This is a genomic window from Micromonospora sp. NPDC005163, from assembly GCF_053599835.1.
Map to the genome: position 1 here is coordinate 1 of NZ_JBSFYP010000029.1, position 56753 is coordinate 56753.

General features: G+C 71.2%; 53 protein-coding genes and 4 pseudogenes (1 of these 57 running past the window's edge). 30 read left to right on the forward strand and 27 right to left on the reverse strand.

Annotated elements, in window-relative coordinates; all coding sequences use genetic code 11:
• Nucleotides 1-486: 486 nt before the first annotated feature.
• The 7 genes and pseudogenes from ACWD6N_RS20490 to ACWD6N_RS20520 all read right to left on the reverse strand — a co-directional run bounded on the left by ACWD6N_RS20490 (nucleotide 487) and on the right by ACWD6N_RS20520 (nucleotide 6663).
• Nucleotides 487-750, reverse strand: coding sequence for an SDR family oxidoreductase (locus ACWD6N_RS20490; protein ID WP_450005071.1), 264 nt, complete (start codon nucleotides 748-750; stop codon nucleotides 487-489).
• A gap of 56 nt (nucleotides 751-806) precedes the next feature.
• Complete coding sequence (locus ACWD6N_RS20495; RefSeq protein ID WP_354967809.1) at nucleotides 807-1520, reverse strand: IS6 family transposase; 714 nt, start codon at nucleotides 1518-1520, stop codon at nucleotides 807-809.
• A gap of 2 nt (nucleotides 1521-1522) precedes the next feature.
• Nucleotides 1523-2326, reverse strand: coding sequence for a helix-turn-helix domain-containing protein (locus tag ACWD6N_RS20500; RefSeq protein WP_387330109.1), 804 nt, complete (start codon nucleotides 2324-2326; stop codon nucleotides 1523-1525).
• Between the two features lie 9 nt (nucleotides 2327-2335).
• Entirely contained in the window at nucleotides 2336-3307 is a 972-nt protein-coding gene (locus ACWD6N_RS20505) for a helix-turn-helix domain-containing protein (RefSeq protein WP_354967759.1), read from the reverse strand.
• 88 nt (nucleotides 3308-3395) lie between these two features.
• Nucleotides 3396-4026 (reverse strand): annotated as a pseudogene (locus tag ACWD6N_RS20510) (glycosyltransferase); the annotation flags it as partial.
• 316 nt (nucleotides 4027-4342) lie between these two features.
• A complete protein-coding gene (locus ACWD6N_RS20515) occupies nucleotides 4343-5863 on the reverse strand; it encodes an MFS transporter (protein ID WP_354967758.1) in 1521 nt (506 codons plus the stop codon).
• A gap of 17 nt (nucleotides 5864-5880) precedes the next feature.
• Nucleotides 5881-6663, reverse strand: a complete 783-nt coding sequence (locus tag ACWD6N_RS20520; RefSeq protein ID WP_354967757.1) for an IclR family transcriptional regulator — start codon at nucleotides 6661-6663, stop codon at nucleotides 5881-5883.
• 58 nt (nucleotides 6664-6721) lie between these two features.
• Here ACWD6N_RS20520 and ACWD6N_RS20525 point away from each other — a divergent pair, with 58 nt between their 5' ends.
• The 13 genes from ACWD6N_RS20525 (at nucleotide 6722) to ACWD6N_RS20585 (ending at nucleotide 20182) form a co-directional block, all read left to right on the forward strand.
• Nucleotides 6722-7996, forward strand: a complete 1275-nt coding sequence (locus tag ACWD6N_RS20525; protein ID WP_354967756.1) for an FAD-dependent oxidoreductase — start codon at nucleotides 6722-6724, stop codon at nucleotides 7994-7996.
• Nucleotides 7997-8010: 14 nt separating this feature from the next.
• Nucleotides 8011-9117, forward strand: a complete 1107-nt coding sequence (locus ACWD6N_RS20530; RefSeq protein ID WP_450005066.1) for a cupin domain-containing protein — start codon at nucleotides 8011-8013, stop codon at nucleotides 9115-9117.
• Between the two features lie 43 nt (nucleotides 9118-9160).
• On the forward strand, nucleotides 9161-10027 hold the full coding sequence (locus ACWD6N_RS20535) for a fumarylacetoacetate hydrolase family protein (protein ID WP_354967754.1): 867 nt from the start codon (nucleotides 9161-9163) through the stop codon (nucleotides 10025-10027).
• A 195-nt stretch (nucleotides 10028-10222) separates the two neighbouring features.
• Nucleotides 10223-11197: an ABC transporter substrate-binding protein gene (locus ACWD6N_RS20540; protein ID WP_354967753.1), complete on the forward strand. Its 975-nt coding sequence runs from the start codon at nucleotides 10223-10225 to the stop codon at nucleotides 11195-11197.
• A 28-nt stretch (nucleotides 11198-11225) separates the two neighbouring features.
• A complete protein-coding gene (locus ACWD6N_RS20545) occupies nucleotides 11226-12746 on the forward strand; it encodes an aldehyde dehydrogenase family protein (protein ID WP_354967752.1) in 1521 nt (506 codons plus the stop codon).
• 121 nt (nucleotides 12747-12867) lie between these two features.
• Nucleotides 12868-13668 (forward strand): ABC transporter permease, encoded by an 801-nt coding sequence (locus ACWD6N_RS20550; RefSeq protein ID WP_354967751.1) that lies wholly within the window; start codon nucleotides 12868-12870, stop codon nucleotides 13666-13668.
• A complete protein-coding gene (locus ACWD6N_RS20555) occupies nucleotides 13665-14507 on the forward strand; it encodes an ABC transporter permease (protein WP_354967750.1) in 843 nt (280 codons plus the stop codon). Before ACWD6N_RS20550 ends, ACWD6N_RS20555 begins: the two co-directional genes overlap by 4 nt.
• 5 nt (nucleotides 14508-14512) lie before the next feature.
• Nucleotides 14513-15340, forward strand: a complete 828-nt coding sequence (locus tag ACWD6N_RS20560; RefSeq protein ID WP_354967749.1) for an ABC transporter ATP-binding protein — start codon at nucleotides 14513-14515, stop codon at nucleotides 15338-15340.
• A 68-nt stretch (nucleotides 15341-15408) separates the two neighbouring features.
• Nucleotides 15409-17028 carry a thiamine pyrophosphate-binding protein gene (locus ACWD6N_RS20565; protein ID WP_354967748.1) on the forward strand — a complete coding sequence of 540 codons (1620 nt, stop codon included), beginning with the start codon at nucleotides 15409-15411 and terminating at the stop codon, nucleotides 17026-17028.
• Nucleotides 17029-17030: 2 nt separating this feature from the next.
• Complete coding sequence (locus ACWD6N_RS20570; RefSeq protein ID WP_354967747.1) at nucleotides 17031-18299, forward strand: flavin-dependent oxidoreductase; 1269 nt, start codon at nucleotides 17031-17033, stop codon at nucleotides 18297-18299.
• Between the two features lie 301 nt (nucleotides 18300-18600).
• Nucleotides 18601-18774: a hypothetical protein gene (locus tag ACWD6N_RS20575; protein WP_354967746.1), complete on the forward strand. Its 174-nt coding sequence runs from the start codon at nucleotides 18601-18603 to the stop codon at nucleotides 18772-18774.
• Nucleotides 18771-19598, forward strand: coding sequence for a fumarylacetoacetate hydrolase family protein (locus ACWD6N_RS20580; protein ID WP_354967745.1), 828 nt, complete (start codon nucleotides 18771-18773; stop codon nucleotides 19596-19598). The genes ACWD6N_RS20575 and ACWD6N_RS20580 overlap by 4 nt, the downstream gene beginning before the upstream one ends.
• Nucleotides 19595-20182 (forward strand): maleylpyruvate isomerase family mycothiol-dependent enzyme, encoded by a 588-nt coding sequence (locus ACWD6N_RS20585; RefSeq protein ID WP_354967744.1) that lies wholly within the window; start codon nucleotides 19595-19597, stop codon nucleotides 20180-20182. Before ACWD6N_RS20580 ends, ACWD6N_RS20585 begins: the two co-directional genes overlap by 4 nt.
• Nucleotides 20183-20386: 204 nt before the next feature.
• On the opposite strand, the pseudogene ACWD6N_RS20590 reads toward ACWD6N_RS20585, so the two are convergent.
• From ACWD6N_RS20590 to ACWD6N_RS20600, 3 genes and pseudogenes are all read right to left on the reverse strand, one after another.
• Nucleotides 20387-20539, reverse strand: a pseudogene (locus tag ACWD6N_RS20590) (IS256 family transposase); the annotation flags it as partial.
• Between the two features lie 372 nt (nucleotides 20540-20911).
• Complete coding sequence (locus tag ACWD6N_RS20595) at nucleotides 20912-21601, reverse strand: IS6 family transposase (RefSeq protein WP_354967808.1); 690 nt, start codon at nucleotides 21599-21601, stop codon at nucleotides 20912-20914.
• A gap of 78 nt (nucleotides 21602-21679) precedes the next feature.
• A complete protein-coding gene (locus ACWD6N_RS20600) occupies nucleotides 21680-22081 on the reverse strand; it encodes a DUF4345 domain-containing protein (protein WP_354967743.1) in 402 nt (133 codons plus the stop codon).
• A gap of 782 nt (nucleotides 22082-22863) precedes the next feature.
• Here ACWD6N_RS20600 and ACWD6N_RS20605 point away from each other — a divergent pair.
• Nucleotides 22864-23973 (forward strand): annotated as a pseudogene (locus ACWD6N_RS20605) (ATP-dependent helicase C-terminal domain-containing protein); the annotation flags it as partial.
• A gap of 6 nt (nucleotides 23974-23979) precedes the next feature.
• On the opposite strand, the gene ACWD6N_RS20610 reads toward ACWD6N_RS20605, so the two are convergent.
• On the reverse strand, nucleotides 23980-24705 hold the full coding sequence (locus ACWD6N_RS20610) for a PP2C family protein-serine/threonine phosphatase (protein ID WP_354964086.1): 726 nt from the start codon (nucleotides 24703-24705) through the stop codon (nucleotides 23980-23982).
• A gap of 259 nt (nucleotides 24706-24964) precedes the next feature.
• Here ACWD6N_RS20610 and ACWD6N_RS20615 point away from each other — a divergent pair, with 259 nt between their 5' ends.
• From ACWD6N_RS20615 to ACWD6N_RS20630, 4 genes and pseudogenes are all read left to right on the forward strand, one after another.
• Complete coding sequence (locus ACWD6N_RS20615) at nucleotides 24965-27574, forward strand: glycoside hydrolase family 9 protein (protein WP_387325841.1); 2610 nt, start codon at nucleotides 24965-24967, stop codon at nucleotides 27572-27574.
• A gap of 91 nt (nucleotides 27575-27665) precedes the next feature.
• Nucleotides 27666-28580, forward strand: coding sequence for a hypothetical protein (locus ACWD6N_RS20620; protein ID WP_354964084.1), 915 nt, complete (start codon nucleotides 27666-27668; stop codon nucleotides 28578-28580).
• Nucleotides 28581-28691: 111 nt separating this feature from the next.
• A pseudogene (locus ACWD6N_RS20625) lies at nucleotides 28692-29943 on the forward strand (DUF222 domain-containing protein).
• 189 nt (nucleotides 29944-30132) lie between these two features.
• A complete protein-coding gene (locus ACWD6N_RS20630; RefSeq protein ID WP_387325844.1) occupies nucleotides 30133-31371 on the forward strand; it encodes an MFS transporter in 1239 nt (412 codons plus the stop codon).
• 33 nt (nucleotides 31372-31404) lie between these two features.
• On the opposite strand, the gene ACWD6N_RS20635 is transcribed toward ACWD6N_RS20630, so the two are convergent.
• Genes ACWD6N_RS20635 through ACWD6N_RS20655 form a run of 5 tightly spaced genes read right to left on the reverse strand, consistent with a single transcriptional unit; the run spans nucleotide 31405 to nucleotide 35978 of the window.
• A complete protein-coding gene (locus tag ACWD6N_RS20635; protein WP_354964082.1) occupies nucleotides 31405-31662 on the reverse strand; it encodes a UBP-type zinc finger domain-containing protein in 258 nt (85 codons plus the stop codon).
• Complete coding sequence (locus ACWD6N_RS20640; protein WP_387325847.1) at nucleotides 31659-33230, reverse strand: Na+/H+ antiporter; 1572 nt, start codon at nucleotides 33228-33230, stop codon at nucleotides 31659-31661. Before ACWD6N_RS20640 ends, ACWD6N_RS20635 begins: the two co-directional genes overlap by 4 nt.
• A 39-nt stretch (nucleotides 33231-33269) precedes the next feature.
• Entirely contained in the window at nucleotides 33270-34235 is a 966-nt protein-coding gene (locus ACWD6N_RS20645) for a TIGR03885 family FMN-dependent LLM class oxidoreductase (protein ID WP_354964080.1), read from the reverse strand.
• Between the two features lie 54 nt (nucleotides 34236-34289).
• Complete coding sequence (locus ACWD6N_RS20650; protein WP_354964079.1) at nucleotides 34290-35702, reverse strand: NADP-dependent succinic semialdehyde dehydrogenase; 1413 nt, start codon at nucleotides 35700-35702, stop codon at nucleotides 34290-34292.
• A gap of 12 nt (nucleotides 35703-35714) precedes the next feature.
• On the reverse strand, nucleotides 35715-35978 hold the full coding sequence (locus ACWD6N_RS20655) for a DUF6343 family protein (RefSeq protein WP_089016751.1): 264 nt from the start codon (nucleotides 35976-35978) through the stop codon (nucleotides 35715-35717).
• Between the two features lie 241 nt (nucleotides 35979-36219).
• Here ACWD6N_RS20655 and ACWD6N_RS20660 point away from each other — a divergent pair, with 241 nt between their 5' ends.
• A complete protein-coding gene (locus ACWD6N_RS20660; protein ID WP_450005067.1) occupies nucleotides 36220-37071 on the forward strand; it encodes a GDSL-type esterase/lipase family protein in 852 nt (283 codons plus the stop codon).
• 28 nt (nucleotides 37072-37099) lie between these two features.
• Here the strand turns inward: ACWD6N_RS20660 and ACWD6N_RS20665 are convergent, their stop codons facing one another.
• From ACWD6N_RS20665 to ACWD6N_RS20675, 3 genes are all read right to left on the reverse strand, one after another.
• On the reverse strand, nucleotides 37100-37846 hold the full coding sequence (locus tag ACWD6N_RS20665; protein WP_354964077.1) for an EcsC family protein: 747 nt from the start codon (nucleotides 37844-37846) through the stop codon (nucleotides 37100-37102).
• A 37-nt stretch (nucleotides 37847-37883) separates the two neighbouring features.
• Nucleotides 37884-38030 carry a hypothetical protein gene (locus ACWD6N_RS20670; RefSeq protein WP_354964076.1) on the reverse strand — a complete coding sequence of 49 codons (147 nt, stop codon included), beginning with the start codon at nucleotides 38028-38030 and terminating at the stop codon, nucleotides 37884-37886.
• 106 nt (nucleotides 38031-38136) lie between these two features.
• Entirely contained in the window at nucleotides 38137-38985 is an 849-nt protein-coding gene (locus ACWD6N_RS20675) for a peptidase M23 (protein ID WP_354964075.1), read from the reverse strand.
• A 419-nt stretch (nucleotides 38986-39404) separates the two neighbouring features.
• Here ACWD6N_RS20675 and ACWD6N_RS20680 point away from each other — a divergent pair, with 419 nt between their 5' ends.
• Genes ACWD6N_RS20680 through ACWD6N_RS20690 form a run of 3 tightly spaced genes read left to right on the forward strand, consistent with a single transcriptional unit; the run spans nucleotide 39405 to nucleotide 41497 of the window.
• Nucleotides 39405-40325 carry a proteasome assembly chaperone family protein gene (locus ACWD6N_RS20680; protein WP_354964074.1) on the forward strand — a complete coding sequence of 307 codons (921 nt, stop codon included), beginning with the start codon at nucleotides 39405-39407 and terminating at the stop codon, nucleotides 40323-40325.
• 37 nt (nucleotides 40326-40362) lie between these two features.
• On the forward strand, nucleotides 40363-41160 hold the full coding sequence (locus ACWD6N_RS20685; RefSeq protein WP_354964073.1) for an exodeoxyribonuclease III: 798 nt from the start codon (nucleotides 40363-40365) through the stop codon (nucleotides 41158-41160).
• A 19-nt stretch (nucleotides 41161-41179) separates the two neighbouring features.
• Nucleotides 41180-41497 carry an antibiotic biosynthesis monooxygenase family protein gene (locus ACWD6N_RS20690; RefSeq protein WP_354964072.1) on the forward strand — a complete coding sequence of 106 codons (318 nt, stop codon included), beginning with the start codon at nucleotides 41180-41182 and terminating at the stop codon, nucleotides 41495-41497.
• Between the two features lie 117 nt (nucleotides 41498-41614).
• On the opposite strand, the gene ACWD6N_RS20695 is transcribed toward ACWD6N_RS20690, so the two are convergent.
• A complete protein-coding gene (locus tag ACWD6N_RS20695; RefSeq protein ID WP_354964071.1) occupies nucleotides 41615-42337 on the reverse strand; it encodes a class F sortase in 723 nt (240 codons plus the stop codon).
• A gap of 7 nt (nucleotides 42338-42344) precedes the next feature.
• Nucleotides 42345-42965 carry a hypothetical protein gene (locus ACWD6N_RS20700; RefSeq protein ID WP_354964329.1) on the reverse strand — a complete coding sequence of 207 codons (621 nt, stop codon included), beginning with the start codon at nucleotides 42963-42965 and terminating at the stop codon, nucleotides 42345-42347.
• 130 nt (nucleotides 42966-43095) lie between these two features.
• Between ACWD6N_RS20700 and trmB the strand changes: the two genes are divergently transcribed.
• Nucleotides 43096-43794: a tRNA (guanosine(46)-N7)-methyltransferase TrmB gene (gene trmB, locus ACWD6N_RS20705; protein WP_354964070.1), complete on the forward strand. Its 699-nt coding sequence runs from the start codon at nucleotides 43096-43098 to the stop codon at nucleotides 43792-43794.
• Between the two features lie 59 nt (nucleotides 43795-43853).
• Nucleotides 43854-46367, forward strand: a complete 2514-nt coding sequence (locus tag ACWD6N_RS20710; protein ID WP_354964069.1) for a DEAD/DEAH box helicase — start codon at nucleotides 43854-43856, stop codon at nucleotides 46365-46367.
• A gap of 64 nt (nucleotides 46368-46431) precedes the next feature.
• Here ACWD6N_RS20710 and ACWD6N_RS20715 read toward each other — a convergent pair whose 3' ends face one another.
• Nucleotides 46432-47151, reverse strand: a complete 720-nt coding sequence (locus tag ACWD6N_RS20715) for an MBL fold metallo-hydrolase (RefSeq protein ID WP_354964068.1) — start codon at nucleotides 47149-47151, stop codon at nucleotides 46432-46434.
• Nucleotides 47152-47266: 115 nt separating this feature from the next.
• Between ACWD6N_RS20715 and ACWD6N_RS20720 the strand changes: the two genes are divergently transcribed.
• The 4 genes from ACWD6N_RS20720 (at nucleotide 47267) to ACWD6N_RS20735 (ending at nucleotide 49718) form a co-directional block, all read left to right on the forward strand.
• Nucleotides 47267-47845, forward strand: coding sequence for a TetR/AcrR family transcriptional regulator (locus ACWD6N_RS20720; RefSeq protein WP_354964067.1), 579 nt, complete (start codon nucleotides 47267-47269; stop codon nucleotides 47843-47845).
• A 124-nt stretch (nucleotides 47846-47969) separates the two neighbouring features.
• Nucleotides 47970-48614, forward strand: a complete 645-nt coding sequence (locus ACWD6N_RS20725; protein WP_354964066.1) for a hypothetical protein — start codon at nucleotides 47970-47972, stop codon at nucleotides 48612-48614.
• 196 nt (nucleotides 48615-48810) lie between these two features.
• On the forward strand, nucleotides 48811-49005 hold the full coding sequence (locus ACWD6N_RS20730) for a hypothetical protein (RefSeq protein WP_354964065.1): 195 nt from the start codon (nucleotides 48811-48813) through the stop codon (nucleotides 49003-49005).
• On the forward strand, nucleotides 48981-49718 hold the full coding sequence (locus ACWD6N_RS20735) for a hypothetical protein (RefSeq protein WP_354964064.1): 738 nt from the start codon (nucleotides 48981-48983) through the stop codon (nucleotides 49716-49718). Before ACWD6N_RS20730 ends, ACWD6N_RS20735 begins: the two co-directional genes overlap by 25 nt.
• A 113-nt stretch (nucleotides 49719-49831) precedes the next feature.
• Here the strand turns inward: ACWD6N_RS20735 and ACWD6N_RS20740 are convergent, their stop codons facing one another.
• Genes ACWD6N_RS20740 through ACWD6N_RS20755 form a run of 4 tightly spaced genes read right to left on the reverse strand, consistent with a single transcriptional unit; the run spans nucleotide 49832 to nucleotide 53811 of the window.
• Complete coding sequence (locus ACWD6N_RS20740; RefSeq protein ID WP_354964063.1) at nucleotides 49832-50779, reverse strand: ABC transporter substrate-binding protein; 948 nt, start codon at nucleotides 50777-50779, stop codon at nucleotides 49832-49834.
• Nucleotides 50779-51645: an ABC transporter ATP-binding protein gene (locus ACWD6N_RS20745; RefSeq protein ID WP_354964062.1), complete on the reverse strand. Its 867-nt coding sequence runs from the start codon at nucleotides 51643-51645 to the stop codon at nucleotides 50779-50781. The genes ACWD6N_RS20740 and ACWD6N_RS20745 overlap by 1 nt, the downstream gene beginning before the upstream one ends.
• Nucleotides 51646-51661: 16 nt before the next feature.
• Complete coding sequence (locus ACWD6N_RS20750) at nucleotides 51662-52768, reverse strand: FecCD family ABC transporter permease (RefSeq protein ID WP_354964061.1); 1107 nt, start codon at nucleotides 52766-52768, stop codon at nucleotides 51662-51664.
• Entirely contained in the window at nucleotides 52765-53811 is a 1047-nt protein-coding gene (locus tag ACWD6N_RS20755; RefSeq protein ID WP_354964060.1) for a FecCD family ABC transporter permease, read from the reverse strand. Before ACWD6N_RS20755 ends, ACWD6N_RS20750 begins: the two co-directional genes overlap by 4 nt.
• Nucleotides 53812-53951: 140 nt before the next feature.
• On the opposite strand from ACWD6N_RS20755, the gene ACWD6N_RS20760 reads away from it, so the two are divergent.
• On the forward strand, nucleotides 53952-54311 hold the full coding sequence (locus ACWD6N_RS20760; RefSeq protein ID WP_354964059.1) for a YciI family protein: 360 nt from the start codon (nucleotides 53952-53954) through the stop codon (nucleotides 54309-54311).
• A 21-nt stretch (nucleotides 54312-54332) separates the two neighbouring features.
• Here the strand turns inward: ACWD6N_RS20760 and ACWD6N_RS20765 are convergent, their stop codons facing one another.
• Complete coding sequence (locus tag ACWD6N_RS20765) at nucleotides 54333-54788, reverse strand: cytidine/deoxycytidylate deaminase family protein (protein WP_354964058.1); 456 nt, start codon at nucleotides 54786-54788, stop codon at nucleotides 54333-54335.
• Between the two features lie 119 nt (nucleotides 54789-54907).
• On the opposite strand from ACWD6N_RS20765, the gene hrpA reads away from it, so the two are divergent.
• Nucleotides 54908-56753, forward strand: the beginning of a protein-coding gene (gene hrpA / locus ACWD6N_RS20770) for an ATP-dependent RNA helicase HrpA (RefSeq protein ID WP_354964057.1). 2231 nt of this gene lie beyond the right edge of the window; the window shows 1846 of its 4077 coding nt (coding positions 1-1846); its start codon is at nucleotides 54908-54910; its stop codon lies off the right edge, out of view.

The following is a 56753-nucleotide window of genomic DNA, read 5'->3' on the forward strand; positions in this document are numbered from 1 at the left end:
GATGATCGACATCGTCAGCCGCCGCATAACGGACGAATCAACACCCACCTGGCGAGGCACATATTAGTAAATCAAGAACAAATCGAACGCCCTCTGAGACAACATGACACCGAGAAGGACCGCACCCGCGCATGTCATCATCGCTGATCGACGTGATCCGTCAGCATGCCCCTGCCCCATCCGGCGCGACGCCCGCCGTCCGGGAGGCATATGGCCTGTTGGAGGCCCTGGCGCGGTTTCCCGACCCGCGTGACCCGCGGGGGATCCGGTACCAGGGGATCGCGGACAGTCCCGCGTCAATCCACGAAAGGGGCGGTTCAGGTCCCTGACTCAAACCCGGCCCGCTCGACAGCAGCGTGTCCGGCCCGCCCGATTCGAGGATCCGGCCGAATGACCCCTAGCCACCGCAAGCCGGCCCGGGTAGTCCGAGGACTCCACGACGCCCGTCGTGGCCCCCGGAGTACCCGTCCGTTCAGCGGCGACTTGTCAGTTGCGGCCCGCCATAACGCCGCCGTCCACGTTCCAGATCGCGCCGGTCACCCAGTCCGTCTCGGGCGAGAGGAGGAAGGTGATGGTGGAGGCGATGTCGCGCGCCGTGCCGATCCGGCCGATCGGGTGGAACGCGTCGAAGCCGTGCAGGACCTGATCGATCTGGTCCTTCGGAATGAAGCCCTCATACAGCGGCGTGGCCACGACCGCGGGCGCGACCGCGTTGACCCGGATCTTGTGGGGGGCCAGTTCGATCGCCAGGTGGCGCTGTTGCGTTGCGGGTCAAGGGAGATGGCGAGCCCGTTTCGGGTCCGCGGTCAGATCCCGTGGGCCAGCTCGGTGAACGCGGCAGCGACCCTCTTCGCTGGCGGGACATCGACGGAAAGTTCGTAGTGACCGCGTCGCAAGTTCTGCATGAAGGCGTGTCCGGCGATGATCACTTGTGCGGTCTGGTCGGTCCGGAGTCCACGCATGGGTCGTAGCCGGTGTTTGAGCTGGCTGTGATCCGCCTCGATCGGATTGTTCGCGTACCGCTCGACGTGGTGCCAGGCCGAGGGGATCAGGTCGTCGAGCACCGCGGGGTAGACCGGGGCGGCGTCGGTGACGACCTCGCTGGGCGTCACATTCAGCATCCGCAGCGCACGCTGGAAGAACCGCCGGGCCGCGGCGGCATCGCGGCGGGCCGAGACGAGCGCGTCGATGACCTGCCCGTGCTGGTCGATCGCGCGGTAGACGTACCGCCACACGCCGTTGACCTTGACGTAGGTCTCGTCGACGAACCACCGGTCACCAGGCGAGTGGCGGGCGAACCGGGCCACGTCGGCCAGCAGCGGCGTGAACCGTTGCACCCACCGGAACACGGTGACGTGGTCGACGTCAACACCGCGTTCGACGAGCAGCTCCTCCACGTCTCTGTACGAGAGGCAGTACCGCAGGTACCACCGGACCGCGACGACGATCACCTCGGACGGGAAGCGGAACCCGGTGAACGCCGACTTCGGTGGCGACCAAGGGCGACGAAGGCTGGACAGCGTCACCCGTCCAGCCTGCCTCGGCCCCTGGGATCCGGCAACGCAACAGCGCCCTTCCCGTCACGGTCCCGGATCAGGAACCGCGTCCGGCAGCCGGCGTCCTCGAGGTCCATGACCAGGTTCTTTGCCGCTTGTGCCACCCACGTGGCGGTCGGGTGCGTGGTCACGCCCAGGACCCGGACCCGTCGGTTGGCGTGCTCGATCACCGCGAGCACGTACAGCCGCGCTCCGGTCAGGGTGACCGTCTCGAAGAAGTCGCACGCCAGCAGGGCGTCGGCCTGCGAGCGCAGGAAGTCGACCCACGTGCTGCAGGCGCGCTCGGGCGCCGGGTCTATCCCGGCCTCTTGCAGGATCTCCCACACGGTGGACGCGGCCACCTTGATTCCAAGCACGAGCAGTTCGCCGTGAAGTCGGCGATATCCCCAGCTGGGATTCTCCCGCGCCAGGCGCAGCACCAGGGCGCGAATCGAGTGCACGGTCCGCGGCCGGCCCGGGCGCTTGGGCCGGGACCGAGCCGCGTGGCGGTGTGCGAGCAGGTCGCGGTGCCAGCGCAGGACAGTGTCGGGGCGCACCAGCAGCGGCATCCGACGCAGCACGTCTGCCGGGAGCCGGTGCAGCAGCGCCGCCAGGAACGCCCGATCGCTCGGGTGCAACCGCGGTCTCTGCTTGCCCAGTTGCCGCTCCAGCAGGGTGATCTGATGACGCAACGCCAGGATCTCCACGTCCTTGTCCCAGTCGCTCATCGGCAGCAGGCGCAGCATGGCGAACGCGTTTGTCACGCCCAGGTAAGCCAGTCGCAGCAGCACGGCGGACCATCATGCCGTGCCGATCATCGGTGCGCGAGAGCCCCAGCGCGCAATCGGGATCGACATCCCGTCCACCCCAAGCACCGGCTCCGACCAGGGCGGATGGAGTTTTCGGCAGGGGCAGCGTTCCCGTCGTACGGTGCCCACCCATCGTTCGGCGAACGCGTTTGCCCGGGGTGCCTGCGGCGGGGTCTTGATCACGTCGATGGCTTCGGCGGTGAACACGGCGTCGACGGTGTTCGTGAACTTCGTGTCGCGATCGCGGAGCAGGAACCGCAGCCCCGCCGCGTGTTGGTCGAGGTCCATCAGCAGATTCCGTGCCTGCTGGGCCACGCAGGCGCCCGTTGGATGCGCGGTCACCCCAACCACGTGGACTTGGCGGGTGGCGATCTCGACGAAGAACAGCACGTAGATCCGCTTGAGCAACACCGTGTCGACGGTGAAGAAATCACAGGCCAGGATTGTGCGGGGCTGGGCGGTCAGGAGCTGCCGCCAGGTCGGTCCGGACCGCCGTGGTGCCGGGTCGACCCCGGCCTGGTTGAGGATCTTCCACGCCGTGCTGGCCGCAACCCCGTGGCCCAAGCCGACCAGCTCACCCTGGATGCGGCGGTGCCCCCACGACGGGTTCTCCGCCGCGAGTCGCAGCACCAGGTCGCGGACCTGTGCGTTGACCGGTGGCCGGCCCGGCCGGGCATGCGGGTACGTCCATCGTCGGGCGACCAGTTCACGGTGCCACCGCAACAGCGTGGCCGGGGTGACGATGACCGCCGACCAGCGGGGGCGGGGCAGCAGCCGCGACAGCACCGCCAGCACCGCCCGGTCGGCCGGCTCGAGATCGGGCCGGTGCACCTGGCGACGCAGCACGGCCACCTGATGGCGGAGCACCAGGATCTCCACATCCTTGGCCCCACCGTCGCGGGCGATCTGGGACAACATCTGCAGGACCTGGCGAAGCAGCAGGTACAGCAACGACGCGCTCATGGCCACGAGCATGACGGCTGCGCAGGGCTCGAGCTCGCACAGAACCTCACTTCAGACAGCCGAACCGAGTATTCGAGCCCCACACGTTGACGGCGATGACGTCGACCGTCGGCGCGGCGAGCGGCAACACGATCTGGAAGATCGCCTGGTACGGCAGGCCGCGCCGGCCCAGCTTGCCGGCGGGGCCGGCCTCCACGAGCGCGTGGCGGCGCTTCCACCTTGCCTGCATCGTGCCGTAGCACCAGCGGTAGTGCTGCCGCCACAGCTTGCCGCAGCGACGAGGGCGCCTCGGTCCAGGCGATCGCACGTTCCTCGTACACCATCGTCCAACCGGCGCGGAGCACCGCCATCGTGAGGTCGGTGTCCTCGGCGAGGGTGTCCGCGGGCAGCCCGCCGACCTGGGCGAGGACCTCGCGGCGGAACGCGCCGATCGGTCCGGGGACAGTGGGCATGCAGCCCAGGACGTCGTACGTCCGGCGGTCGAGGTTGAAGCCGATGACGTACTAGAGGTGCTGCCACCGGCCGAGCATGCGCCGCCGGTTGGCGGCTTTCGTGTTGCCGGAGATCGCCCCGACCGTCGGATCGGCGAATCCCTGCACGAGCCGATAGACGGTGTCCGGCTGGAAGACTGTGTCCCCGTCGACCAGGACCAGTAGGTCGGCGCGGGCGTGCCGGATGCCGGTGTTGAGCGCCGCGGGCTTGCCTGGCCGAGCGCGCCGTGGCGGCGGGCCACGTCGAGCCCGAAGGCGCCGGGAATGCCTTCCTGGTCTGCGAGCAGATGGCCGGGTACGTGCGGCACGTCGTACACAGTCACCGCGGCTTCTTCGGTCTGCAACGGATCTCCGCCCGAGTTGCCAAGGCCACCAACAACGGCGGCAAGGTGGACCTGTCGGCGCAACCGGAACACCAGATCCTCGGCAACCAGAAGACCGACGGGTTGATCGGCAACCGCTCCGGCGCCCGTGCGTCGGGACTCGTCGCTTCGGGATTCCCCGCCCGGCTCACCCCCGATGCGGCGGCCTTCGTGGACGCGACCTATCTGCCCTCGCTGGAACAGGCGTGGGGCCGCGACGCGCACGCCCTGGTACGGGCGCCGGCGCAGGAGCGCATGATGTTCGATCTGCGCCCGAACGGCCGGCGCGCAGGCAGGAGCAGGCTGAGCACCGCCGCCCCAAGCCACACGCCGATCCCGACGCCGAAGGCGGCTCCGTATCCGGCGTTGCTCGGCAGGTCCCGGCCCGGCTCGGTGTAGACGTCGAGCACCAGCGCGCTCAGCGTGCTGCCGATCGAGTAGCCGATGCTGCGCAGCACCTGGTTGAAGCTCGTCGCGCTGCCGGTCTCCTCGGCCGGAACCGCGTTGAGCAGGACTCCTAGGCTCGCGGAGAAGGTAAGCCCGACACCGAGGCCGGCTAGGCCCATGGCGAGGAACGGCTGCCACAGCTGTTCGCGCCAGAGCGCGAGTAGCCCGGTCGCCGCGACGAAGACGAACGCGCCGAGGGTGATCGTCGGTTCAGCGCCCACCCGTCGACGCAGGGCTGGTGCGACCCGGTTGGCGACGACGCTCCCGACGGAGAAGGGCACCAGGACCAGCCCGGCCACCACGACCGGCACGCCGAAGCCGTATCCGGCGGTGGGTGGTGTCTGCACGAACCGGATGACCAGCGCCATGAGCAGATAGATGCCCACCCCGGCGAGGAGCGTGGCGACGTCCGCGGTCAGCACCGACCGGTCTCGCAGCAGGCGCAGTTCGACGAGCGGGTGTGCACAGCGGATCTCATGCGCCACCCAGAGCGCGAGGAGGGCGGCGGATGACACCAGCAGGCCGATGACCGGACCGGACGACCAGCCCCAGTGCTCGCCCTGGCTCAACCCCACCAGGAGCGCCACCAGGGAGGCGCTCAGCGCCACGACCCCGAACAGGTCGAACGGCCGGTGCCGCGCCGCCGAGCGCGCCGGGATGACGAGCCAGGCGAGTACGAGCACGGCCGCGCTGATGCCGACACCGAACCAGAAGGCCGCCCGCAGGCCCATCCGGTCGGTGATAAGGCCGGTGATCGGATATCCGAGCCCGACTCCGGAGACGGTGGTGACCGACAGCGCGGCGATGGTGGAGCGTGCTCGATCCATCGGAAGGTTCTCCCGCGCGACGGTGATCACCAGCGGCACCATGCCCAGGCCGACGCCCTGCAGCGCGCGGCCCGCGAGGAGTTGGGCGAAGTTCGCCGAGACCGCGGCGAGCAGGCTGCCGGCCAGGGTGAGGCCGAGGCAGCCGAGGATCACCTGGCGCCGTCGGGGCCCGTCGCCGAGGCGGCCCATGGTCGGGGTCGCGACCGCCCCGGCCATCAGCGCCACGGTCAGCGACCACTGGGCCGAGCTGACCGAGACCTGGTAGTGCCGCGCGACGGTCGGGATCAGCTGCGCGCCGAGACTGCTGATGACTGCGGTGACCAGCCCGATGGCGATCAGAGCCGGTGGCAGCGCGGCGATGTGGCGGTCGGAGAGCAGGTCGGGACCGCCCGGCGTGGTGGGGGTGGTCGTGCCCGCGGGGCGTGTCACTGCGGCCTTGAGGCCCCTCACAGGTCGGCACGGAGAAGCTCGGTGACCGCTGTCTGCGCCTGGGCGAGCGCCAGAGCGAACTGTCTGCCCTCGTCGGCGGTCGGCATCCGGCTCGTCGGCACGGCGACCGCGATCGCGGCGAGCGGAGCCCCGATGAGATCCCGGATCGCGGTGCCGACCGCGCTGATCCCCTTCTCTCCCTCCTCGACGTTCACCGCGTACCCGAGATCGCGGATCGCGGCCAGCTCCGTTTCCAGCTGATCCCAGGTCTGGATGGAGGACGCCGTCCGGCTCTCCAACTCGCGGTTCGGGTAGCGGCGGTCGAGCTCGGTGCTGGGCAGCGCGGCGAGGATCGCCTTGCCGCCGGCCGTGCAGTGGGCCGGCAGCATGAGCCCGGTCCGGCTGCCGACCCGGACCGACCGGGGACTCTCGACGCAGTCCATGAACCGTACGTTCTGGCCTTCGAGCAGCAGCAGCGAGACCGTCTCCTGAGTTTGCTCGCGCAGCTCCTCAAGGACCGGTCGGGCGACCCGACGGATGTCGATCCGCCCGATGGCGGCGAGCCCGATCTCGTTCAGCGAGGAGCCGGGGCGGTACGCGCCGTTCGGCTTGTCCTGCATGACGAAGCCTCGCGCCCGCAGGGCGGTGAGCAGGCGGTGGGCGGTGGACCGCGCGACGCCCAACTCCTCGGCCGCCTCGGCGACCCGCAGCACACGGCGTTCGCCGATGAGCTGCAGCAGCCGCAGCGCGTTGTCCACGGATGACAGGCCTCCGTCCGAGGGGGCACTCGAATTCTGCATGCAGGAAGAGTAGACCAAGATCTTCCTTCATGTGGAAGCTTGTGCCTAGGGTGGCGCAATGACTTCCTCGCCTGGAGAAAATCGACCCCCCGTGGCCGTCGTCGGCGGCGGGCCTGTTGGCATGACCGCGGCCGCGGCGCTGTCGGGCGCCGGCATCCCGGTCGTGGTTCTCGAGGCTGAGCCGGTGGCGAAGACCGACTGGCGTGCCTCGACGTTCCATCCGCCAACCCTCGAATTGCTGAGCGAACTCGGCGTCGTCGAGCAGATGCACGCCGAGGGCCTCATGGTGCCGCGGTACCAGTTCCGCGACCGCCGGGACGGGCTGGTCGCGGAGTTCGACTTCGGGCTGCTGCGTGAAGAGACGCCCTATCCGCACCGGTTGCAGCTCAACCAGCAGCATCTGGTGCGGATGCTGGCGGACCGGCTGCGGGACCAGCCACTGGCCGAGGTGCGGTTCGGATGCCGCGTCACCGACCTCGACACCGCAGGCGACGTCACCACGCTGACCGTCGAGACGCCCACCGGCGTGGAGCGGCTGGCCTGCTCGTACGTCATCGGCGCCGACGGCGCGAGCAGCACGGTACGGGGACTGCTCGGCATCGACTTCGAGGGCTTCACCTATCCCGAGCGCTTCCTGATCGTGAGCACGTCGATCGACATCCGTGAGCTGTTGCCCGATATCGCGGACGTCAACTACATCGCCGATCCCGAGGAGTGGCTGTTCCTGCTGCATACGCCCGAGTCGTGGCGCGCGGTCTATCCGGTGCCCGCCGGACAGTCACGGGAGGAGGCCACCGACCTCGCGGAGATCCAGACGCACCTGCAGGGCATTGCCGCCTACCCGCCGGGGTACCCGGTGGGCGACTACCAGCTCTACAACGTGCACCAGCGGGTCGCCTCCACGTTCCGGCTCGGCAACTGCGCCCTGATCGGCGACGCGGCACACATCAACAGCCCGCTGGGCGGCGTCGGACTCAACAGCGGCATCCACGACGCCATGGATCTCACCCGCCGGTTGACCCGCATCCTGCGCGACGGCGCCGACGCCGACGCCGAGCTGGACCAGTTCGCCCACCTGCGGCACCGGGTCGCCGTCGAGTACGTCCAGGCCGACACCCAGCGGAACACCGAGCGGCTCAACGAGCGCGACGAGGGAAAGCGGCAGGCGCACCACGCCGAGTTGCGGGCGATCGCCGGCGACGTCGAACGGTCTCGGGCGTGGTGCCGGCGGGCGTCACTCCTGGCGAGCGTGCACGAGTTCGGGATCGGCCACCCGCTCGAGCCGGCCTCCTACCCCACCGGGCCGACCGCGGCCCGCACCGAGCGTCACTGAACGGAGAGAACGCTGTGACAATCGAAAAATCCGTCCCCGACGTGACCGTCGACGAGGAGCTGGAAGCGTTCTACGCCGACCTGGCCGCGGTCCATCTGCACCCGCTGTGGACGATCACCAAGCAGCTGCTGACGCCGACGCCACAGCCCCGGGCGGTCCCGTGGCTCTGGTCGGCCGAGACGCTCAGGCCGCTCGCCGAGCGAGCGTTGCGGCTGGTCCCCGTCGAGCGCGGCGGCGAGCGTCGGGTGCTGAGCCTCGGCAATCCCGGGCTGGGTGGCCTGCCCTATGCCGCCGGAACGCTCTGGGGCGCGATCCAGTGCCTCGGCCCGGGGGAGACCGCGCCAGCCCACCGCCACTCGCCCGGTGCGATCCGGTTCGTGCTCGAAGGCAGCGGCGTCTGGACGACCGTGAACGGCGATCCGTGCGACATGTACCCCGGCGACCTCGTGCTGACCCCGGCCCGTAACTGGCACGAACACACCAGTGCCGGCACCTCGCCGATGCTCTGGTTCGACGGCCTCGACCTGCCCATGGTGGAGGCGCTGGACGCGATCTTCTTCGAGCCGTACCCGCACGACCGGCAGCCCGACAGCGGCGAGCACAACCAGTCCGAGGCGCGCGAGCGGGGACACGGGCAGCCGTACGCCGAGGGCGCGGTGACCGCACTGGACCCCGAGCACTCGCCGCTGCTGGTGTATCGGTGGACCGATACGGACGCGGAGCTGACCCGGCTCAGCGAGCTACGTGACGAGGCGATGGTCAGCCTCGAGTTCGCGAACCCGCGTACCGGGGCGAGCGTGCTGCCGACCCTGAGCTGCGGTATGCACCGGCTGGCGGCCGGACGGCGGACCGCGCCGATCCGGCATACCGGCAACACGATCTACGTGGTCTACCGGGGGTCCGGTAGCACGGTGGTTGACGGGGTCCGGCTCGACTGGTCCGCGGGCGACATGTTCGTCGCGCCGTCCTGGGCGGCGGTCGAACACCTGGCACACGAGGGTGCCGACATCTTCACGTTGGGTGACGCGCCGGTGCTCCGCGCGCTCGGCCTCTACCGCGAGCAAGTGCTCGCCGATCCCCAGCGCGTCGACCGCGTGTTCACGCCCGAACAACAGCCATGACGCCGATGCCCGATGGTACGACCCGGAGCCGGAGGAACAGACGATGAAACTGGCGATCTTTGATGAGCTGCGTCTCGGTGTCGCCGTGGACGGGGGCATCGTCGACGTCACCGACGCGCTGCCGTGGGCGCACGATCCGGACCCCTTGACGGCGGGCTGGTGGCGCCGGTTGTGCCGGGATTTCGGCCAGGTGCGGGCGGAGCTTGAGGCGGCCGTCCGGCACGGGGTGGTGGTGCCACTCGACGCGGTGCGGCTGCACGCCCCGGTGGTCAACCCCTCGAAGGTGCTGGCTTCGGCGTCCAACTATCGGGAGCACGTCGCGGAGATGCACGGCGTGCAGGAACGGACGCTGGGACGCGTCGAGTCCTGGATGATGAACTTCGACGTCTTCCTGAAGTCGCCGTCGTCCATCGTCGGTCCGGCCGACGACATCGTGCTGCCGCGCGACGTGATCGCGGCGGGACACGAGGTGCATCACGAGTCGGAACTCGTCGTCGTGATAGGTACCGGGGGGAAGGACATCCCCGAGTCGGTGGCGCTTGAGCACGTGCTCGGCTACACGATCGGTCTCGACATCACCGTGCGTAGTGACGGCGACCGGTCCCGTCGCAAGAGCTACGACTCCTTCAGCCCGCTCGGTCCGTGGGTCACGACCAGTGACGAGGCAGGAGACCCGGGTGACTTCGACATCCGGCTCACCTGCTCGGGCGAGCCGAGGCAGCAGGTGAACACCTCGACCCTGATCACACCGGTACCGGCGATCGTCTCCTACGCCTCTTCGATGATGACGCTGCTCCCCGGCGACGTCATCTTCACCGGCGCCCCGCCCGGCGTCGGGCCGATCGTGCCCTGCGATGTGCTGGACACCTCGATCAGCCGCCTCGGAGAAATGCGGATCCGGGTGCGCTAGCGCGAACGGCGGCGCTTGGATTCACCACGCTCGCTCCAAGTTATTCCGTAACAAGGAATCCACTGAGGAAAGAGTTCCACAGGGTAGAAGTTTCCCCCCGCCGCGCTTACTGTACGTCGAACTGGACGACCGCCGCGCGGACGGCGGATACGGAGGTCAGCGCCCCCGCGCTGCCTGGTCCAATGGAGGTCAGCCTTGCGTAGACATATCAAGATCACTCTAGCCACCCTGATGGTCGCCCTCCTCGCCGCGGGCTGCGGCGACAACGCGGGCGGCGACTCCTCGGGCGGCGGGAACTCGGGAGTCACCGACGTCAATGTCGGGATCGTCCCCTTCTCGCCCAATGCGGTCCTCTTCCAAGCGATCGAGGGTGGCATCTTCAAGAAACACGGACTGAACGTCAAGACGACCTCGGCGGCGGCGCCGACCCCGATCGTCGCGGCGATGGTCAGTGGCCAGCAGCAGTTCGGCTTCGTCACCACGCCGGTGCTCATCAACGCCAACGCCGCGGGTACCGCGGTGAAGTGCGTCGCGCCCATCGACGGCCAGGTCAGCAAGGAGCGCGACTCCAGCGCTCTCGTCACCGCCGCGAACAGCGGCATCAACTCCCTGGCGGACCTCTCCGGCAAGAAGATCGCCGTGGTCCAACTGTCCAGCATCAACCTGATCGGGGCGAAGAAGCTGGCCGAGGAAGCGGGCGCGACGAATATCGAATGGGTGGTGATCCCGTTCCCGCAGATGCCCCAGGCACTGGCCGATGGCCGAGTCGACGCGGCGGTGGTCACGACGCCGTACCTGGAGACGGCCCTGAAGGCGGGGGCCAAGGCCCTCGCGCACCCGAGTTCCGACCTCTGGCCCGAGGGCACCGTCTACTGCTATGGCGCCACCGCCAAGTACCTGGACGAGCACCCCGACGTGGCCAAGGCGTTCCAGGACGCGATGACCGAGGCCATCACCTACACGAAGGACCACGAGGACGAGGTCAAGCAGACCCTCGTGAAATACCTCAAGTTGACTCCCGAGGCGGCGAAGGAGCAGATCCTGCCGACCAACTACGTCCCGGAGATCAATGTGGCGTCCATCGGTGACATCCAGAACGTGATGGAAGCCCAGGGCGCCATCAAGACGAAGGTCAACCCGGCCGACCTCGTCTGGCAGCCCGCGGGCTGATCAGCGACCGGGAGCGGAAGGAAGAACCATGAGCCAGCCTGTCAGTTCGGACCGCGCCGCCGGCGTGGGGCTGCTCGGTGATCACCGCGCGAGCGTCGTCGTCGCCGGTGAGGTGTTGCCGTCCGAATACCAGCCGGTGCACAATCCCGCCCGCACCGACGAGGTCGTCGGTACGGTGGCCATCGGCACCGCCGACCACGTCGACCGGGCGGTCGCCGCGGCCTCGGCCGCGTTCGGGGCCTGGTCGACGGCGTCGCCGTACGAGCGGGCCGACCGGCTGCGGGCGGCGGCGGCGGAGATCGCGGAACACGCGCTGGACCTCTCCGAACTGCTCACGCGGGAGCAGGGCAAGGTGCGGTGGGAGTCGAAGATCGACGTCGGGGGTGCCGCCCACATCCTCGGGTACTACGCCGGCTTGGCCGACCAGTTGGCTGACGACGACGTCTTCCGCAGGGACGCCCGGGGCACGATCTACACTGGCCGGCGCCCGATGGGTGTCACCGGGGTGATCGTGCCCTGGAACAGCCCGGTCTACCTCGCCTTCCTGGGCATCGCGCCGGCGCTGCTCGCCGGCAACACCGTGATCGTCAAGCCGTCGGAGTACGCGCCGCTGGCGCTCGGCCGGGTGCTGGACCTGCTCGCCCGGCACCTTCCGGCCGGGGTCGTCAACACGGTTCCCGGCGGCGCGGAGGCCGGCTCGGCGATCGCCCGGCACCCGCTCATCCGCAAGGTCTTCTTCACCGGCAGCACCGCGACCGGACAGCAGGTGATGCGCGACGCGGCGGGGAACCTGAAGAACATCAGCCTCGAACTCGGCGGCAACGACCCCGCCATCGTGCTCGAGACCGCACGGATCGACGACACGCTCGTCGACGAGCTGGTGCGCAGTGTCTTCACGGCGACCGGTCAGATCTGCTTCGACGTCAAGCGGATCTACGTGCATGAGTCGCACTACGTCGACTTCGTGGCCCGGTACGTCGCCGCGGCAGACCGCATCGTGGTCGGCGACGGACTCGATCCCGGTACGACAATGGGGCCGGTGAACAACCGTCCGCAGTACGAGCGGCTCCAGGGACTGATCGAGCGGACCCGGGCCAGCGGCGCGACCGTCCGTACCGTCGGGACCCGACTCGATCCGGCCGGTTGGGACCGTGGCCTGTTCCTCATGCCCTCGGTGGTCACCGACGTCGAGCCCGGTGCCGAGATCGTGGGCTGCGAGCAGTTCGGGCCGGTCGTCCCGGTGCTGCCCTTCACCACCGACGAGCAGGCCGTCAGACTCGCCAACGACACCGAGTTCGGTCTCAGCGCCTCGGTATGGAGCGCGGACCGGGCCCACGCGCTCGGCGTCGCCCGGCAGTTGCAGTGCGGAAGCGTCTTCCTCAACGTCCACCGGATGGGCGCTTCCGATGTCTCGATGCCGTTCGGCGGCTTCAAGTCGAGCGGCATCGGTCGCGGCCATGGGATGGCCGCGCTTGAGGCGTGTACCGAGACCCAGATCATTGCTGACTACGTCGACGTGTCGGCGTTCCCCGGACCCGATCGACGCTGAGCTCGGAAATTCCGCTTGACAAGGCACACCCGTCCGCGAACGGCCCCGACGCACCGTCGCGTCGCGTGCCGGACCCGCGGGCCCCTCCCATCACCACCACCTCGCGCGAAGGGGGTCTCGGATGAATGTACTGAACGCCAGCTGGTTCAAGCTGCTGGCAAAGGTCGCTGTGTTCGCCGCCGCGCTCGCGGCATGGCAGTTCTGCAGCGCCACCGGCCTGCTCGCTCAGGACTCGTTCCCGTCGATGACCAGCACGGTCACCGAACTCGTCCGGCAACTCGGCTCGGCCGAACTGTGGACTGCGGTCGGGCAGACCCTGCAGGGATGGGGGCTCGGCCTGTTGATCGGCGGCGGCCTCGCCATCCTCACCGGTACGCTGCTCGGGCTGAACAGGTTCGCCTATCGCAGCGTTATCCCGGTCGTCGAGTTCCTCAAGACCGTTCCCGTGATCGCGATCCTTCCGCTCGTGGTCTCCGTGTACGGCGCGACGACGGACATGAAGGTCTTCCTGGTCGCGTTCGGCGTCTACTGGCCGCTGACGATTCAGGCGATCTACGGCATCCGGGCCGTTGACCCGGTGGTCCGCGACACAGCCCACATCCTGCAGTTGCGCGGCTTCCGCCGGATCGCCGTGGTGACCCTGCCCAGCGCCGCGCCCTTCCTGGCGACTGGTGTACGGGTCGCCGCGGCGGTGGGACTCATCCTCGCGGTCATCGCCGAGCTCATCGGCGGGGCCCCCGGGCTGGGGCTCAGCCTGCTGACCGCGGAGAACGCCGGTCCCACCCAGCTACCCGCGCTGTACGCGTTCATCCTCATGACCGGTCTTACCGGCGTGGCCGTGACGGGCGTCTTCACCGCGGTCGAGCGGCGGTTGCTGCACTGGCACGAAAGCCAGCGGAACCCTGCGGCGAGGGCGGCATGACCATGACAGCTGTCAGCGAGAAGACCGAACCTGCCGTGCGAACCACCAGGCCGGCCCGGCCGCTGCCCGGCCGGGTCTGGGACGTGGTCTCGCGTACCTGGTTCTTCGTCGCCGTCGTCATCCTGTGGTGGGTGCTGTCGGCGAACAGCACCTCCACGTTCTTCCCGCCCCTGCGGGACATCGTCCAGCGGTTCTACGAGTTGTGGATCGTGGGGGACACGGCGAGCACGCTGAAGGCGAGCCTCGTCAACTTCGTGATCGGGTATGGCGGCGCCAGCGTGCTCGGTGTCGCGTTCGGTGCCCTGCTCTGGCGGTTCACTCGGATAGCCCACGCGGTGTCCCCACTGCTGTACTTCATCTACGTCATCCCCTCGGTCGCGATGCTGCCCGCGGTCATCGCGGTGATGGGGATCGGTTCCGGAATGAAGATCACGATTATCATCCTCGCCGCGATCTGGCCCACCCTGCTAAACACGCTCGACGGTATGCAGGGCATCGACGCGATCAAGCTCGACACGGCGAAGGTCCTGCACATGTCCTCGCTGCGTACGGTCCGCTCGGTGGTGTTGCCGGGCGCCCTGCCCCAGATCATGGCCGGCCTGCGGCACAGCCTGCAGATCGCGGTGATCATGATGGTGGTCAGCGAACTGGTCGCGTCGACCTCCGGGATCGGTTTCTTCATTCTCGACGCCCAGCAGCGATTCGCCTTCACCGACATGTGGACGGGGATCATCGTGCTGGCCCTGATCGGAAGTGCCCTGACGTTCCTGTTCATCGCCGTCGAGCGGGTGGTCCTTGCCTGGTACATCGGCGCGCGAGCCGTCGAAGAGAAGGGTTGAGCGCCATGGCGCGTCCCATAACCACAGAGGTCGCCGCGACGACCGCCGCAACCGGGTCGGCCGAGGGTCAGCCGGTGCTGTCGATCAACAGCCTGCGCAAGGTGTACAACGCCGGCCGACCGGACGAGCGGGAGGCGATCGCGGACGTCTCGTTCGACGTCGGCAAGGGCGACTTCGTCTGCGTGGTCGGACCGAGCGGCGCGGGCAAGACCACCCTGCTGCGCTGCATGAGCGGCCTGCTGCCGGCCACCTCTGGCGAGGTGCGCTTCGAGGGCATGCCGCTGCGCCGGGTGCCCGACCGGCTGAGCGTCGTGTTCCAGGACTACAGCCGGTCCCTCTTCCCGTGGCTCACGGTCCCGGCCAACGTCGCCGTACCGCTCAAGGTGGCCGGGTACGACAAGCAGAGGCGCAAGGCGCGCGTCGACGAGGTGCTGGCCGCGGTCGGCCTCGGTGACGTCGGTAAGCGCTATCCGTGGCAGCTCTCGGGGGGCATGCAACAGCGCGTCGCGATCGCCCGCGCGCTGGCGCACGAGCCCGACCTGGTGCTGATGGACGAGCCGTTCGCGTCGGTCGACGCACAGACGCGCTTCGACCTGGAGGACCTGATCCTGCGGGTGCGCAACGAGTACAACGTCACCGTTGTGCTGGTCACCCACGACATCGACGAGGCGATCTACCTCGCGGACCGGGTCGTGGTGCTGAGCAGCCCGCCGAGCCGGGTCCGCGAGATCGCCGACATCCCGCTGGAGCGTCCGCGCAACCAGCTGACCACCCGATCGAGCGAGACGTTCGGCCGGTTGCGCCGGCACCTGCTGGAGCTGGTGACCAGCTAACGCCGCCGGCGGTGCCGGCCGAGAGAGCCGGCCGGAACAGATCGAGAGACAAAGGAAGGAGTACGCGGATGCGACCCGTTGCCGACGTGCTGCTCGACGTGGTCCGAGACTGGGGCGTCGGCCACTTGTTCACCTGCCCCGGCAGCACCGAGGCGGCCGTCCTCGACGCGCTCGTGGTCCGCGACGACGTCGAGTTGGTCCTGACCACCCATGAGGCGGTCGCGGTGTCGATGGCCGACGGGCTGTCCCGGGCCACCCGCGCACCGAGCGTGGCCTATCTGCACGCCAACGTCGGGCTGACCAACGGGCTGAGCCACCTGTACGCGGCGCAGCTCGCGTACTCGCCGGTCGTGGTGCTCAACGGGCTGAAGCCGAGTTCGATCCAGGCCCGTGGCGGCTTCACCACCGGCCGACGGATGCGTGACCTGGTCCACCAGTACGTCAAGTCGGACTGGCAGTCCCTGACGGCCGACGGCATTCCCGAGGACGTCAACCGTGCCTTCCGGACCGCGGTAACGGAGCCCGCGGGACCGGTGTGGGTGGGGCTGAGCCAGGATCTGATCGAGCAGAGCACCGAGGCGGCTGTCTCGGAGGTCGGGACGTACCGGTTCGACTCGCGCACCGTGCCGTCGCCGGCCGCGGTCGCCGCGGCGGCCAGGCTGATCGCGTCGGCCCAGCGGCCGGTGCTGATCGCCGGTAGCGAGCTGGCCCGGGCCGGCGCCGTCGACGAGCTGGTCAAACTCGTCGAGGCACTCGGCATCCCGGTCCTGCACGAGGACCGGCGGGGGTTCGAGCGGCCCGGATTCCCGACCGACCATCCGCACTTCAACGGGCAGTACGAGCCCAACCACCCACTGGTGCGGCAGGCCGACCTGCTGGTCTTCCTGGGCGCCCGGTTGTTCAACGAGTTCGAGCCGGCGCGCGTACCGCCGATCCCGCCGGGCGCCCGGGTGATCCACAGTCACACCGATCCGCAGCACGTGGCCGCGATCCACGGGGTCGACGTCGGCCTCGTGGGCGACCAGCGGCTGCTGATCGAGGCGCTGCTGGCCACGGTGCCGGTGCCGATCGGGCCGCGCGAGATGCCGGCGTACCCGGGTCAGGGCGAGCGGACTCCGACGCGGACTTCCGGCGGCGCGCTCCGGCCGGCGGACGTGGTGGACGTGATCACCGAGTCGATGCGGGGAGCCGCCCTGGTCGGTGACGCGACGACCGCGGGCGGCGTGTTGCAGCAGCGGGCCGGGCAGCGTACCGGCGACGACTACTTCGTCTCCACCTCCGGGTCCCTCGGCTGGGGCATGGGCGCGGCGCTCGGGATCAAGCTGGGGATGCCGCAGCGCCAGGTGGCCGCCGTCCTGGGCGACGGCGTCTTCCAGTTCGGGATGCCCGCGCTCTGGACCGCGGCCAGACGCGCGATCCCGGTCACCTACGTCGTGCTGAACAACCAGCGGTACGCCGCGGTCGGAGCCGCGCTGCGCCGGCTCGGCGGGCACGCGGTGCAACGCCAGGATTATCCGGGAACCGACATCGCCGGGCCCGCCATTGCGGACGTCAGCACGGCTTTCGGCGTACCGGGGCAGCGGGTCGACTCGCTGGGCGATCTGCGGGAGTGCCTTGCCAGAGCGCGCGGGCTCGACCATCCGACGTTGGTCGAGGTCATGACCGACCCCGCGGATTTCGGGCCGTAGCCGTGGACCCGATCTCCCGGGGGCGCGGTGGCCTGGTACTCATCATCGGCGCGGGCATCGGTGGCCTGGTGCTCGCCCTGGAACTGCACGATGCCGGCATCCCGTGCCGGATCTACGAGGCGGTGCCGGAGATCCGTCCGCTCGGGGTGGGCGTCAACGTCCTGCCGCACGCGTCCCGAGTGCTGTGCCGGCTCGGCCTGGAGGACGCCCTCACCCGGGTGTCGGTGACCACCCGGGAATCCGTGTTCTACAACCGGTTCGGTCAACTCATCCACCGCGAGCCGAGCGGGCGGTACGCCGGGTACGACCATCCGCAGTTCTCCATCCATCGGGGCGATCTGCAGCGGGTGCTGCTCGACGCGGTGTACGACCGGCTGGGCGCGGACGCGGTCGTGCTCGACCACCGCTGTACCGGCGTCACCCAGGACGACCACGGCGTACGGGCGCGGTTCCGCTGTTCCAGTACCGGCGAGGCGCTGCCGACCGTCGCCGGGAAGGTGGTGGTGGCCTGCGACGGCATCCACTCGACAATCCGAGCCCAACTACACCCGGACGAGGGTCCGCCCCGGTACTCAGGGATCAACATGTGGCGGGGAGTCACGGTTGGCCCGCCGGTCCTGACCGGGGCGAGCATGATCCGAGCCGGCTGGCTCGATCGCGGGAAGATGGTCATCTATCCGATCCGGGACGACGTAGACGGGCGGGGGAGTCAGCTCATCAACTGGGTCGCGGAGCTGGAGATGCCGCGGCACGTGGAGCGCGACTGGGGCCGGCACGGTCGGCTCGAGGACTTCGTCGGCGCCTTCGAGGACTGGCACTTCGACTGGCTCGACGTCCCGGCGATGCTGCGCGGCACCGAGTTGGTCTTGGAGTATCCGATGGTCGATCATGATCCGCTGGACAGGTGGACCTTCGGCCGGGTGACGCTGCTCGGCGACGCGGCGCACCCGATGGTGCCGCGCGGGTCCAACGGGGCCGGGCAGGCGATCCTCGACGCGCGGGCACTGCGCCGGGCACTGACGACCATCGACCACCCGCGATCGGCGCTGCGGGCGTACCAGGAGCAGCGGCTGCTGATCACCGCCCAGGTGGTCCGGACCAATCGCAGCACGCCGCCCGACGCGATCATCCGCGAGGTCTGGCAACGCACCGGGGACCAGCCGTTCGACCGCATCGAGGATGTGATCAGTGCGACCGAGCTGGAGTCGATCTCGCGGCGCTACCAAAAGGTCGCCGGCTACTCACCAGAGGCGCTGCGCGGCAGCGACTGAGCCGCGTGCTCCGGCGATGGAGCAGCGGCCGGATCCGGCGACGGAGCACCAGCCAGAAAGGACAGACGGATGACCCTGACCACGCGTTCCGAGGGCGCTGGCGACGTCGGGGCCCCGGACGGCCCGCGCCAACCGGACCGTACGCCCGAGCTCGACGCCCTCTACCGAGGGTTCGAGGCCGAACTGCTGGTGCCGTTGTGGACCCAGATCGACGACCTGATGCCCATGCAGCCACAGCCGAAGGCGCTGCCGAAGGCGCTGGCACCACCTGCTTCCGCTCGCCGAGCGGGCGGGTGCACTCGTGCCGGTCGGCCGGGGCGGCGAGCGCCGGGCGATCGCGCTGGCGAATCCGGGCCTGGGCGGGCTGCCGTACGCCACCCCGACGCTGTGGGCCGCGGTCCAGTACCTCGGCCCCCGGGAGAACGCGCCGGTTCACCGGCAAACCCAGAACGCCTTGAGAGGAAGTGTCAAGTGAAGCTCGCGACGCTGCGCATCAACGGGGGCACCCGCGCGGTCCGGCTCGCCAGCGACGGGTACGTCGACCTGGGCGTCGCCGACGTCGGCGAATTGTTGTCCCGCAACGACTGGGCGGCTCTGGCGTCGGCGTCCGGCGGACCGACGTACCCGGCCGAGGGTGCCGACCTCGCGCCGGTCGTACCGCGACCCGGCAAGATCGTGTGTGTCGGGCTGAACTACCGCAACCACATCCTGGAGATGGGACGGGAGTTGCCGCAGTTCCCGACCCTGTTCGCCAAGTATTCCGAGGCGCTCATCGGCGCCGCCGACGACATCGCGCTGCCGGCCGAGTCCGACGCCGCCGACTGGGAGGCCGAACTGGCGGTTGTCATCGGCTCCACGGTGCGCCGTGCCATCGCGGAGCAGGCCGCCGCGGCGATCGCCGGGTTCAGCGTCCTGAACGACGTCACCATGCGCGATTGGCAGTACCGGACACCGCAGTGGCTTCAGGGCAAGACCTTCGAGGCGACCACACCCTTCGGTCCCGTGCTCGTCACCCCCGACGAGTTGCCCGGCGGGGTCCGGCCGGCGCTGACCATGACCGCGTCGGTCGACGGAGAGCTGATGCAGAAGGTCGACACCGCCGAGCTGGTGTTCACGCCGGCCGAGCTGGTGGCGTACGCCTCGGCGATCTTGACCCTGCGGCCCGGCGACGTGATCGCGACCGGTACGCCCGGCGGTGTCGGATACGCCCGCACGCCGCGGCGCTACCTCGGCCACGATTCGCGGCTGGTGACCGAGATCAGCGGGATCGGGCGACTCGACAACCGGGCGGCGCGATGAGCATCCGGGACTGGATGGACCAGGGGACCAGGTTGTTCCTGTCCGCGGTGGATGGATTGAGTGACGACCAGTTCAACGGGCTGACCGCGCTGCCCGGCTGGACCCGTGCGCATGTGGTCGCCCACGTGCACTTCAACGCCGAGGCGCTGCGCCGGCTGACTCGCTGGGCCCGCACGGGGGAGGAAGTCCGGATGTACGCCGACCCGGTCCAGCGCGCCGACGAGATCGAAGGCGGAGCCCTACTCCCGCCGGCACAGTTGCGGGAACTCGTGCACACCTCCGCGCTGGCCCTCGCCGCTGACCTTGACTCGCTGTCACATTCGAGCTGGAGCAACGAGGTGGTCACCGCGCAGGGGCGGACGGTACCCGCGACAGAGATCCCCTGGATGCGAACCCGGGAGGTAACGGTGCACGCGGTGGACCTCCGGGCCGGCGTCGGGTTCGCCGACCTGCCGGACGACCTCAACGCCATGCTGGCGATCGACGTCGTCAAGAAGCGGTCGTCCAGCGGTGAGGCCGCTGTGCTCGCCGAATGGCTCACCGGGCGCACAGCCGCCAGCCCCACCCTGGGCCCCTGGCTGTGAGCCCACGGGCACGGCAAAGTCGATGATTGGGCTTTTATGCTGGTAGCGGCTCCAGGTGTTTGAGGACGCGGCGGTTCTTGCGGGCGTTGTGGCGTAGTGGGCGGCGATGTTGGTTCGGTGCCGACCCGTGGCACCTCAGTCAGGGTTTGCGGGCGACGCCTCCGTAGACGGAAGCGTCGGCGGCGGACGGGCGCGGCTGCGGCTCGTTTTGGTCAACTGCTTCAGCAGCCCATCCGGGCCCGTCAGCGACAGACCGTGTTCCTTGGCCGCCCGGACCAGCTCCGCCGCGGCCTTCGCCTCCGCCGACAGCTCAGGCCGCTTCTTCCGTCCAGTCACGTCATTCAGTGTCGCGGTCATCACGGCACCCTCCTCACCAGGCACAACGCCCCGGCAGGTCAGGCCGGAAACACCGTTAGATCCACACTCCCGCGGCTCGAGCTTGGCAGCTGCATCGGTCGACTGGTGTGAGGGCGACGGCAGGTTGGCTTGGACCTTCGCCACCATGACGGTGCCGGGCCACCCGCCCCGGTTCCACCGGCGAGAGGGTAACGACGCGGACAGCGTCGCCCGGCCGGGTGGCGCGAATCGATATCTTCTGACTGACACAACGGCGAGGGTTGCCGTGTGATGGTCGATCATTCCTAGAGGCGAAGGTCGTGGCGGGATTGTCACGGGGGTCCTGTTGCTTGCCGGATCGATGAACGCGTTGTACCCGGGTGGGGGCCGAGGTCAGATCGCCTGGGCGAGGTCAGCAAACGCCGTCGACACTCGCGTTGCCGGCGGGGCATCGACGGCGAGTTCGTAGTGGCCGCGTCGTAGGTTCTGCATGAAGGCGTGTCCAGCGATGATCACCTGCGTTGTCCTGTCGGTTCGTAGTCCGCGCATCGGTCTCAACCGGTGTTTGAGGTGGCTGTGGTCGGCCTCGATTGGATTGTTCGCGTACCGTTCGACGTGGTGCCACGCCTGCGGGATCAGCTCGTCGAGCACTCTGGGGTAGACCGGCGCGGCGTCGGTGACGACCTCGCTGGGTGTCACCTTCAACGTCGACGGCGCCCGGCGGAAGAACCGGCGTGCCGCGTTGGCGTCCCGTCGGGTGGAGACGAGCACGTCGATGACCTGCCCGTACTGGTCGACCGCTCGGTACACGTACCGCCACACGCCGTTGATCTTGACGTAGGTTTCGTCGACGAACCACCGGTCACCTGGGGAGTGCCGGCAGAATCGGGCGGCGTCGGCCAGCAGTGGAGTGAACCGTTGCACCCACCGGTAGACCGTGACGTGGTCGACCTCGACTCCGCGTTCAACCAGCAACTCTTCAACATCGCGGTAGGAGAGGTTGAACCGTAGATACCAGCGGACCGCGACGACGATAACCTCGGACGGGAAACGGAAACCGGCGAACGCCGACTTCGGTGGCAGCCACGGTCGCGGACGGGTCGACAGCTTCACCAGTCGAGCTTGCCTTGGCCTTGCCAACGCTCAACGCAACAGAGCCAGCTAGGCTGACGCGCCCCGGCGGGCAGCGTTGGACACCCTCGCCTGCCATAACAGCACAGTCGGAACGACCACGAGCTCAACGCCCAGGGCGCCGAGGAAGATGGGGTGCGGCCAGCCGGAGACGGCGGCGGCAAGCAACCGGGCCAGACCGCCGAGAAACGCCGCGCCGAGTGCGACGCGCAGCACGGCGGTAGCGTGTTGCACCGTCGGGATCGCCCACCACACCACCACCCCCGCAACGAGCCAGAATGCGTTGGTGAACCGGTATTCGCTGTCCACGGTGGCGTCGACTGGACCGCTACCCGGTAACGCGGTCGGCCCTGCCAACATCCCGTACAGACCCGAAGCCACCGCGACCGAGGCCAGGATCGCCAGTACGACTTGCAAGCTTCGCTTGCTCACCAAATTCTCCCTCGTCCGCCGCGCTCGCCACCGATGATCTTCCGATAAGTACGAGGCAACGATGTGGTGCGGAGCCTACCGATCGGGCGTATCCATCACTCGCTCGCTGTCCGCTCCGCCGGCATCGACGAACCACCGGTGGCCGGCCGCTCCGGGTCATCATGGTGAGTTGGCTGCGGCTGGTGCAGCGTTGGGGGCGTTGACGGTGGCGCGTTCAGAGGGGGAGTCTTGAACCGCAGTGTGAGGGCCACGAGACCTACGATGAGCGACACGCCGCCGCCGAGGAGGAAGGTCGATCGAGCGCCGAACTGTTCGGCGACCCAGCCCGGGTCTGACAGGCTGATGCAATCATCTGGGCGTGAGTTGTAGTTTGCCATGAATGGCGATCATGGATTTGTGGTCGACGTCGGCCCACCGATACGAACCCCCATGCCTACGGTAGGCGGGTCGCGATGGGTAGGCGCACGCCGTTCTCTTGGTGACGGTAGGTCCCATGGTGGGGGAGCGGGGTGCGGCGGGACCCTGGCGACGTCCTGTCGGCGTGCCCCCCCGTTTACCCCTCGAAAACCGCCGCCTGCGGCTGACAAACAGTGACAAGAAGCGATCATTGTTTGGACGTGTCTGTGCAGCTCGGCGCCTATTTCCCGACAGCTAATGACAAGGTCGGAGTGGCTACGGTTGGTAACAAGGGGTCGTCGGTTCGAATCCGGCCGTCCCGACAGCGAGAGGGTCTCCGCAGGTCAGAGCCTGTGGAAACCCTCGTTTTCATGATTGAGTTGGTCAAGGCGTCTGTGCGCCGCCTGCGAGGTGCCCTGCCCGCCGGCTCCCCGCCGCAGGGCCGCGCCGCCGCCGGTAAGCCCGGCCGGACGGTCGGCCCGGGGGCCAACGGACGCGCCGACGCCGGTGGGCTCACTGACGACCTGGCCGCCGGGCTGCTGGTCGGGTTGGCGTACCCGGAGCGGTTGGCCCGGGCGCGGCGGTCGGGCGGTTCGGCGTACCTGATGACCGGTGGGACCGCCGCGGAGCTGGCGGTGGGATCGGGGCTGACCGGGTCGGACTGGCTGGCGGTGGCCGTCGCGGACCGCACCCCCGGCGCGCCCTCGGCGCGGATCCGCCGGGCCACGCCGCTGGACGAGGCGACGGCCCGGGAGGCGGCCGGCCCGCTGCTGTCCACGCGCCGGGAGGTCGGCTGGTCCGAGGGGGACGTGGTGGCCCGGGAGGTGACCCGGCTGGGGGCGATCCTGCTCCAGGAGCGCCGGCTGGATCGTCCGGACCGGGCGGAGGTGGCGGCGGCGCTGCTGACCGGCCTGCGCCAGGACGGGCTGGGGCTGCTGTCCTGGACGCCGGCGGCCCGGGCGCTGCGCGAGCGGCTGGCGTTCACCCGGCACCACCTCGGCGCACCGTGGCCGGACGTCAGCGACGAGGCGTTGCTCGCCGCCGCGCCGACCTGGCTGGGCCCGGAGCTCTCCGCCGCCCGGCGCCGCGCCGACCTTGCCCGGGTGGACGTGGCCTCGGCGCTGCGCCGGCTGCTGCCGTGGGCACAGGCCGCCCAGCTGGACGAACTGGCCCCGGAACGGATCGCCGTGCCGAGTGGTTCCCGGATCCGGCTCGACTACAGCGACCCGGCGGCGCCGGTGCTGGCGGTGAAGCTGCAGGAGACGTTCGGCTGGCCGGTGGCCCCGCGCATCGGCGGCGGCCGGGTGCCCGTGCTGCTGCACCTGCTCTCCCCCGCCGGCCGGCCGGTGGCGGTCACCGCCGACCTGGCGTCGTTCTGGCGCACCGGCTATCCGCAGGTGCGCGGCGAGCTGCGCGGCCGCTATCCCCGGCACCCGTGGCCGGAGGATCCGACGACCGCGACGCCCACCCGGCGCGCCACACCGCGCCGGCGTTGAGGCCGGTTACTCCTCCACCACGTCGGCCACCACGACGGTGACGTTGTCCGGCCCGCCGGCGTGCAGTGCCAGGTCGATCAGCTTGCCGGCGCAGGCGGCCCGGTCCGGGTAGCCGGTGAGCACCTCGACGAGGGTGTCCGAGCGGACCACGTTGGACAGCCCGTCGCTGCACAGCAGCCACCGGTCGCCGACCCGGGGCACCATCGTCGCGTACGACGGGGAGACGTCGTCGCCCTGCAACGCCTGGGTGACCACCGCCCGGCGCGGGTGGCTGCTGGCCTGGTCCGCGGTGATCACGCCCTGGTCCACCAGCATCTGGACGAACGTGTCGTCCCGGGTGACCTGCTTGAGCACTCCCTCGCGGAGGAGATAGGCCCGCGAGTCACCGACGTGCGCGAGGGCGAGGCAGCTGCCGGTGCGGGCGAAGAGCAGGGCGGTCAGGGTGGTGCCCATGCCCTGGCGCTCCGGGTCTTCGGCGACCGCCTGCCGGATCCGGGTGGTGGCCAGCGCGATGCCACCCTGGAGCGCGGCCACCAGGGCGTCCTCGGGGGTCTCCACGTCCAGAGGAGCGACCGCGTCGATGGTGAGCGCGCTGGCCAGGTCGCCGGCCGCCATTCCGCCCATGCCGTCGGCGACGGCGACGAGCCAGGTCCCGGCGTGCAGGGCGTCCTGGTTTCCGCTGCGGATCAGCCCACGGTCGCTCGTTCCCACGGAACGCAGCTTCAGGGTCATGGGAGGCAGCCTGCCAGGCGAAGGGCGCAGTTGTCTCTAGGAGATCAGGACGACGGCGCGTGGCGCGGCCAATCTCACGTGTCCGCCCTGGCGCGTCATGGCGGACCCGGCCGGGCTGGCCGCCCTCGTCGTACGCCACAACCCATCCAGTCAGATCGATTGACACGGCGCACGGACGCTGGAAACATCGAGCCGAGAGGTGGGAGCGCTCCCAGATTTCACCACCACCGCCCCGCATCCCGTCCCGGAAGGACTCCCCGTGACGCCATCCCGACGCCGCCTCCTACTGGCCGCGGCGACCACCCTGGCCCTCACCGGCGCGGGCGCCGGCGCGGCCCACGCCGACCCGCCGCCGGACGCCCCCGAACAGATCGACAACGGCGACTTCAGCGCCGGCGTGAGCCCCTGGTTCTCCTACGGCACCGGCGCGCTCGCGGTGACCGACGGCCGGCTCTGCACCACCGTTCCCGGCGGACTGGCCAACCCGTGGGACGCCGGCATCGGCCAGGACGGCGTACCGCTGATCGCCGGCGCCGAATACACCCTCGGCTTCACCGTGTCCGCCACCCCCGGCGCCGCGGTCAAGGCCGTCCTCCAGCTCGGCAGCGCCCCGTACACCACGTACGCCGCCGTGGACGCCACCGCCACGGGCACCGCCCAGCGGGTCGAGCAGACCTTCACCGTCCCGGACGACAACCCGGGCGCCCAGCTGATCTTCCAGGTCGGTGGCGCCGCCGAGACGCAGACCGTCTGCCTGGACGACGTCTCACTGCGCGGCGGTGAGCCGCCCGAGCCGTACGAGCCGGACACCGGGCCGCGGGTACGGGTCAACCAGGTCGGCTACCTGCCCGGCGGGCCGAAGAACGCCACCGTGGTCACCGAGGCCACCGAGCCGCTCCCCTGGCAGCTGCGCTCGGCCGCCGGCACGGTCCTGGCCAGCGGCACCACCACCGCGCGCGGCGTGGACGCCGCCTCCGGGCAGAACGTGCACACGGCCGACTTCTCCGGCTACCGCACACCCGGCAGCGGTCTGACGCTCACCGTGGACGGTGACACCAGCCACCCGTTCGACATCTCCGGCACCCTCTACGACCGGCTGCGCGCCGACTCGCTCCAGTTCTTCTACGCCCAACGCAGCGGCATCGCCATCGACGGCCACCTGATCGGCGACGAGTACACCCGGCCCGCTGGCCACCTCGGCGTCGCGCCCAACCAGGGCGACACCACCGTGCCCTGCCAGCCGGGCGTCTGCGACTACTCCCTCGACGTGCGCGGCGGATGGTACGACGCGGGCGACCACGGCAAGTACGTGGTCAACGGCGGCATCGCCACCTACCAGCTGCTGAGCACCTTCGAGCGGACCAGGACGGCGGTCACCGCGGCCGGCGGCGTCGGTCTCGCCGACGGCACGCTGCGGGTGCCCGAGCACGACAACGGCGTGCCGGACATCCTCGACGAGGCCCGCTGGGAGCTGGAGTTCCTGCTGCGCATGCAGGTGCCGGCGGGCAAGCCGCTCGCCGGGATGGCCCACCACAAGATCCACGACCGGAACTGGACCGGCCTGCCGCTCGCCCCGCACGACGACCCGCAGCCCCGCGAGCTGCACCCGCCGTCCACCGCGGCCACCCTCAACCTGGCCGCCACCGCCGCCCAGTGCGCACGGCTCTACGCCCCCTACGACGCGGCGTTCGCGGCCCGCTGCGGCACTACCGCGACGACCGCCTACGCCGCCGCCAAGGCACACCCGGCGGTGTACGCCAGCCCCAGCGACAGCACCGGCGGCGGCGCGTACGACGACACCAACGTCACCGATGAGTTCTACTGGGCCGCGGTCGAGCTGTACCTGACCACCGGTGGGCAGGCCTATTTGACCGACCTGACCGCCTCGCCGCACCACAGCGGGGACGTGTTCGCCCCACAGGGATTCGGCTGGCAGGGCACCGCCGCGCTCGGCCGCCTCGACCTGGCCACCGTGCCGAACGGGCTGCCCGCCGCCGAGCTGACCCGGATCCGCGCCTCGGTCACCGGCGCCGCCGACGCGTACCTCGCCGAGCTGCGCCGGCAGGCGTACGGGCTGCCGATGCCCGGGGACGAGAGCAGCTACTTCTGGGGCGCCAACAGCAACATCATCAACAACGCCGTCGTGCTGGTCACCGCCTTCGACCTGACCCGCGACGCCACCTACCGGGACGGCGCCGTGCAGGCGATGGACTACCTGCTCGGGCGCAACGCGCTGAACATCTCGTACGTCACCGGGTGGGGCGAGCACGCGGCGGAGAACCAGCACAGCCGGATCTTCGGCCACCAGCTCGACCCGAACCTGCCGCGTCCGCCCGCCGGCTCCCTCGCCGGTGGCGCGAACGCTGCCCTCCAGGACCCGTTCGCGGCGCAACTGCTCGCCGGCTGCAAGCCGATGTTCTGCTATGTCGACGACATCAACTCGTACGCGACCAACGAGGTGGCGATCAACTGGAACTCGGCGCTGGCCTGGATCGCCTCGTTCCTGGCCGACCAGGGTGACGCCGGCGCGGTGCCGGCCACCACCTGCGCGATCCGCTACACCAACTACGGCGCCTGGCACGGCGGCAGCGGGTTCACCGCACAACTGACCGTACGCAATACCGGCGCCACCACCGTCAACGGCTGGACCATGCGGTTCGCGTTCACCGGCGACCAGCGGGTGCGCGAGGCGTGGCTGGCGAAGGTCACCCAGGCCGGGGCGACGGTGACCGCCCGCAACGAGTCGTACAACGCCCGGATCGGGCCCGGCGGCACGGTGACGTTCGGCTTCAACGCGACGACCACCGGCGGCGCCAACCCCAACCCGGGCCTGGTCACGGTCAACGGCGCTGCCTGCTCCCTGACCTGACCGGAACGGCTGGTGGCCTCCCGCAAGGGCGGCCGCCAGCCGTTCACAAACCAGGTGGACCGGGCTGGCCCCGTAGACCATGGTGAGGGCCATGGATGGCGGCGAACTGGCCGGCGCGGAGCGTCGGGTGTGGGCGGCGATGCCGGCGGGGACACGGGCCGCACTCGCCGGCCTACCCAGCGCGGACCTACGCACCCTGCTGCTGACCGTGGCCCGCGACCGCGCAGCCACCATGCGCCCGCCCGATCTGGTTCGCCGCTGGCGCGAGGACCGTTTCGTCCGCCCGGCCGGCGCCGACCCCCGCGCGCTCGCTCAGGTCGAAGCGCGGATGTGGCGACTCCTACCGGCCGACGTCTCTGGAGTGGAGCTGTCGCCGGTCGTACCGGTGGGCACCTGCGCGACGGTCGCACCGGTCAGCCAGAACAGGATCGTCACCACGATGCGTGCCAGCGAGGTGCTGAGCGATCCCACCAACGCGCTCGCGATCGAGGCGGCTGTGCGTCGCCGTCGGCAGAGCGAAGTGCACCTTGCCGCCGCCCACCGGGTGCTGCGGGCGCAGGACTTCGGCACCGGCGCGTCGGCGCACTTCCGACTCTTCGCCCTGGTGTCCAGTGCCCGGGACGCTGGCTCGGGCGGCACCGAGGCCCGGCTGCTGATCCGGCACCTCACCTACTGGCGGACCGTCCTCGCCGAACTGGCACCAGCGGCAACACCACAGCTGCATGTCACGGTCTTCGACGACCGGATCATCGGCGAGCGACTGGCCGACACCGTCCGACCGGCACTTGGTGAGAACGCGGTGCTGCTCGTGGACGAGTCGGAGCGGGAGCGCGGCCGGGGTTACTACACGGGTTGCGCACTGCGGATCACCGTCCTGGGCGGCAGCCTGGAGGTCGGCGACGGCGGCTTCACCGATTGGACCGCCCGGCTGAGCGGCGACGCCAAGGAGCGCTGCCTCGTTTCCTGCCTCGCCACCGAACGCCTCGTCGACTGCGTCGAGCGCTGAATCGACCGCACAACGACCCCGACCGCAGGCACTCAGCACGCTCAGAATGCCGACGAATTCCACCGACACCGAGCACCAGAAGTTGTCGTACGGCTGTTCTAATATTTGGACGTGGTTGAGGAGTTGGCGCAGGCTGAGGCGGCAGTCGCCGTGTGCGTCGACGTGGCGACGTGGGCCCTGCCGGAGCACGACCTCATCGCGGCGCTCGATGCCGCACACCGCCTCGAACAGCGTCTGGCAGCGGTGAAGTTCACCGCGGTACGAGAGTTGGACGGCCGTGGCACGGCCGCGACGCAGGGCGCGTCGTCGACGTCGGTGTGGTTGCGTGACCGGCTCCGGCTCACCGTCCCCGCCGCTCGTCGGCTGGTTGACCTCGCTGCAGCTCTGGACACCGGGGGTGCCCGAGGTGCGGGCCGCTCTGGCCAGCGGCGATATCAATGTGGGGCAGGCCCGTGTCATCGGCGACACGGTCAGCACCGTGCAGACGACCGCCGGCGCCGACGTGGCCGAGAAGGCGGTTGCGGTGTTGATTGAGTGGGCCAGGCAGTTCGAGCCGACCCTGCTGCGCAAGCTGGGCACCCGGGTCCTCGATCACGTCGCGCCGGAGGTCGCCGAAGCCGCGGCTCGGGCGACGATTGAGGCCGATGCCCGCCGGGCCTGTCGAGACCGTCATGTCACTTTGTCCGGGCTGCGGGATGGCTGCCTGCGGCTGAGCGGCACCCTGGACGCCGAGGCGGCCGGCCTGCTGCGCGCCGCGATCGAGCCGTTGACGGCGCCGTCGGGTGTGGACGATCCGAGATCACCCGGGCAACGCCGCCACGACGCGCTCGCCGACCTCTGCCGACTCGCCCTGCGCTCCGGGCAGTTACCCGAACATGGCGGCGAGCCCGCACATCTCGTCGTCACCACCAGTTTCGACGGCCTCGTCCGTCAGCTCAACGGCGGCACTCTCGACACCGGCCTCGAACTCACCCCGGAAACCGTGCGCCGTGTCGCCTGCGACGCCACCATTCTGCCCGCCGTTCTAGGCAGCACCGGCCAGGTCCTCGACGTCGGCCGACAACGCCGCCTCATCACCGGGCCCCTCCGACGCGCCCTGGTCCTGCGAGACCGCGGCTGCGCCTTCCCCGGCTGCGACCGCCCACCCCGCTGGTGCGACGCCCACCACATCCGACACTGGGCCGACGGCGGCGACACAAGCCTGACGAACGCCGTGCTGCTCTGCGCACACCACCACCGACACATCCACCACGACGACTGGACCGTCCGACAGAGCGGCGACGGCCACCCGGAATTCGTCCCACCAGCCTGGCTCGATCCCGACCGCCTCCCCCGCCGCAACCAATACCACCGGCGCACGTGAAGACACTCCATACACCAGGCATGACTGCGGCACCCGGGCTCCCGCCGGCTCGATGCCGGGCGCCCGCCCGCACTGGTCCCACGTCGACCTGTCCACCGCAGAATTCGACGAACGCGCCGGAGTCGGTCTGTGACGGGCACCGCACCACGAGGGACGTCGATGCGTATACGTCGGCCATAGGGTCGTTGTGTGTGTACCCAGGCGGGGATTCGTGGCCGATGGCGGTCATTGTCGCCGTTGCCGCCACCCGGCCACCTGCGCACCCTGTCGCTGGCCACCCTCGCCAACACGGTCGGTGCCGGGCTCTGGCTGACCGGTGTGGCGCTCTACCTCACCCGCGTCGTCGGGCTGACCCCGACACAGGTGGGGCTCGGGCTCACCCTGGCCGGCCTGGTCGGGCTGACCGCCAGTGTGCCGCTCGGCGGGCTGGCCGACCGCCGCGACCCACGGACCCTCCGTGCGGTCCTTCAACTGGCGCAGGCCGCCGTCGCCGTCGCGTACCTGCTGGTGGGCTCGTTTCCAGTCTTTCTGCTGGTGGCGACTCTGGACGCGCTGCTGGTCTCCGGCAACCTGGCGGTTCGTGCCGCGCTGGTGGCCGCCGTCGCCGGCCCGCAGGGACGGGTGCACGCCTTCGCCACGCTGCGGGCGGTGGCGAACCTGGGCATCGCGGTCGGGGCGGGGCTGGCCGGGTTCGCGCTGGCCGCCGACACGCATCTGGCGTACCAGATCCTGGTGGCCGGCAACGCGACCACCTATCTGGTGTCGGCGGCCCTGCTGATGCGGCTGCCGGCCCTCGCACCACCCACGCGTCCGTCGACGGCCGCCGCCCTTCGCCGGGGGCGGCCGCTGCGTGACGGCCGCTTCCTCGCGGTGAGCGGCGCGTCGGCGGTGCTCGCCCTCCATCAGACGGTGCTCACGCTGGTGGTGCCGCTCTGGGCGGTGAACCTGCTCGGGGCGCCCCCGCCCATCGTGTCGGCGGTGCTGCTGACCAACACCGTGCTCACCGTACTGCTGGCGGTGCGGCTCAGTCGGGGCGCGGACACCGCCGCGCCGGCCGCCCGGAAAATGCGCCGAGCCGGCCTGGTGCTGGCCACGGCGATGCTGCTGTACGCCGCCACCGCCGGCCTCCCCACCGCGCCGGCGGTCGCGCTCCTGCTGGTCGCCACCGTCGTCTACACCGTCGGCGACCTGTGGCACGGCGCCGCCGGGGCGGGACTGACCTACGATCTGGCGCCGCCGGACGCGATCGGCGCCTACCAGGGGGCGGACGGGATGTTCGCCGGTCTGGCCCGCGCCGTCGCCCCGGCTCTGCTGACGCTGGTGGTGCTCGACGGTGGCGTGCCCGGTTGGCTGGCCGTCGGAGGGCTCTTCGCCGTGGTGGGCCTGGCCAGCCCTGCGCTCACTCGGCGTGCGCTACCCCGTGACTGACGTTCGGGTGGAGGCACGTCGCCGCGAGCCCGGTCAGCCGATCTCCTCGTCGACGTAGCACCAGCGCCAGGCCTCGCCGGGCTGCGCCGAACGGATCACCGGGTGACCGGTGGACGCGAAGTGCTTGCTCGCGTGCTGGTTCGGCGACGAGTCGCAGCAGCCGACCTGCCCGCAGCTCAGGCAGGTGCGCAGGTGCACCCAGTAGGTGTCGCCGATGGCGACGCAGTCCGCGCACTCGTCGGCGGTACGCGCCTCGGCGGCTCCGGCCTCGGTCAGGTGCTGACAGCTCATTTCTCGACCTCCCGCAGCAACGACTCTTCCAGGTCCAGGTCACGATAGGCCTGCACCAGCACCTCCTCAGGTATCTGACCGGCGTCCCGGGCAGCCCGGAAGACGTCCCGCTCGGCGTCGATCATCTCCTGTCGCAGCCGACCGTACGCCTGCGAGGGGGTTTCCCGCTCGGAGCCACCGAGCCGTTCCCAGGCCATGTTCGTGCGGTCGTCCAGCGCCCGGCGCAGCCGGTCCACCACCGCCGGTGGCGCGTCGTCGGCCAACTCGTCGAGGCGGTCCTGGGCTGCCCGGCTGGCCTGCTGCTGCACCCCGGCGGCCGACAGCGCGTCCTGCACCGGGTCGTCCTGCGGCAGCTTCAGCCGGCGGGCGACGACCGGCAGCGTGGCTCCCTGGCCGACCAGGGTGACCACGATCACCGCGAAGGCCAGCCAGATGAACAACGCCCGGGGGTAGGGCTCGTCGTCGGCCAGGGTCAGCGGCAGGGCCAGCGCGGCGGCCAGGGTCACCACACCGCGCATCCCGGCCCAGCCGATGATGATGGGGAACTTCGGCGGCGGGGCCGGATCCCGGCGACGGATCCGGGGCACCAACCGGGCCAGGTAGGTGGCCGGGAAGAGCCAGACGAACCGGGTGAGAAAGACCGTGGCGAGCACGGCGAGGGTGATCGCGGTGAGCGAGCCGAACGGCTCGTCGAGGTCCCGCAGCACGTCCGGCAATTGGAGCCCGACCAGCAGGAAGACCAGCCCCTCCAGCAGGAAGCGGGCCAGCCGCCAGAACGCGCCGACCTGCAGCCGGGAGGCGGCCGAGAGCAACCGGGGCAGCTTGTGGCCGAGCACCAGCCCGGTGACCACCACCGCGACGACGCCGGAGGCGTGCACCTCCTCGGCGCCGAACACCACGGCGAATGGAATGATCAACGACAACGCGTTGTCCAGCAGCGGGTCGTGGATACGCCGGTGCAGGAAGCCGAAGACCAGCGCGCCGAGCAGACCGATCAGGATGCCGCCGCCGGCGGACCGCAGCACCTCGATGGCGACGTCGGCGGTGCCGACCGCCGAACCGGCGGTCGCCAGCGTCGCGACCCGCAGCAGCACCAGCGCCGTCGCGTCGTTGATCAGGCTCTCCCCCTCCAGGATGGTGACCACCCGGCGGGGCAGCCCGACCCGTCGGGCGACCGCGGTGGCGGCCACCGCGTCCGGGGGCGCGACCACCGCGCCGAGGGCCAGGCAGATCGCGAACGGCAGCTGCGGCAGCAGCAGGTGCAGCACGAGGCCGACCACGAACGCGGTGAACAGCACCAGGCCGACGGCGAGCAGCAGGATCGGCCGGATGTTGTTCTTGAACGCCGGCACCGAGGTCTCCAGCGCTGCCACGTAGAGCAGCGGCGGCAGGATTCCGACCAGCACCAGCTCCGGGTCAAGGTGCACCTGCGGAAGGCCCGGCACGAAGGAGAGCGCCAGACCGAGTACGACCAGCAGGATCGGCGCGAGCAGGCCGAGCCGGCGGGCCAGCGCCGCGCCCAGGGTGGCGATCGCCAGGAACACGACGACCGGAAACAGGCTTTCCATGGGACAGAAGCCTAGGGGTCCCAGGTAGTGGACCCCTGGTCAGCCGGCCGGGCGCAACTTCGGCAGCACCTCGGCGCCGAACGCGTCGATGAACCCGCGCTGCTCCTGCCCGACGTGGTGCAGGGCGATCTGGTCGAACCCGAGTTCCGCGTACTCCTCCAGCCAGCCCACGTGCCGGCCCAGGTCGGCCGAGACGTTCACGACCTCCGCGACCCGTTGCGGTGGCAGGTCGGCCGAGACCACGTCGAAGTGCTCGACGGTCTCCAGGTCCCAGCAGACCGGCGGGGCGAAGACGTTGCTGCGCCACTGGTCGTACGCGAGCGCCTCGGACTGCGCCTGCTCCGGCGCCCAGCTGACGTGCACCTGCAGGTGCAGTGGGCCGCGCCCGCCGGCGTCCCGGTACGCGTCGATCATCTCGCGCAGGTGCGCCACCGGCGCGTTCACGGTGATCAGACCGTCCGCCCACTTGGCGCACCAGCGGGCGGTGGCCACGCTGACCGCGGCGCCGACCAGTGCGGGCGGCTGCTCGGGCCGGGTCCACAGCCGGGCCCGGTCCACCCGGACCAGGCCGTCGTGGCTGACCTCCTCGCCGGCCAGCAGCGCCCGGATCACGTCGACGCACTCGCGCAGCCGGGCCGCGCGTACGTCCTTGCGCGGCCACGGGTCGCCGGTGATGTGCTCGTTGCTGGCCTCACCGGTGCCCAGCGCGGCCCAGAACCGACCCGGGTACATCGCGCCGAGGGTGCCGATCGCCTGCGCGATGATCGCCGGGTGGTAGCGCTGGCCGGGGGCGTTGACCACACCGAACGACATGCCGGTGGCCTGCAACGCGGCCCCCAGCCAGGACCAGGCGAAGCCGGATTCGCCCTGCCGGGCGCTCCACGGGGAGAAGTGGTCGGAGCACATGGCGGCGTCGAAGCCGGCCCGTTCGGCGTGCAGCACCGCCTCCAACAGGGCACGCGGACCGATCTGCTCGTGCGAGGCGTGAAATCCGAACAGCGTCATGCCGGCACTTCCTACCCGCGACCGCCCCCGCTGATGCCTGCAAGGAACCGCGGGCTACTCGGCGTGCGCGCCGGCGCCGGCCGAGGCCGCGCCCTGTCCCACCCAGACCGTCTTGGTGTTGCAGAACTCCCGCATGCCCAGCGCGGACAGCTCTCGGCCGTAGCCCGAGTTCTTCACGCCACCGAACGGCAGCTCCGGGAAGGAGGTGGTCATGCCGTTGATGAAGACGTTGCCGGCGTCCAGGTCGGTGGCGAAGCGTTCCTGCTCGGCCTCGTCCCGGGTCCACGCGTTCGAGCCGAGCCCGAAGGAGGTGCCGTTGGCCACCTCGATCGCCTCCTCGTACGACGACACCCGGTACAGGCCGGCGACCGGGCCGAAGACCTCCTCGCGCCACATCCGCATCTCCGGAGTGAGGTCGGTGACCACAGTCGGCGGATAGAACCAGCCGTCACCGGCCGGCAACTCGCCGCCGCAGAGCACGGTCGCGCCGTTGTCCACCGCGTCGCGTACCTGAGCGTGGACCTCGTCGCGACCGCTCTGGCTGGCCAACGGCCCCACGTCGGTGTCCTGGTCCATGGGGTCGCCGACCCGCAAGGCGGCCATGTTCGCGGCGAACTTCTCGGCGAAGGCGTCGAAGACGTCGGTGTGCACGATGAACCGCTTCGCCGCGATGCAGGACTGGCCGTTGTTCTGGCAGCGGGCGGTGGTGGCCACCTCGGCGGCCCGGTCCACGTCGGCCGAGGGCATCACCACGAACGGGTCGCTGCCACCGAGTTCGAGCACGGTCTTCTTCAGCTCCCGGCCGGCGACCTGGGCGATTGACCGGCCGGCGCGCTCGCTACCGGTGAGCGTGGCGGCGCGTACCCGGGGGTCGCTGAGGATCCGGTCGACGGCCTCCGAGCCGACGAGCACGGTGGTGAACGCGCCCTCCGGGAAGCCGGCCCGACGGAACACGTCCTCCAGCAGCAGCGCGGTCTGCGGCACGTTCGAGGCGTGCTTGAGCAGGCCGGTGTTGCCGGCCATCAGCGCCGGCGCGGCGAAGCGCATCACCTGCCAGAGCGGGAAGTTCCACGGCATCACGGCGAGCACCGGGCCGATCGGTTGGTAGCGGATGAACGCCCGGGTCGCCGTCACCGCCTTGGCGTCGGCCGGCTCGTCGGCGAGGAACGAGGGCGCCCGGTCGGCGTAGAACCGGCAGGCCGAGGCGCACTTGGTCACCTCGGCCTGTGCCGCGACGTACGTCTTGCCCATCTCGGTCGTCATGATCCGGGCGATCTCGTCCCGGTCGGCCTCCAGCAGGTCGGCCGCGGCGTGCATCCACCGTGCACGCTGGTCGACGGTGGTCTCGCGCAGCTGCTGGTACGCGAGGTCGGTGCGTTCGATGGCGGCGTCGAGCTGCTCGGTGGACATCGCTTCGTAGGTCTTGAGCACCTGTCCGGTGGCCGGGTTGGTGGTGGCGATGGGCATCTCGTCCTCCTGTCACTCGAACAGTGAGTGCCGGACGCCCGGCTGCTCGCGGCGGCGGGCGGCGCGGCGGCGCTGGATCACGACCAGGTCGACCACGGCGACCACGGCGAAGATCGCGCAGAGCACGCCGAGCCAGGCGAGGTCGGCCCAGAACGCCAGCACCGCGAAGAGCACCATGATCACCAGTCCGAAGCCGGCGAGGGTGAGCCGGAGGTTCAGCGCGCTGTACGCGTGGCCGACCGTGCCACGGGCGCGCCGGGGCTGCGATCTCGTCATACCTCCCGACCTACCCCAGATCGCCTGTGTTAACCGGCTGGCGTTCTTCCCATGGCCCGCAACGCCGGGGTGGCGATCATCCAACCGTCCCGCAAGGCGGCCCCCGGCGGCATGCACCTAGCACGCCGCAGGCGGTCGCGCCGCCGCTCTACCGCATACCCGACAGCAACTTCCCGATGAACCGCTTCCTACGCATAGAGTTACCGCTCTGTCGCTCTGTGCTGTGAAGACGGGGGATGTCATGCCTCGACGCTGGGTCACCGCGCTGGCCTGTCTCGCGGCGCTGGTCGCGCTGGCGTGCGAGGGCGGCACCTCGGCGAGCCCCCGCCCCACCAACGACACCCCGAAGCCCGGTGGCCCCGGTGGCATCGCCGCGCTCGGCGACTCGATCAGCACCGGCTTCGCCTCCTGCCTGGTGCTCACCTCCTGCGAGTGCAACTCCTGGTCGACCGGGGACGGCCTGCGGGTACGCAGCCTCTACCGGCGGCTGCTCGACCAGGACTCCGCGATCCGCGACCGGACGTACAACCACGCCCGGCCGGGGGCCCGCGCCGACGCGCTGGAGGGCCAGGCGAAGGCTGCGGTACGCGACCGCGCCGACTACGTCGCCGTGTTGATCGGGACCAACGACGTCTGCCGGGGTGGGATCGACGCGATGACACCGGTGGCGCAGTTCCGGGCCGACGTCGACCGGGGCCTGCGGGTGCTGCGGACCGGCCGACCGAAGGCCCGGGTGCTGGTGGTGAGCACTCCCGACCTGTACCGGCTCTGGGAGGTCGGGCACGGCGACCCGCGCGCGGTGCGCGCCTGGCGGCGGGGTGTCTGCCCCGCTCTGCTGGCCGACGCGACCTCGACGGCACCCGCGGACCGCGCCCGCCGGGCCGCCGTCCGCGAGCGGATCGACGCCTACAACGCCCAACTGGTGGCCGCCTGCCGGGCGTACGGGTCGCGCTGCCGGCACGACGGCGGCGCGGTGCACAAGGTCCGGTTCACCCTGGACCTGCTGAACCCGCTGGACTGGTTCCACCCCAACGCCGGCGGGCAGGGACGGCTCGCCGAGGTCACCTGGCGCGCCTCGGGCCTGGCCGACTGACTGGCCGGACGCGCCCGCGAGCGGTGGGTCAGGGGCGGCGGGGCTCCGGCAAGCTCGCACCGCGCGGGCGGTAGAGCGCACGGGATCGCTCCGCGAGATCCCTGGTGGCCGACGAGTTGGCCCAGGTGCCGAGCACGATCGCCGCGCCGGGCACGATCTTGGCCACCATCCGCTTGGCCGCCCGGACGCCGGCCATCTGGGCCAGCCGCACGCCGAGTCGCAGCATGACGTGGCCGAGTGGACGCTGGCCGCCCAGGCCGAAGAGCGCGTCGGCGCGTTCCCGGCCGGCGGCCACCCCGAGCGCCAGTCGGGCACTCTCGGCGACCTTGTGCACCCGCTGGAGCACCAGCAGGTCTGTGGCCCGGTCGGTGTGCAACGGGTCGACGTCGTACGCGGCGGCGATGTGCAGCACCATCCGCGCCTGGGTCCAGGCCAGCACACCCACGTCGAGCACGGCGCCGGGCAGCCCGGCCGCGCCGGAGACGGCCCCGGAGAGGCGGGCCAGATTGAGGAACTTGCGGGCCGCCTGGTCCGCAAGGACGTCGGCGGAGACGCCAGCCTGATCAGCCCGGGCCCGGGCTGCCCACTGGACGGCCTCCGGCCCGAGCCGGCGCACCGCCTCCAGGGCGAGGTGCTCCGGGGCGTACTGCGGATCCGCGCGCATCCGGTCCCAGAGCCGGGCAGGCGGCCCCTCGGGGGCGTCCATCGGCAGGTTGGCGGACGGTTGGGGGGTGGGCGCGGCGGGCTGGCCGCCGACGGGTGGGGTGTCTGTCACCGGGTCTCCCCAGGGGTCGGTACGGCCGGTGGAACGGTCAGCGGCGGCGGTTGGACAGCCGGGCCGCCAACCCCTTGAGCTTCTGCTGGTTGCTGGGCTTGGCCAGCTCGCGCCGACCCCGGTCGACCAACTGCTGCCCCTTGGGTGATCTCAGGAACATGCTGATCCGCTGCATCAGTGACATGACGTCCTCCTGTCGGTGATCCCGCTGTCATGTGTACCCCGAACCCGCAACGGATGTACCCGGGACCCGACAGGCTCAACCCCAACCGTCCATAGTGGCCGGTAGGTTACCGCCCGGCCGGCACGATCGCGTCGACGACCCGGTTGGCCCGCCACTCGTGCTGCTGGTAGTGCTCGGGATACGCGGAGACCTGCACCGCCTGGGCGGCATCGGTGAGCCGCATCTGCTGCCAGCCGGGCACCTGCTCCAGCGCGCTGAGGAACTGGCTGGTGGCGAACTCGGGGTCCATCAGCCGGCTCACCGGGCCCCAGCCGCTGCTGGAGCGCTGCTGGAACAGTCCGACGGAATCGTGGTCCCAACCGACGCCCTGGTGCGGATAGTCCTGCGACTCGGGCAGCACGCCGCTGGCCACGTTGTACAGGTTGCTCTCCTGCATGGCCGTGGCCACCGCGATCACCAGGCCGCGGCGGGGCACGCCCATCTTGCGGCCGGTGCGGACGATCGCCTCGGCGTTCTCCATCTGGTCCTCATCCAGCCCGGCGACGGGGGCCGGGTCGGTCGGCCGCGCCGGGGCGGCCTTGCGCGCCGACCGGGTGGTGTCCGGGTCGGCGGCGGACGGGGTGGCGGTGGGCGTGGCCGGGACGGCGGCCCGGTCGAGACCACGGGAGGCATGCTGCTGCTCGGCACGCTGCACCAGCTCCGAGCTTCCGGCGAGCGAATCGGAGCGCACCGCGCCAGCGCTCTCGTCGCGGACCTGCGCGACGGCGGCCAGGCCGAGGCAGCAGACCACGCCGGTGGCGAGCGCCACCTGTGCCCGGCGTCGATCCGTCAGGTCCCGGGCGTACGCCCGGATCCGGCTCGCGGCGGTTGTCCGTTCGGCTGAGGTGCCATCCTCCATATCGGCAGTGGGCCTGCTCGGGGCGTACGGGTCGTCGAGGGTGCCGTCGTCACGCATCAACCGAGGCTAGGCAGGCGGAAACCCCGATCACGCACGGTGATCACGTGGCGCTCGCCACAGATCCGGGCCCGCCCGGTGGACGACCGGGGCGCGTCGACCCGCCCGGGGAATGGACCTCGCGTACCGGATGAAGCCGGCGTCGCACGCAGCCGGGACGGCACGCGACACGGACGGACATCCGACCCCGGGCACCGACATGATCGACAAACTCGGCCTTTGGGCTGAACCACCCTCGGCCGATCGGGCGGCAGGGCCGACCTGGCGGCGTAATCGGGTGATTAGTCCGGTCGCGCCCATCCACCGGGCGACGGATCGCCCCGAGCAGGAATGCACCAGGATGGCGGGTACGTTGCCCGAACCGGGTGCCGTCCGTCGCGTCGGCATCCCGTAGGCACATTCCAGGGAGGTCCGCACCGGTGCTCGACCCACACGAGCTCTACCAGCTCACCGACGATCTGCCCGACCTCGGGCAACCGGTCATGATCCAGGCCCTCACCGGGTTCGTGGACGCCGGCAACGCCAGCCGGCTGGCCCGCGAGCAGCTGCTCACCTCGCTGGAGAGCCGGCCGATCGCCACCTTCGACGTGGACCAGCTCTTCGACTACCGCTCGCGGCGCCCCGTGATGACCTTCGTCGAGGACCACTGGGAGAGCGTCGACGCGCCCGAGCTCGAGCTGCACCTGCTGCACGACGACGACGAGACCCCGTTCCTGCTGCTCACCGGCCCGGAGCCGGACCTGCAGTGGGAGCGGTTCGTGGCCGCGGTCGCCGGGCTCACCGCCCGCCTGGACGTCCGACTCACCGTCGGGCTCAACTCGATCCCGATGGCGGTGCCGCACACCCGGCCGACCGGGGTGACCGCGCACGCCACCCGGCCCGAGCTGATCGCCGGGTACGAGCCCTGGCTGCAACGGGTCCAGGTGCCCGGCAGCGTCGGTCACCTGCTGGAGTTCCGCCTCGGCGAGCAGGGCCGTGACGCGCTCGGCTTCGCCGCCCACGTGCCGCACTACGTGGCGCAGACCGAGTACCCGGCCGCCGCCGAGGTGCTGCTCACCTCGGTGTCCCGCAGCACCGGGCTGCTGCTGCCCGGCGACGGGCTGCGCTCGGCCGCCGAGGTGGTCCGGGTGGAGATCGACCGGCAGGTCGCTCAGACCGAGGACGCCGCCGCCCTGGTCCAGGCCCTGGAGGAGCAGTACGACGCGTTCGCCCGGGGCCGCGGTGAGAAGAGCCTGCTCGCGCCGGACGCCGGCCCGCTGCCCACCGCCGACGAACTCGGCGCGGAGCTGGAACGGTTCCTGGCCGAACAGACCCGTCCCGGCGACACCCCGGGCAGCTGACCCGGCGTCGCGGGGGCGGATGCGGCAGGCTGGAGACATGCGCCTGGCAACCTGGAACGTGAACTCGGTGAAGGCCCGGCTGCCCCGGCTGCTGGAGTGGCTGGCCGGCACCGGGCCGGACGTGGTCTGCCTGCAGGAGACCAAGTGCCCGGACGGCGCCTTTCCGGTGGCCGAGGTGGGCGAGTTGGGCTACACCGTGGCCAGCCACAGCGACGGCCGTTGGAACGGGGTCGCCATCCTGTCCCGGGTGGGGCTGGACGACGTCCGGGTCGGGTTCGCCGGCGAGCCCGGCTTCCCCGAGCCGGAGGCCCGGGCCATCTCCGCCACCTGCGACGGGGTGCGGGTCTGGTCGGTGTACGTGCCCAACGGCCGTACGCCGGACGACCCGCACTACGCGTACAAGCTGGCCTGGTTCGCGGCGCTGCGTGACGCGCTGGACGCGGAACTGGCCGGCGGGCTGCCTCTGGCCGTCTGCGGCGACTTCAACGTCGCCCCGACCGACGCCGACGTCTGGGACCCGGCCGTCTTCACCCACTCCACGCACGTCACGCCGGCCGAGCGGGCGGCTCTCGCCGCGCTGCGCGATCTGGGGCTGAGCGACGTGGTGCCGACCCCCATGAAGGGGCCACACCCGTTCACCTACTGGGACTACCGCGCCGGGATGTTCCACCAGAACAAGGGCATGCGGATCGACCTGGTGTACGCCTCCGCGCCGTTCACGCGGGCGGTCCGCTCGGCGTACGTGGACCGGGAGGCCCGCAAGGGCAAGGGCCCCTCCGATCACGCCCCGATCGTGGTCGACGCCGATCTGGTACCCGTCGTCGAGACGTTCTGAGCCTGGTTAGGGTGAGTGGATGGCAGTTGTGAAGATCAACGCGATCGACGTCCCACCGGGTGCCGGCGCGGAGTTGGAGAAGCGGTTCGCCGCGCGAGCCGGCGCGGTGGAGAACTCCCCCGGCTTCCTCGGCTTCGAGCTGCTCCGGCCGGTGGCCGGCGAGACCCGCTACTTCGTCTACACGAAGTGGGAGAGCGAAGAGGCGTACCAGGCATGGGCCGCGGGTCCGTCCCGCGCCGCCCACGCCGCCGCGCCGGGCGACAAGCCCCGCCCACCGGTCTCCACCGGCGCCAGCCTGCTGGAGTTCGAGGTGGCCCTGCACGTCCCCCAGCCCTAGTCGGTCATTCCGGAGATCGTTTGATCCACTCGGGATCCGCGATGCAGGGGTGTCCGGGCCAGCGGGACACCCCCACATCACTGAGACCGTGTTGAGCAAGGCCGGAGGCAGGCGATGTCAGGGCTTGCGGGAGGACTGGAGGGTGGCGAAGGCGATGACATTGTCGGCGTAGCCGGTGCGGCCGCCGATGAACTGGCCACCGCAGGTGATCAGCCGCAGCCCCGGTGGGCCGTCGTGGCCGTAGATCCGCTCGGCGGGCAGTTGGTCCTTCGGAAAATGCTCGACCGTGTCGATCTTGAACACCACCACCGACCTGTCCGCCCGGGCCACCTCGATGAGGTCGCCGGGATGCAGCTTGCCCAGGTCGTAGAAGACCGACGGCCCGCTCTTGGTGTCCACGTGTCCCACGATCACCGCCGGGCCGGGCTCGCCGGGCGTGGGTCCCCGGTCGTACCAGCCGGTCTCGTTGTGCCGCTCCAGCGGGGGTACGGCGATCGAGCCGTCCCGCGCCTGCCCGACCGGCGCCACCGGCGCGGCGACCTTGATCGCCGGCACCGAGAGGCGCACCGGGCGGCTGGCCGACAGTCCGACCGTCTCGCTGCGGGCCGGCCGGTCACCGCCGGCCGGCGCCCAGTCGAGCGGGCCGACCGAGCGGCCCAGCCCCGCCCCTGTGGCGAAGACGCCGGCCAGCACCAGCACCACGGCCACCGGCACCGTCCAGGGGCTGCGGCCGGGCGGACGGCCGGGCGGACGGCTGCGCCGGGGCGCGACGGCGGTCGGCGGGCGGCCGGCCACCGACGGACGGTCGGCGGGCGGCTGCGAGGGGCGGAAGATCTCCATGGCGGCCTCAGCGGCGGGAGACGCGCGGCCGGCGCAGGGCCACCACGGCGAGGATCAACCCGGCGATGGTCAACGCCGCGCCACCGGGCAGCAGCAGATTGCCGGTCATGCCACCGGCGGCGCCGCCGAAGCCGGTGGCCGGACCCCGACTGGGCTGGATCTTCTTGACCACCTGGAGCATCGTCGAGGCGGTCTCGCCGTCGCGGCACTCCAGCTTGACCCGGTAGTTGCCGGGGCGGGTGCGCTCGCGCACCATCGGCGCGGCGGTGAGCACCCCGCGCTGCGGCTGCACACCGACCGCGCCGAAGGCATCGGAGACCACCGTGGCCCCCACCGAGTTGTCCCGGCAACTGGCCCGGATGCCGACCAGGTAGCCGGGCTGCACCGTGCTCGGGCTCACCTCGACGAAGACATCCACCACCGGGCTGGGCTGGGGTGCGCCACCGGGCGGGCCGGGCTGCGGCGCGCCGAGCGCGGGCGCGGCGAGCACGAGAGCGGCCGTGGGCACGCGAACGGGCGTGGTGTCGGGTGCGCGGGCGGCGGCGTGTGCGGGAGCGGTGGCCAGCAGGAGGCCGGCGAGCATGGTCACCACCGACAGGGTCACGCCGCCGCGGGTCACTGTCACGATGCCCCCTCTCGACGCCGTGCGGCCGTGCCGGGAAGCGGACCAGCCGGCCTGCCGTACCAGTTGGATCCTCTCATTCCCGGTCGCACATCACATCCGATCCGCCGACCGGGTCGCGTACGCTCGGGTCGCTGTGACCGCCACCGACCATGACCCCGCCGCCCCGCCCACGAGCCGGGCGATCCGCACCTTCCACCCCCGACGGGGCCGGATGAGCGGCCGGCAGACCGATGCGCTGGACCGGCTGTGGCCCCGCTACGGCCTGGACGTGTCGGACGAGCCCGTCGACCTCGTCGGCCTGTTCGGCCGCCGGGCGCCGGTGGTGCTGGAGATCGGCTCCGGCATGGGCGACAGCACCGCCGCGATGGCCGCCGCTGACCCGGACCGAGATTATCTGGCGGTGGAGGTGCACACGCCGGGAATCGCGAACCTGCTCGACCTGGTGGACAGCGCCGGCCTGGGCAACGTGCGGGTGGCTCGGGGCGACGCGTTGGACCTGGTCCGTGGCCTGCCCGAGGGCGTCCTGGACGCCGTGCACGTCTTCTTCCCGGACCCGTGGCCGAAGGCCCGCCACCACAAGCGGCGGATCATCCAGCCGGCACACGTGGCGCTGCTGCGCTCCCGCCTGACCCCGGGCGGCCCGCTGCACTGCGCGACCGACTGGGCCGAGTACGCCGAGGCGATGCGGCAGACCCTGGACGCGGATCCGGGGCTGGTGGACGCGTACGGCGGGTTCGCGCCGCGTCCGGCGCACCGCCCGGTGACGAAGTTCGAGCGACGGGCGCACACCGCCGGCCGGCCGGTCGCCGACCTGATCTACCGCCGCCGGTAAGGGTGTCGCGGCGACCCGGTTGGCACCGGGGGGCATGATCCAGGCACCATGGACGGGATATGACGCTCACCGCCGCGCTGCCGACAAGCGCCGACCCCGACACCCTCTTCGACGCGTTCGCCGGTTGGGCGAAGGATCTCGGCCTCGACCTCTACCCCCATCAGGAGGAGGCGGTCATCGAGATCGTCTCCGGCGCCAACCTGATCATGAATACGCCCACCGGCTCGGGTAAGAGCCTGGTGGCGGTCGCCGCGCACTTCGCGGCCCTCGCGGACAGCCGGACCACCTTCTACACCGCGCCGATCAAGGCGCTGGTGTCGGAGAAGTTCTTCGCCCTCTGCGAGGTGTTCGGCGCCGAGAACGTCGGCATGCTGACCGGCGACGCCAGCGTCAACGCCGACGCCCCGATCATCTGCTGCACGGCGGAGATCCTGGCCAATCTGGCGCTGCGCGAGGGCTCGAAGGCCGACGTCGGCCAGGTGATCATGGATGAGTTCCACTTCTACGCTGAGCCCGACCGGGGCTGGGCCTGGCAGGTGCCGATCATCGAGCTGCCGCAGGCCCAGTTCATCCTGATGTCCGCCACCCTGGGGGACACCACCCGGTTCGTCGACGACCTGACCCGGCGCACCGGGCGGCCGACCGCCGTCGTCCGCTCGGCCGAGCGGCCCGTCCCGCTGATCTTCTCGTACGCCATGACGCCGCTGCACGAGACGCTCGAGGAGCTGCTGGAGACCAAGCAGGCCCCGGTGTACGTGGTGCACTTCACCCAGGCCGCCGCGCTGGAACGCGCCCAGGCGCTGATGAGCGTCAACGTCTGCACCCGCGCCGAGAAGGACATGATCGCCGAGGCGATCGGCGGGTTCCGGTTCACGTCCGGCTTCGGCAAGACCCTGTCCCGGCTGGTCCGGCACGGCATCGGCGTCCACCACGCCGGCATGCTGCCCAAGTACCGCCGGCTGGTCGAGACCCTCGCGCAGGCCGGCCTGCTCAAGGTCATCTGCGGCACCGACACCCTCGGCGTCGGCATCAACGTGCCGATCCGCACCGTGCTGTTCACCGGCCTGTCCAAGTACGACGGGGTCCGTACCCGTCTGCTCAAGAACCGCGAGTTCCACCAGATCGCCGGGCGGGCCGGCCGCGCCGGCTTCGACACCATCGGCCGGGTCGTGGTGCAGGCCCCCGAGCACGTGATCGACAACGAGAAGGCCCTCGCCAAGGCCGGTGACGACCCGAAGAAGCGGCGCAAGGTGGTCCGCAAGAAGCCGCCGGAGGGCTCGATCGGCTGGGGTCAGCCCACCTTCGACCGGCTGGTCGACGCCGAGCCGGAGCCGCTGACCTCCAGCTTCCAGGTCAGCCACTCGATGCTGCTGAACGTCATCGGCCGGCCTGGGGACGCGTTCACCGCGATGCGGCACCTGCTCACCGACAACCACGAGGACGCCGCCGCGCAGCGCCGGCACATCCGCCGCGCCATCGCCATCTACCGGGCGCTACGCGCCGGCGGGGTCGTCGAGGAACTGCCCGAGCCGGACGAGACCGGCAGACGGATCCGCCTCACCGTCGACCTCCAGCTCGACTTCGCCCTCAACCAGCCGCTCTCCCCCCTCGCCCTGGCCACCATCGAACTGCTCGACGCCGAGTCACCGTCGTACGCCCTGGACGTCCTCTCGGTCGTCGAGTCGATCCTCGACGACCCCCGGCAGATCCTCTCCGCGCAGCAGTTCAAGGCGCGCGGCGAGGCGGTCGCCGCGATGAAGGCCGAGGGCATCGAGTACGAGGCCCGCCTCGAACTGCTCGACGAGGTGACCCACCCGAAGCCGCTCGCGGAGCTGCTGGAGGCCGCGTACGAGATGTACCGGCAGGGGCACCCCTGGGTCGCCGATCACCAGCTATCCCCCAAGGCCGTGGTCCGCGACATGTACGAGCGGGCGATGACCTTCACCGAGTACGTGCAGTTCTACGGGCTGACCCGCTCGGAGGGCCTCGTCCTGCGCTACCTGGCCGACGCGTACAAGACGCTGCGGCAGACGGTGCCCGAGGACGCCAAGACCGAGGAGCTGATCGACCTCATCGAGTGGCTGGGCGAGCTCGTCCGCCAGGTCGACTCAAGCCTCATCGACGAGTGGGAGCGGCTGCGCAACCCGTCCGACGTGGCGGAGGTGGCCCAGGCGCACGCAGCCCTGACCGACCGGCCGCCGGCGGTGACCCGCAACGCGCGTGCGTTCCGGGTGCTGGTGCGCAACACGCTGTTCCGCCGGGTCGAGCTGGCCGCGCTGCGCCGCTGGGACCTGCTCGCCGAACTGGACGCCGGCGACGGCTGGGACTACGACGCGTGGGCCGACGCGCTGGGTCCGTACTTCGAGGCGTACGACTCGATCGGGATCGGGCCGGACGCACGCGGACCGGCGCTGCTCATGATCGAGCAGGGCCGGGAGCGGTGGACCGTCCGGCAGATCTTCGACGACCCGGACGGCGACCACGACTGGGGCATCAGTGCCGAGGTCGACCTGGCCGCCTCGGACGAGATCGGCGCCGCCGTAATCCGGATCACCGACGTCGGCCAGCTCTGACTCGATGCCGGAGGCGGAACCCGCCTCCGGCACACCACCGGCGTCGGCCTCGGCCCGACTCCGCTCACCGGGCCTCGGCCACCGCCCTGATCCGGCGCACCGCCTCGCGGACGCCTCCGTTCCACGGGGTGCCGTGACCGGGGAGGATCCACGTCGCCGGCAGGTCCTCGATGCGGGCGAGTGAGGCGAGCGCCAGCGCCGGGTCGTCGGTGAACGGCGCCGGCTGCGGGCCCTGGAGGCCGGTCAGCACGTGCCGGGTGGTGAGCGCGTCCCCGACGAACACCGCGTCGGCGACCGGCACGTGCACGGCGATGCTGCCCGGCGAGTGGCCGGGCATCCCGATCACGCGAGGGGCACCGGGCAGGTCGAGCACCTGACCGTCCTCCACGGCGGTCACCTCGGTGAGGTGGGTCGTGCGCATCCCGCCCTTGCGGCTCGCGTACCAGATGAAGCGCGCAGTCGCACCCACCTTGACCTTCCCGAAGGACGCCTTGGGCTTGACCTCGCCGCGGGCGCGGGCGGCGTCCGCACCGTGCACGTAGACCGGCACGCCGTGATCGCGTCGGAGCCGCTCGGCGAACCCGATGTGGTCGGTGTCGCCGTGGGTGAGGATCAGCCCCCGAACGTCGGCGAGCGAGCGGCCCATGCCGGACAGCTCCGCCACCAGCTCCCGCCAGTGACCGGAGAGCCCGGCGTCGACGACGGTCACACCCTCCTCGGTCTCGATCAGGTAGACGGCGACGATGTCGTTGCCGATGCGGTGCAGGTGTGGCCCGAGCTTCATGGGTGCCTCCCGAAGTGACGTCACGTCTCGTATGGCTACGGTACATAGCTATCATGGCTAAACGCTATAGCTATCATGGTGACGGCCGTCGCCCAGCCCCGGAAGGAGCACCCGCATGCCGACCCCCGACCGGACGTCGCTCGCCGACATCATCGAAGCCGCACGCGGCATCCTGGAGTCGGAGGGACTCCCGCGCCTGACCATGCAGGCGGTCGCCGAGCGGGTCGGTGTGCGCGCCCCGTCGCTCTACAAGCGGGTCCGCAACCGCGACGCCCTGATCCAGCTCGTCGCCGAGGCCGTCGTCCGCGACATGGGCGAGCAGCTCAGCGCCGTTGCCAGCAGCGGCGACCCGGGCAGGGACCTCGGCGAGCTGGCCCGCGCCTTCCGCGCGTTCGCCCACGCACACCCGGCCGGCTATCAGCTGATCTTCGCCAACAGCCGCCGGGAGACCCGGCCCAGCCTCGATGCCCTCACCCAGGCCAGCGCCCCCGCCCTGCGCGTCGCCGCCGCCCTCGCCGGGCCCGAGCACGCCCTGGAGGCCGCCCGCATGTTCACCGCCTGGGCCAACGGCTTCGTCAGCATGGAGTACGCGGGCGCCTTCAACCTCGGCGGCGACCTCGACGAGGCCTTCGAGTTCGGCGTCAGCCGCCTGACCGCCGCCTTCGCGCCCCCGAAACCGTCCCGGGCCGACTGACCGCCGGTGGCCGCGAACCGGCACCAATCGGCCCACCCGCTTCGCCAGTTCTCCCGCTGGGCAATGTCAGACCCGTCGATTAGAATGTGTGTACTAATCGAGATCCTGACCTGGGAGGACGCCCGTGACCGCGCCCGCCTCCACGCCCCTCACCCCCTACGCCACACTGCTCGGCTTCACCCGCTACGTCGACCGCAACGGCCCCACCAAGGCAACCTTCGTGGGCGGCCTGCGCAAGCAGCGGGCCAGCCGCTCCGGCTTCAACCCGCACGGCCAGTTCGTCAAGGCCCTCAAGGCCGACATCGCCTTCCACACCGGTGGCACCCACCTCACCGGCGTGGTCGACGTGGTCAAGCCACGCTGGCGCCCGCTCTACCAGGCGCTGGTTCCCGGCGCCACGGCCTGGCTGCACTCCCTGGGCGAGCCGCCCGCCGTCGACCTGGCCCAGACCCGCGACGCCCTCGCCATGCTCGGCGATCTGCCAGTCAAGATCAACCCCCACTTCGGCGTACGGCACGCCGACGGCCGGGCCGAGGCGGTCCGGCTGCACTTCGACGAAACCCCGCCGAGTCCGGAGTCCGTGCTCGCCACCCTGCACCTGATGGCCCGGCACATGGACGCGGTGCTGCCGCACGCCGAGCCGGTCCTGGTCGACGTCCGACGCGGCCAGGCCCACCACATGCCCGCCGACGCCAAGCCCGACCAGATCGAACGCTGGCTGGCCGGCGAAGCCGCCGCCTTCCGCGCCATCTGGTCCACCGCCGCCTGACCCATCTCGCCGGCCGGGGCGGCTGCCCTGCGAGATCACGCTCGATCCCGGATGTAGTGGCCTCCTCTCCTCGGGAGGCCACTACATCCCTGTTCGGGCGAGATCATGGGTGAGTGGGCAGCGGAGGTGCCGAGGCGCGATCCGTGGTTATCCACAGGGGCGGTGTAGGGCACCGGGATCGGTCAGCCTGGACACCATGCCGAAAGCTCCTCGCCGGCCGCCCCAGTTGCGCGGTCGGGTCTTCCGTGGCTCGGTCGCCGTCTCGCAGGGCCTGCTGACCCGCAACGACCTACGCAGCTCCGCGTGGCGGCCACTCTTCCGGGACGTCCACGCCGACGCCCAGGTCAAATTCACACACCTGACCAGGTGCGCCCAGTCGGACGCTGGCTGATCCCGCCCGGCGCGGCCATCGCCGGCAACGCCGCAGCGGCCCTGTACGGCTGCGCTACACCGACTCTGACGGAGCCGGTCGACGTGTTGGTGCCCAGGGACACCCGGATCGGGCCAACCACCGGTCTTCGGATCCATCATGGGGAGATCGACTGTGGCGACGCGGTGGACCGGGCGGGGGTCAGGGTGACCAGCCCGCCGCGAACCTGCTGGGACCTCGCCCGTTGGCTCGATGTGGTCGAGGCGGTGGTCGTCATCGACGCCCTGCTCGCCAACCGGCTCATCGACGTGCCGACGTTGCGCGAGTACGCGCTGAGCCGGGCCGGTCGGCGGGGCTGGCGGTCCCTGCTGCGCGCGGTTGACCTGGCCGACGCGGGTGCGGAGTCACCCCAGGAGTCCCGCACCCGGGTGCGGCTCGTGCTCGCCGGGCTGCCCAGGCCGCAGACGCAGTGGATCGTCGCCGATCAGGGCCGGTTCGTGGCCAGACTGGACCTGGCCTGGCCGCAGTTCAAGATCGCGGTGGAGTACGACGGGCTCTGGCACGACGACCCCGAGCAGTTCCACCGGGACCGCCGGCGACTCAACCGGCTGCTCGGCGACGACTGGATCGTCGTGCACGTGACCGCCAAGCGCCTCCGGGACGACTTCGACGGCTTCCTTGCCGAGGTCAGGGCCGCGCTGCGGGCGCGGTCCCGCTCCCCCTGGGCACCATGATCGTGCTCGAATACGGAAGTAGTGGCCTCCCCGTCAAGAGAGACCACTACTTCCTGGATCGAGCGTGATCACGGCCGCGTGCGGCGCGCAGCGCGTGCGGCACGCGGGGTTGGTCAGGCGGCGGGGAGGTACTTTGCCAGGTCGTCGAGGATCTTGTTGGCGGCGCCGACACCGATGCCGGTCATCCAAACCTCGTCGGCGACCGGGTAGGCCTTGCCGGCCTTGACCGCGCCGAGGCCCTTCCAGAGGGTACCGGCGGTCATCTTGGCCTGCTCGGCGGCGGCCTTGTCGCCGTAGGCGGTCACGAAGATGACGTCACCGTCGACCTCGTTGATCCGCTCGGGGCTGACCAGGTCGAAGCGCTTGTCCTCCTTGTTGGCGAGCTGCTGCCGCTCGGGCCGGCCCAGGCCGGTGTCGCCGATGACGATGCCGGAGAACGAGTCCGGGCCGTACACCCGGATGTTGCCGGGGAGGAACCGCACGATCGACACCTTGCGGGCGGCGGCGTCGCCGAGCGTCGTGCCGAAGTCCTTGGCCCGCTTCTCGTACGCGGCGAGCAGATCCTTGGCCTGCTGCTCGTGGCCGAGCGCCTTGCCGTCGAGGAGGAAGTTCTCCTTCCAGGTGATGCCGACCTTGTCGGTGAACACCGTCGGCGCGATGGCGGACAGCTCGTCGTAGAACTTCTCCTGGCGGAACTTGCTGCCCAGGATGAGGTCCGGCTTCAGCGCGTTGATCGCCTCCAGGTCGGGCTCGGTGAGCACCCCGACCTCCTTGATGCTGGCGAGCTTGTCCGCGCCGAAGTACGTCGGCCAGCTCTTGGCCTCACCGGCGGTGGCGGCGCCGACCGGCGTGACGCCCAGCGAGAGCGCCGTGTCGATCTTGTCGGTGTCGAGCACGACGACGCGCTTGGGCTCCGCCGGGACCTTGGTGGTGCCCATGGCATGGGTGATCTCCCGGGTCTCCCCGGTGGCGGAGCCGGCGACCGGGTCGCTCTCACCGCAGGCGGTGAGGCCGACGCCGAGGGCGACGGCCGCGGCGAGGGCGGCGACGAGACGACGCATCAGAGTCCTTTCGAAGGGTACGAGCCGGCGAGCGGGATGTTCCCGTCGTCGGCGGGTTGGGCGGAGGGGGTGACCGGGCGGGTGGTGGCGCCGCCGGTGTGCGCGGGCACCACCAGGGGTGCCCCGGTCACCGGGCAGGGCACGACCACGCAGGCCAGCCCGAATACGTCACGGACCAGGTCCGCGGTGAGGATCTCCCGGGGCGGCCCGGCGGCCACCACCGTGCCGGCGCGCATCGCGACCAGGTGGTCGGCGTAGCGGGCGGCCTGGTTCAGGTCGTGCAGCACGGCGACCACGGTGCGTCCCCGCTCGACGCGCAGCCGGTGCAGCAGGTCCAGCACCTCCACCTGGTGGGCCAGGTCGAGGAAGGTGGTCGGCTCGTCCAGCAGCAGCGCGTCGGTGTCCTGGGCGAGGGTCATGGCGATCCACACCCGCTGCCGCTGGCCGCCGGAGAGGCTGTCGACCGGCCGGTCGGCCAGGCCGGCCACGTCGGCCAGGGCCATCGCCCGGTCCACCGCCGCGCCGTCCTCCGGTGACCACTGCCGCCACCACCGCTGGTACGGCTGCCGGCCGCGCCCGACCAGGTCGGCCACGGTGACGCCCTCGGGCACCAGCGGGCTCTGCGGCAGCACGCCGAGCCGGCGGGCCACCTCCCGGGTCGGCAGGTCGCGGATGGCGCTGCCGTCCAGCAGCACGGTGCCACGGCGGGGGGTGAGCAGCCGGGCCATGGTTCGCAGCAGGGTGGACTTGCCGCACGCGTTCGGTCCGACGATCACGGTGAACGCGTCGGTCGGCAGGTCCAGGTCGAGCCCGTCGAGCACGGTCCGCTCGTCGTAGCCGGCGACCAGGTCGCGGGTGGAGAGCATCACACGACTCCTTGAGTCACGAGGACCGCCGCCGTCCGCGCAGCAGCAGGAAGATCAGGTACGGCCCGCCGATCGCGGCGGTCAGCACGCCGGCCGGCAGTTGGGTGGGTGCGAACAGGCGTCGGCCGGCCAGATCGGCCAGCACCAGCAGCAGCGCGCCGAGCAGCGCCGCGCAGACCAGCGGCGGCCGTTCGGCCCGTACCAGCCGCCGGGCCACCTGGGGCGCGACCAGGGCCACGAAGTCGACGGCGCCGACCTGGGCGGTGACCATCGCGGCGACGAGTACGCCGGTGCCGGCGAGCCCGATGCGGCGGGCCACCGGGCGTAGCCCGACCCCGCGTGCGGTGTCGTCGTCCAGGGCGGTGCTGTTCAGCGCCCATCCGGCCCAGGCCAGCACCGGCAGCAGCACCAGCAGCGTGCCGGCGATCCAGGCGGCCTCGGTCCAGCCCTTGCCGGCCAGGGTGCCGATCAGCCAGATCTGCGCCCGCAGCCCGTCGATCGGGTCGGCGGTGAGCATGACCACCTCGGTCAGCGCCCGGAAGGCGAAGGCGACCGCGACTCCGGCGAGCACGAACCGCTGCGCGGCCAGCCCGTGCCGGGCACCGAGGGCGAACAGCAGCACCGCGGCGAGCAGCCCGCCCACCAGCGCGGTGGGCGCCACCAGCACCGCGGCCGCCCCGCTGGTCAACGCCACGGTCGCGGCGAGCCCGGCGCCCTGGGTGATGCCGATGACGTCCGGACTGGCCAGCGGGTTGCGGGCCACGCTCTGGATCAGCGTGCCGGCCACGCCGAAGGCCGCGCCGGCCACCGCGGCCAACACGATCCGCGGCAGCCGAAGGTCAAAGACGACCAAATCGTACGGGGTACCCGCCCCGGAGAGCGCGCGCAGAACGTCGGCCGGGGCGACGTACGGGGTGCCCAGGGAGAGGCTGAGCACCACGGCCAGCAGGAGCAGCACGGTCAGCGTGGCGGCCACCAGCACCGCGCGGCGGCGGACCTGCAGGCTGACTGGGCCGATCCGCAGCAGCGACCGCCCGGGCAGCCGGGCGTCGGCGCCACCGGGCGTCGCGTCGACGTCCGGCGCCGTGGTCGGGGAGTCGGGGATGCGGTCGACGGTGGTCACGCGGTCACCACCCGGGCGCGGCGCACCAGCACGGCCAGCAGCGGCGCGCCGATCAGGGCGGTGACGATCCCGGCCGGTATCTCGCCGGGCGGGGCGACGAGCCGGCCGACGACGTCGGCGCCGAGCAGCAGGGCCGGCCCGAGCAGGGCGGAGACGGCGAGGGTCCAGCGGTGGTCCGCGCCGACCAGGGCGCGTGCCAGGTGCGGCACGGCCAACCCGACGAAGGCGACCGGCCCGGCCGCCGCCACCGCGGCCCCGGTCAGCAGCACGGCGGCGAGGCCACCGCCGAGGCGGACCAGGCCGACCCGGTTGCCGAGGCCGCGGGCCACGTCGTCGCCGAGGGCCAACGCGTCCAGACCCCGGGCCACCAGGGCGGCAAGCACCAGGCCGGCGAGGACGAAGGGCAGCACCTGGGCGGTGACCGACAGGTCCCGTCCTGCCAGCCCGCCGACCACCCAGAATCGGTACTCCTCGAAGGTGCGGGCGTCGATGCTGAGCAGCGCGTACACCCCGGAGGCCAGGCTGGCGTCGAGCGCCGCGCCGACCAGCGCGAGGGTGACCGGGCTGGCGCCCTCGCGGGCCCGGGTGGCGATGGCGAAGACCAGCAGCCCGGCGATCAGCGCACCGGCGATGCCGAACCAGACGTACCCGGCGAGCGTGCCGACACCGAAGACGGAGATGGCCAGCACCACGCCGAACGACGCGCCGGCGCTGATGCCGAGGATGCGCGGCTCGGCGAGCGGGTTGCGGGTGAGGGCCTGGAACAGCACGCCGGCCACGGCGAGCGCGAGCCCGACGGCGAGGCCGAGCGCGGTGCGCGGCACCCGCAGCTCGCGGACGATGGTGCTGGCGTCACTGCCGTCCGGCGCGACGAGGGCGTGCCAGACCTGGTCGACGCCGAGTTGCCTGCTGCCGAGCGCGAAGCTGGCCAGCACGGTGAGCAGCAGCACCAGCGCGGCGCCGACGGTGACGGCCACCCGGCGGCCGGTACGCGTGCCGGACCGGTTGCGGGCCGGGGCCGGCCGGGTGGCGAGGGTGGTCACGAGTCTCCTGCACGTTCGCGCTTAGGTTCGCCTTACCTTAGCCGACGTCCTGAGGGTGGCCTAACTGGCGCTCGTCGATCCAGGGCGGGTGACCAGGTCGGACGCCCGCGGCGAGGGGGCGGCCCGCCTAGGGTGGGAGCATGCGATTCGACCAGCACACGGTCGTGCTTCTGGTCCGGCCGGCGGACGCCCCGGAGCTGCCGCAGGACGCGATCGACCGGTTGCAGAACACGCACCTGGCCCACCAGGCGGGGCTCGTGGAGCAGGGACTCGTGCTCGCGGCCGGGCCGTTCCTGCACGGCGACGACGACCGGCTGCGGGGCTTCGTCGTGCTCTCCATCGCCCCGGACGAGGCCCGCGAGCTGTATCACAACGATCCGGCGGTGCGAGCCGGGCAGCTGGCCGTACAGGTGATGAGCTGGCTGGTGCCGGAGGGCAACGTGCGGTTCGAGAGCGTGCCGATCCCCCGCTCGATGCTGGAGGCGGCGGCCGGCGACTGACGCGCCAGGAGCTGGCGCCGGTCAGCCGGCCGCGGCGCTGCGGGCCGCCGGAGGGACCGGCGAGCTGGCCGGCGGCGGCGCGTTCCGCTGCTCATCCTCGACGTGGCGCTCCGGCGGCAGCTCGCCGATCGGCACCACCCGCAGGGCCTCCACCGAGCCGACGATCACCCGCAGCGCAGGGAAGTGGTCCCCCAGCACCTGGCGGCACCGGCCGCACGGCGCGACGATCTCGCGCCCGCGATCCGCCACCGTCACGATCGTCTCCAGCCCGGTGACGCCCTGCGTCGCGGCGGTGCCGACGACGATCAGCTCGGCGCACGTCGCGCCGGTGACGTGGTGGACGTTCACCCCGGTGAAGACCCGCCCGTCGGCGGTCCGAGCGGCGGCCGCGACGGTGTGGTTCTCGCTGCGGCAGCGCAGCTTGGCGACCGCCGTGGCGGCCTGCACCAGCGCGCGGTCGGTGTCCCGCAGCTCCATTCCGTCCCCCAGCGCTCGACGTCGGCCGCCAACTCTAGACCGCCGCGCTGTGCCCGGAGAGCGGCGGCGCGGTAACCCAGGGGCGGTACGCGGCCGGGCTGCCTATCCTTGGGCACGACATGCAGAATCCAGCCTCCTCCGCCGCGACCGATCCCGTCCGCGAGCTGCACCGCCGCCTCTCCCCCCTGATGTTCCGCGACCAGCGCCGGCTCCAGCGACGGCTGGACGGCGCCCGCAAGCTGCGCGACCCGCAGCGCCGGGAGGCGGCGTTGGCCGAGATCACCACCGACCTGGCGCGGGCCGAGCAGCGGATCGCCGCCCGGCGCGCGGCCGTACCCGTGATCACGTACCCGGCGGGGTTGCCGGTCAGCGAGCGCAAGGACGACATCGCCGCCGCCATCCGCGACCACCAGGTGGTGATCGTGGCCGGCGAGACCGGCTCCGGCAAGACCACCCAGATACCCAAGATCTGCCTGGAGCTGGGGCGCGGGGTGCACGGGCTGATCGGGCACACCCAGCCCCGGCGGCTGGCGGCCCGGACGGTCGCGGACCGGATCGCCGACGAGCTGGGCACCGAGCTGGGTGACGTGGTCGGCTACAAGGTGCGCTTCACCGACCAGGTCAGCGACCGCAGCCTGGTCAAGCTGATGACCGACGGCATCCTGCTGGCCGAGTTGCAGACCGACCGGATGCTGCGCCAGTACGACACGTTGATCATCGACGAGGCGCACGAGCGCAGCCTCAATATCGACTTCATCCTCGGGTACCTGCGGGAGCTGCTCCCCCGACGACCCGACCTCAAGGTGATCATCACCTCGGCGACCATCGAGACCGACCGCTTCGCCCGACACTTCGCGGGGCCGCCCACCGCCGACGAGCCGCAGGGCGTACCGGCGCCGGTGGTCGAGGTCTCGGGCCGCACCTACCCGGTGGAGGTGCGCTACCGGCCACTGGTCGAGGTCGCCGAGGGCGAGGAGGACGGCGACGGCGACGGCGACGAGGAGACCGTCCGCGACCAGATCCAGGCGATCGGCGACGCCGTCGAAGAGCTGGCCGCCGAGGGCCCCGGCGACATCCTGGTCTTCCTCAGCGGTGAACGGGAGATCCGGGACACCGCCGACGCGCTAAGCAAGCTGGTGCAGAAGAAGCGCTCGCTGCTCGGCACCGAGATCCTGCCGCTGTACGCCCGGCTCTCCTCCGCCGAGCAGCACCGGGTGTTCGCGGCGCACACCGCGCGTCGGGTGGTGCTCGCCACCAACGTCGCGGAGACCTCACTGACCGTGCCCGGAATCAAGTACGTGGTGGACCCGGGCACCGCCCGGATCTCCCGCTACTCCAGCCGGCTCAAGGTGCAGCGGCTGCCGATCGAACCGATCTCCCAGGCGTCGGCCAACCAGCGCAAGGGTCGCTGCGGGCGTACCTCGGACGGCATCTGCATACGCCTCTACGACGAGCAGGACTTCCTCTCCCGGCCGGAATTCACCGACCCGGAGATCCTGCGCACCAACCTGGCGTCGGTCATCCTCCAGATGACCGCGATCGGGCTCGGCGACCTCGCCGCGTTCCCGTTCATCGACCCGCCGGACCGGCGCAACATCACCGACGGCGTCAACCTGCTGCACGAGCTGGGCGCGCTCGACCCGGCCGAGGCCGACCCGGCGAAGCGGCTCACCGCGCTGGGCCGGCGGCTGGCCCAACTGCCGGTCGACCCGCGGCTGGCCCGCATGGTCGTCGAGGGCGAACGCAACGGTTGCGCGACCGAGGTGCTGGTGATCGCCGCCGCGCTCTCCATCCAGGACCCACGGGAGCGGCCCGCGGAGAAGCAGGCCCAGGCAGACCAGGCGCACGCCCGGTTCGCCGACAAGGAATCGGACTTCGTCGCGTTCCTCAACCTGTGGCGCTACCTGCGGGAACAGCAGCGGGAGCTGTCCTCCAGCGCGTTCCGCCGGATGTGCAAGGCGGAGT

Excerpts from the sequence above, each read along its gene's own strand:
- ACWD6N_RS20505 (WP_354967759.1), bottom strand. The coding sequence starts at position 3,307 with ATGAGCGCGTCGTTGCTGTACCTGCTGCTTCGCCAGGTCCTGCAGATG.
- ACWD6N_RS20520 (WP_354967757.1), bottom strand. The coding sequence starts at position 6,663 with ATGCAGAATTCGAGTGCCCCCTCGGACGGAGGCCTGTCATCCGTGGAC.
- ACWD6N_RS20525 (WP_354967756.1), top strand. The coding sequence starts at position 6,722 with ATGACTTCCTCGCCTGGAGAAAATCGACCCCCCGTGGCCGTCGTCGGC.
- ACWD6N_RS20535 (WP_354967754.1), top strand. The coding sequence starts at position 9,161 with ATGAAACTGGCGATCTTTGATGAGCTGCGTCTCGGTGTCGCCGTGGAC.
- ACWD6N_RS20545 (WP_354967752.1), top strand. The coding sequence starts at position 11,226 with ATGAGCCAGCCTGTCAGTTCGGACCGCGCCGCCGGCGTGGGGCTGCTC.
- ACWD6N_RS20550 (WP_354967751.1), top strand. The coding sequence starts at position 12,868 with ATGAATGTACTGAACGCCAGCTGGTTCAAGCTGCTGGCAAAGGTCGCT.
- ACWD6N_RS20555 (WP_354967750.1), top strand. The coding sequence starts at position 13,665 with ATGACCATGACAGCTGTCAGCGAGAAGACCGAACCTGCCGTGCGAACC.
- ACWD6N_RS20560 (WP_354967749.1), top strand. The coding sequence starts at position 14,513 with ATGGCGCGTCCCATAACCACAGAGGTCGCCGCGACGACCGCCGCAACC.
- ACWD6N_RS20565 (WP_354967748.1), top strand. The coding sequence starts at position 15,409 with ATGCGACCCGTTGCCGACGTGCTGCTCGACGTGGTCCGAGACTGGGGC.
- ACWD6N_RS20585 (WP_354967744.1), top strand. The coding sequence starts at position 19,595 with ATGAGCATCCGGGACTGGATGGACCAGGGGACCAGGTTGTTCCTGTCC.
- ACWD6N_RS20610 (WP_354964086.1), bottom strand. The coding sequence starts at position 24,705 with ATGACCCTGAAGCTGCGTTCCGTGGGAACGAGCGACCGTGGGCTGATC.
- ACWD6N_RS20620 (WP_354964084.1), top strand. The coding sequence starts at position 27,666 with ATGGATGGCGGCGAACTGGCCGGCGCGGAGCGTCGGGTGTGGGCGGCG.
- ACWD6N_RS20635 (WP_354964082.1), bottom strand. The coding sequence starts at position 31,662 with ATGAGCTGTCAGCACCTGACCGAGGCCGGAGCCGCCGAGGCGCGTACC.
- ACWD6N_RS20640 (WP_387325847.1), bottom strand. The coding sequence starts at position 33,230 with ATGGAAAGCCTGTTTCCGGTCGTCGTGTTCCTGGCGATCGCCACCCTG.
- ACWD6N_RS20645 (WP_354964080.1), bottom strand. The coding sequence starts at position 34,235 with ATGACGCTGTTCGGATTTCACGCCTCGCACGAGCAGATCGGTCCGCGT.
- ACWD6N_RS20650 (WP_354964079.1), bottom strand. The coding sequence starts at position 35,702 with ATGCCCATCGCCACCACCAACCCGGCCACCGGACAGGTGCTCAAGACC.
- ACWD6N_RS20655 (WP_089016751.1), bottom strand. The coding sequence starts at position 35,978 with ATGACGAGATCGCAGCCCCGGCGCGCCCGTGGCACGGTCGGCCACGCG.
- ACWD6N_RS20660 (WP_450005067.1), top strand. The coding sequence starts at position 36,220 with ATGCCTCGACGCTGGGTCACCGCGCTGGCCTGTCTCGCGGCGCTGGTC.
- ACWD6N_RS20670 (WP_354964076.1), bottom strand. The coding sequence starts at position 38,030 with ATGTCACTGATGCAGCGGATCAGCATGTTCCTGAGATCACCCAAGGGG.
- ACWD6N_RS20675 (WP_354964075.1), bottom strand. The coding sequence starts at position 38,985 with ATGCGTGACGACGGCACCCTCGACGACCCGTACGCCCCGAGCAGGCCC.
- ACWD6N_RS20685 (WP_354964073.1), top strand. The coding sequence starts at position 40,363 with ATGCGCCTGGCAACCTGGAACGTGAACTCGGTGAAGGCCCGGCTGCCC.
- ACWD6N_RS20690 (WP_354964072.1), top strand. The coding sequence starts at position 41,180 with ATGGCAGTTGTGAAGATCAACGCGATCGACGTCCCACCGGGTGCCGGC.
- ACWD6N_RS20695 (WP_354964071.1), bottom strand. The coding sequence starts at position 42,337 with ATGGAGATCTTCCGCCCCTCGCAGCCGCCCGCCGACCGTCCGTCGGTG.
- ACWD6N_RS20710 (WP_354964069.1), top strand. The coding sequence starts at position 43,854 with ATGACGCTCACCGCCGCGCTGCCGACAAGCGCCGACCCCGACACCCTC.
- ACWD6N_RS20715 (WP_354964068.1), bottom strand. The coding sequence starts at position 47,151 with ATGAAGCTCGGGCCACACCTGCACCGCATCGGCAACGACATCGTCGCC.
- ACWD6N_RS20720 (WP_354964067.1), top strand. The coding sequence starts at position 47,267 with ATGCCGACCCCCGACCGGACGTCGCTCGCCGACATCATCGAAGCCGCA.
- ACWD6N_RS20730 (WP_354964065.1), top strand. The coding sequence starts at position 48,811 with ATGCCGAAAGCTCCTCGCCGGCCGCCCCAGTTGCGCGGTCGGGTCTTC.
- ACWD6N_RS20740 (WP_354964063.1), bottom strand. The coding sequence starts at position 50,779 with ATGCGTCGTCTCGTCGCCGCCCTCGCCGCGGCCGTCGCCCTCGGCGTC.
- ACWD6N_RS20745 (WP_354964062.1), bottom strand. The coding sequence starts at position 51,645 with ATGCTCTCCACCCGCGACCTGGTCGCCGGCTACGACGAGCGGACCGTG.
- ACWD6N_RS20760 (WP_354964059.1), top strand. The coding sequence starts at position 53,952 with ATGCGATTCGACCAGCACACGGTCGTGCTTCTGGTCCGGCCGGCGGAC.
- ACWD6N_RS20765 (WP_354964058.1), bottom strand. The coding sequence starts at position 54,788 with ATGGAGCTGCGGGACACCGACCGCGCGCTGGTGCAGGCCGCCACGGCG.